Below are 57,671 nucleotides of genomic sequence, written 5' to 3' on the forward strand. Positions count from 1 at the left end.
AAGTCACATCAGATGATGTGCTTTTGATATTATATCACTTTTTACTAAGTGGCTCTTGTGATCCGTGAAGGTGGCTCTCAAGGCGCGGCAACGTGGCTCTGAGAGTCCGTGCAGATGGCTCTGAGGTGACGGCGTATACAAGTGCTGAACCTAATATTCTTGATACGTCCAAGCGCCAAACAGAAACGACGTGAAAAAGCATATATTTTCCGTAAATGTCATATTTTTCGGGAATGAATTTGGGATTAACAAGTCTGTAAGCGAGCAGATCGCCCTCATTCCATTCTGAATGAGTTACTTTGGGTCTGCGTATCTTTTTACTTTGAGGCTGAGCGGAATTGACTTTTTTCTTGAATTCCGCTATGGTTTCCGATGAATAGCAGCAGTCCTTATCCAGAGTTTCGGCATATTCGATTGCTTTGTTTACATTGTTTCTGATGTCCTCATTTAAAATACCGTGATCCCAGAGAATATCACCTATTACGAACCAAAGCACATATTTTTCATCTTCATTTATATCTTTATAAAATGACAGTATTTTTTCTGTTCCTTCTTCGGGTGTTATCATTGAAAAAACAGCTTGAACTTCGGGCTTTATATCCATAGCCAAATCATTTCCGTATATTTTTTTGTGTCCCAAATTCCCATAAAATCTCCTGTGTTTGATCTGAGGCGTTTATTTTCATATTAATAAAAGCTTTTTTTCTTTCGCAATAGCTTATCTGTATTTCCTTTCGGGATATTTTGCGTAATACTCTTCCTTATCCTTATACATAGCCTCATCGGCAATACGCATGGCGCTGCGGATATCGCTGCAGGAACTGTTATAGAAACTTCCCACCGAGAAGCACACATTATTCGGATCGCCTGCACGCATTTTCAGCTCGCTGACCTTTTTGCCGAATGCTTCTTCGCTGCAGTTTTCGGCAATGACCATATATTCGTCGCCGCCTGCACGGTAGATACTGTCACCTATAAAGACCTCCTGGAGAACGAGAGCAGCTTTTTTCAGGAGGAGATCGCCTGCTGCGTGACCGCCCTCGTCGTTTACACGTTTAAGGCCGTTGAGATCGGCAAATACGATACCGTATGGTTCCGACAGGACTTCCTCACCCGAGACTATATCGCTCACTCTGTTGTTCATGGCATTGCGGTTGTTTATACCTGTGAGCATATCAGTATAGCCTATATGCTCGAGTCGTTTCATCATATTATAGCCTGCGATTTCCGAGGAAAGGAAAAAAGTGGTGAACTCAAGAGTTTCCTTGATACGCTGAGTATTTTCAACGTTGAAGTTGGTCATCCAGATATAGCCGATCATCTCCCTGTTATGTCTGAGAGGGAATAGAACAACGCTGTCAACTCCCGCTTCTTTGAGAGTAAGATACCATATGTTGTTTGTTTCGCTGATAAAGTCCATATTACTGGGACTTTTTATGATGATGCAGTCTCTTTCGCCCAGAGTTTCCTTCCATGAAAGGGCGATATCGTAAAAGTTTGCGAACTGGGTCACGGTTTTCAGAGTGCTTTTTTCCATGACGCTTTTTGCGAGGATATTGCACTTGCCGTTTTCCTCGTCCATAAGCATGACAGTACATACCTCGGCGCCGCAGAGTTCGCGTATATCCTGTATTACCTCGTTTATCGTCTGTTTGAAGTCGTTTGTGCCGCGGAGCTTTATACAGGTCTTGAGCACGTCGTTTGCGGTAGTCATGGAGCTCGTTGAAGCGGAGTTTATATCGTCTACATCGCAGGGCTCTGTGGAATAAATACAGTAGCAGGTGTCGCCGTCCTCATAGTCTATGGGCATGAAGAACATATTGAACCACATATCGCATACATTCAGGTGGATGTACGTGTGGACGGACTTTTTCTGTATGGCTGTACGGAAACAGATATCCTCGAAATCCGGAGTTTTCGGGAGATACTTTTCGTACGGACTGTTGGGGATGAACTTATCGGGGTGAACAGTCGGGTCTGTGGCGAAAGGCGGGTGTTCAGCCATCTGGAGAAACATATTGTTGCCTGCGACAATGCGTATATCCTCATAACCGCCGTCGTTTTTTCTTTTTACGGAAACAACGCAGGCAGTAGGCAGTATACCGTCAATGAACTTCTGAAAATCCATGTTTTCACCTTCTTTTCGATCGGATTTTTCTGTCGGTATAGGAAATTGATGATGATAACCTATCAATTCTGTGGGATTATATTAATTTTACCACAAATAATTATGAAAGTCAATAAACAAATAGTTAAAAGCGATAAATGCGTATAGGAGCCATTTCTTGCTGATATCTGCAAAAGTAAAAATATTGTAAATAAGTATTGCAGATTGTTGCAATTATCTGTATAATATGCTACAATATAATAGACAAATACTATCTGGATATGACGCATTAAAAGTGTGGTGAAATATATGAGAGAAAAGTTTTCGGTCATATTTGTTGTGATGATAATTGCACTTGCTGTCTGCAGTTTTATAGCCTTCAGGTCGCGTAAGATAAATTCGATATCGGTAGCACTGCTTACCGGAGCATTCATTCCGCCCGTCATCGGAAACCTTATACTTGTCTGCTCGGGCGATAAGGCGCTTTCGCTGTTAGGCGAGTATATATACTTCATAGGTATGGATATCGTTATGTTCGCCCTGCTGAGATTTGCCATCGAATACTGCAATATCAGGCTGAAACGGCCGTGGCTGAAGAATGCTGTATATCTGCTGCTGATAGCGGACATAATGCAGTTCCTTGTGAACCCCGTCACAGGCCACGCCTTTGACAATGAAGCCATAGAAGTTGACGGATTCCCATATTACAGGCTCGTTCCCTATGTTGGACAGGCGATGCACAGAATACTCGATTACAGCATACTTGCGGCGGTAATAGTCATATTCCTAATCAAGGCTGTAAGGACCTCACGTTTCTACTCGGAACGCTATTATGCGATACTCATAACATTGATAATAGCGGCATTGTGGCAGACTATTTACATATTCTCAAGAACTCCCATCGACCGCTCTATGGTCGGCTTCGGAGTATTCGGAATGCTGGTGTTCTATTTTGCCCTGTACTATCGCCCGATGAAGCTTCTTGACTGTATGCTGGCAGGAATTGCCTCAGAAATGTCCGAATCGCTGTTCTTTTTTGATGCTAACGGCAGATGCATATGGGCAAACGAGGCAGGTGCGAAGCTTGCAGGTATAGAAGGGGAGGACTTTGAGGGCGTCCCGAAGCTCCTGAAGGACAGGTTCGGCGAGGAATACCAGTCTCAGGAGGAGTATATCTCCAATTTTGTATTGGGAACAGGTGACGATATAAAGTATTATCTGCTGGAAAAGCATTCGCTTCTGGACGAAAAGAAGCGTCTTGCAGGCTCTTTCATGAGTATCCGCGACAATACCGAGGACCAGCAGAAGCTCAAGCGCAAGATGTTCAACTCCACCCACGACAGTCTCACGGGACTTTACACAAGGGAGTATCTCTACGAGCGCATACATGAAGTTCTTACTGCGAGACAGAACACGGAATACTTCGTGATCTACATAGACGTGCGTAATTTCAAGATAATCAACGATATATTCAGCAATGAGTTCGGCGACAAAGCCCTGCAGGACATTGCGGAATGGATAAAGTCGTGGATGTCGGACGAATGTGTTTTCGGACGACTTGTTGGCGCTTCATTCGGCGTCTGCATACCTGTTGAGGAGTTCGAACCTGCGAGCATAGAGGAAAAGCTCTCGCCTTTTGTGGTGGACAACGGAACGCTTGGCTACCATATCCTCATACATCTCGGAGTTTACAAGGCGATCGAGCCCGATATGGAAGTTTCGCTTATGTTTGACAGGGCAAATCTTGCTCTTTCCACGATAAAGGACGAATATCAGACCCATATCGCCTATTATAACGACGAAATACGCAGTAAGGTGCTGTGGGACCAGCATATTTCCGCACAGCTGCACACAGCGATCGCCGAGAGACAGCTGAAACCATATTTACAGCCTATTGTTGACAGGAACGGCGCTATTGTCGGGGCAGAAGCCCTTGTCAGGTGGATACATCCCACAGACGGCTTCCTTTCGCCGGGAGCTTTCATACCCGTCTTTGAGAAGAACGGCATGATCGTCGAGGTGGACAAGTATATGTGGCGCTGTGCCTGCGAAATACTCGCCAGCTGGAAGGAAAAGCACGGTGATATTTTTATTTCCGTGAATATTTCCCCGAAGGACTTCTATTTCGTCAATGTTGTTGAGGAGATAAAGAAGCTTACTGCGGAATACGGCGTAAGTCCGTCGCAGCTCCGCATAGAGATAACCGAAACGGTAATGATGACCGAAGCGGAGATCCGCATGAAGACTCTCAACGAGTTCAGGAAAATGGGCTATATTGTGGAGATGGACGACTTCGGAAGCGGCTATTCTTCGCTGAATATGCTGAAAGATATGCCTGTTGACGTACTGAAGATAGACATGAAGTTCCTGAGCAAATCCAGGGACGACGGCAAGGCTCAGACCATACTTCAGAACATCATAAACCTCTCCGACGACCTCGGCATAGACTCGCTGACCGAGGGTGTTGAAACGGAAGCGCAGTTCAAAATGCTTAACGAAATGGGCTGCAAGCTGTTTCAGGGCTATTATTTTGCCAAGCCCATGCCGCTTGAGGAATTTGAGGATAAATGCCTCTGAAAAACGAATGACATTGAGTGCTCCCGGAAGCGTCCGGGAGCACTTTTTCTGTTAAAACAGAATTTATATTAACAAACTAATGGAAAAGAGTTTTTACGTAAATGGTTCAGACGGCAAACTAAAAGAGAAAATACATTTGTGAAATAGCATAATAATGACATTAAACTGACCACTTATTGCTACACACTGGTCGTTTTTTGCTGATTTTGAACATTTCTCTTTACAAGTTGGAATAATTGATGTATATTATACTTGCATATAAAATATACAGTTTATTCGTTGATGTGGACGCATTTTGCTCCAATTCAACCAATGCAGCGGCCATAAATGAATAAACTTATTTTGTATACTATTGAGAAAAAGATCAATATTATTATTTTTTTATGAGGAGTGATTAATTTGAAGACGAGAACTTTCAGGAAGATCGTTGGCGGCGCAGTTTCTGCAATGATGATAGCTTCAAGTCTCCCTGTTACCGCTATGGCAGCGGATCAGCAGACGAGAGGCAACATCGGCGGCTATGACTACGAGATGTGGAACCAGAACGGTCAGGGCAACGCTCAGATGAACCCGAGCGCAGGCTCATTCACATGTTCATGGAGCAACATCGAGAACTTCCTTGCTCGTATGGGTAAGAATTTCGATAGTCAGAAGAAGAACTACAAGGCCTTCGGTAATATAGTTCTGACATATGATGTTGAGTACACTCCAAGAGGAAACTCATATATGTGCGTTTACGGATGGACAAGGAATCCTCTTATGGAGTATTATATCGTTGAGGGCTGGGGCGACTGGCGTCCACCCGGAAACGACGGTGAGAGAAAGGGTAATATAACTCTCAACGGCAATACATACGAAATTGCCAAGACAATGCGTTATAACCAGCCTTCTCTCGACGGTACTGCTACATTCCCGCAGTACTGGAGCATCAGGACCACAAGCGGTTCACAGAATAACACAACAAACTACATGAAGGGCACTATCGACGTATCCAAGCACTTCGACGCATGGAGCCAGAAGGGCCTCGATATGTCAGGTACTCTCTATGAGGTATCACTTAACATTGAGGGCTACAGATCCAACGGACAGGCTAATGTTAAGAGCGTAACAGTTACCACTAATGCAGGCGATGACCAGATGGGTCAGGAGTCCCAGGGCGGCGGCAACGCTGGAGGCGGCAATGACGGCGGCGGAAACGCAGGCGGCGGCTTCGACTTCGGCGGCGGACAGCAGTGGGGCGGCGGCAATGGCGGCGGCTTCGACTTCGGCGGCGGACAGCAGTGGGGCGGCGGCAACGGCGGCGGCTTTGACTTCGGCGGCGGACAGCAGCAGGGCGGCAACGGCGGCGGAAACGCTGGCGGCGGTAATGCAGGCGGCGGAAGCACAGGCGGCGATACATTTGCAGGCGCAGGCAGCTCGTCAGGTGTAGCAGCTCACCAGAACCTCAACTATAAGTATGAAAAGGGCGGCAACGGCTTCAAGGATGTAATGGGCCCGTATTTCCGTCTCGGTACTTCTGTAAGCGGATACGAGATCGGTAACTCTCAGGCTCAGGAGTTCATCAAGAAGAACTACAACTCCATCACATGTGAAAACGAAATGAAGCCTGATTCGATCGTTAAGGGCGTTAATGGTGATGAAGTAACTATAAGCCTTCAGTCTGCAAGCAGCATACTCAAGTTTGCTGAGCAGAACGGAATCGGTGTTCGTGGTCATACCTTCGTATGGTACAGCCAGACTCCTAACTCACTGTTCCAGGATAACGGCGGTACTGTTTCAAAGGACAGAATGAACAAGCGTCTCGAGAGCATGATAAAGAATACATTCTCCGCTCTCAAGTCACAGTTCCCGAACCTCCAGGTTCACTCCTACGACGTATGTAACGAGCTCTTCGTTAACGACGGCGGCGGAATGAGACCTTCAAACAACTCCAACTGGTCAAGAGTATACAACGGCAGCTCTGAGTTCGTTGTAAACGCATTCAAGTATGCAAGACAGTATGCTCCTAAGGAGACAAAGCTTTATCTTAACGATTATAACGAGTACATGAGCGCTAAGACACAGGATCTCGTAAACATGGCTAAGACAGTCATGAAGGAGGGCGACTATATCGACGGTATCGGTATGCAGGCTCACCTTGATTCAAGATATCCTTCTGCAAGCGAGTTCGAGACAGCTGTAAAGGCTTTCGAGGGACTCGGACTTGACGTTCAGATCACAGAGCTCGATATCACAAACAGCACAGGTACTAACGGTCAGCTCTATCCTCAGATCTTTGAGGTAGCTATGAAGCACGCTAAGAACATCTCCTGCGTAACCCTCTGGGGTACAACAGACGCAAGAAGCTGGAGAGCAAACCAGAACGGCGGTTCACCGCTTCCGTTTGATAACTACCAGCCTAAGTCGTTCTACAATAACATCATAGCTCTTGCTGACAAGATAGATCCTCCTGTATATGAGGCTGCTACAACAACTACGACAACCACAACTACTACAACAACTACAACCACTACTACAACTACCACAACAACTACAACAACAGCCAAGCCTACAACAACAACTACAACTACTACAGAAAAGGCTAAGCCTTCAGTAACACTCTGGGGCGATGCTAACAACGACGGCGGACTTGACATGGGTGACGCAGTTCTCATCATGCAGGCACTTGCAAATCCTGACAAGTACGGCGTTGGCGGTACAGACGCACACGCTCTTACAGAGCAGGGTAAGATCAACGCAGACGTTAACGGTACTGAGGGTCTTACCACAAATGACGCACTTTGGATCCAGGAGAAGCTCCTCGGACTCAGAAAGTGATAAAAAAGTTGTTTATTTGGTCTTTATAATATAAAAAAGCCGACAAGGGAGAGTTATCTCTCCTTTGTCGGGATTTTTTTGCAAAAAAATCCCGACACCGAAGAACACTGAAACTTCGGCATCGGTTCAATGAGGATGATTTTCAAAAGCCTTCGCAGGCTTTAGCAGAAAGCTAAAGCTTTCGACTATTGAGGACTGGAACTTTATTACCAATCTCTGACAATATAATATCACTTCCGGGCACCTTTTAGCAACTCATTTTTTGCAGATTAAGTGGATAAAATGAGGGAGTTGTAACATTTACATGAAAAAGCATGGTGCGGAATGGGTAGTTATAAAGCAGTTTTGTCACTTCGTCTAAAAGGATAAACAATAAATAAAAAAGACAAATGAAGTGAAAATAGTACGTTATGCAGACATTTTTCCAATAAAATCGACACAGTTCGCCATGTTAATTGTTATTTCATATTTAAAAATCGGATACATTTAAGAACAGGCACATAAATGTGCCTGTTCTGGATTTATTTTTTATTATTTGTACGTTTCTTTGACGATATTTCATTTTCGAGGGCTTCCGCTCTGAGAAGAGCAGTGTCGATATGGTCGCAGAAGTTCTCCCTGCCGACCTCCTCGATGAAGCCGGCCTTGGTCATTACCTTCATAGGCTGCTCGTTAACGTGGGAGAAAACCACCTTGACGTTGTGGCGCTGACATCTTTTCACTATACGCATGAGAGCTTCAACGCCTGTAGCGTCCATAGCAGGAACATTTCTCATTCTTATGCAGAGCACGTCGATGTCCTTGTCGCTGAGAACGTATTTGTACTTATCGGTAGCCGCAAAGAACATAGGACCGTTTATCTCGAAAACACGGGTATTCTTCGGTATCTTCTTGAGGAGGATATTGTCGGGGTCGGTGTCCTCGTCGTCAACGTCGACCCATGCGTGAGCCTCCGTAACGTCAGCCATTCGCTTCATGAAGAGGAGAGCTGCCATTACCATTCCGACGCCGATAGCAACAACGAGGTCGAAGACAACGGTGAGTATGAGAGTAACGAAAAGTACGGCAATATCGCTCTTTGGAGCTGTTTTTACAGTATTTCTGATATTTCTCCAGCCGCACATATTATAAGCAACGATGAAGAGTATAGCCGCGATAGTCGGCATAGGAATGAGCGAAGCATAGGGCATGAGCACAACAAGAATGATAACAAGGACTACTGAGTGGACCATTCCTGCGACAGGTGTACGTCCGCCGTTCTTTACGTTTGCGGCAGTACGCGCTATAGCGCCTGTAGCGGGGATTCCGCCGAAGAAAGCGGAGCCGATATTTGCAGCGCCCTGTGCAACGAGCTCCATGTTTGAGCGGTGCTTTGAACCTACCATACCGTCAGCAACAACGCAGGAGAGGAGAGACTCAACAGCTGCGAGTACTGCGATAGTGAAAGCATTCGGGACAAGAGCTCTTACTCTGTCGAAAGTTACCTCGGGAACTGTCAGTTTCGGGAGGGAATTGGATATAGTATAGAGGTCGCCGATAGTATTGACCTTGATACCGCTGAGCTTCACGATAGCGGAACAGACTATGACAGCGATAAGGGAGGCTGGTATCTTCTCAAGCTTTTTCGGCCAGAGGATAAGTATTGCAAGGGAAATAACGCCGATAAGGAGCGCCTGCCAGTTGATGGTATCAATGCAGCTGAATATTTCCCTGACCTTGTCAACGGTCTCGATAGGCTTGTTTCTGAAGGTGAGACCCAGGAAATCCTTGACCTGTCCGAGGAGGATAGTCACGGCGATACCGAAGGTGAAGCCTGTAGTGATAGTACCTGGTATGTACTTGATAAGAGCTCCGAATCTGCAGAAGCCCATTATAATAAGTATGATACCTGCCATTATAGCGGAAATGGCAAGACCGTCCATGCCCTCCGAGGCGACGATAGCTGCGACAGTCGTGGCGAATGCCGCTGTAGGACCTGCTATCTGCACACGGCTTCCGCCTAAGAACGAAACGATAAAGCCTGCGATGATAGCTGTGTAAAGGCCCTGTTCAGGACCTACTCCCGAAGCAAGAGCAAGGGCGATAGACAGTGGCAGAGCTATGATAGCGACGATTATGCCCGAGATGATGTCCTTTACGAACTGTTCCTTCGTATAGGTCTTCATTACCGAGAAAAGCTTTGGTTTAAGCTTTTCTTCCGTTGGTTTCAATGCTTTTTCAGCCATATGACTAACCTCTTTCTCAATATTTTCACAAAAAAACACGCAACGCTACTATTATACTACTAATAATAGCGGTTTTCAAGAGATTTCAAACAGGGAGCAAAATTTTGTCGGATTATATATATTCCTGTAAGCTGTGGAGAAATCATACAGCATTTTCGCCCTTAGAAACTGCATGATACTTGCTCAGAATTATTGACAATCAGGCGGCATACATGATAAAATATTGATAAAGGGGGAGAGATAATGAAAAAAACAGATAAACCGACAGATATTATACCCGAAAGGATACACAAGCGGCTCCATATCATCTATTTTATACTGATCTGTGTAATTGCGGCGTCCATATTCCTTTTTTTCTGGAATACGCTGTGTTCTATATTTTTAGAAGTTCCCGAGTTTGAAACAGAGGAATCGCCTTTCCTTTTTCACCAGTACTGCGGCACATTCTTCGTGGAGTTCGACCGTGATAATTCCTTTGCTTCTGACGCGGATTATTCCGCATATTTAGAGCGGATAAACGCACCTGTAGTCCTCACAACTGCGCAGAAGGTAGTGAACTGTATCGGCTTTCTGCCCACAGTTGCTCTGATAGTTTCCATGATACTTGCTCTGCGCAGCGGCGACAAAAAGCGTATTTTCTGCGGCAGAGCGTGGCGTTACTTCCTTTTTGGCGGCGTTTTATACGCCCTTGGCAACCTTTATGTGTATATCGACACCAATTTCATCAGCGGCATAACCCGTTTTGACGGCATGATCGGTATTTTCACCGAGCGGCGGCAGTATTTTCAGCTATACGACATACTGGGACTGCCATTTGTTATGATATGCGGAGCATTTGTGCTCCTGATGTACGAAAAGCAGCTTCAGAACAAGGAAACCGCAAGGGTTTCGGCGGCTCTGAAAAGCCTTTCAGCCGTAATAATTGCAGGTACGGCAGGCTTTATCCTGTGGAGGCTTGGAGTCCGCACCTATGAGCTTATACGCGTTATGTCGGGAGATGAGTACAGCGTATGGCTGCCATTTACTATTATGGAGGATGCCGGGAGATATATGTGCAGACTGCCCTTTGAGGACGCAGTTTCGCCGCAGGCTTACCGAAATGTGGTGCTTTTCCGCTACCTGAGAGACCTTCCCGTGTTCGCAATTACAGGCGGAGCTGTGTGGAGCTTTGTTCGTGTGCTTCTCAATAATGCAAAGGGGGAGCTGAATACACTCCGCAACCGAAAGCTTATGAGAAATGCAATGCTTCTGCTCATAGTAGCTTCACTCATACTGAATATCTCGGGATTATTCGAGACAGGGCTTTTCGACAGGAGCTTTACAGGCATATTCGGGAATACCACCTATACTATGGCATTACGGGCCAAGACCGATCCTGCGCTTTTTGCGCTGATCCTGTGGTTCTTCGGAACATATTTGCAGGCTGTTCCCGAGAAAGAACAAAGAACTAAGAATTAAGAGCTAAGAATTAAGAACTAAGAAAGGGCGCACAGTGTGCGCCCTTTCGGTTTGCAGGAAAAGCTCTGCATATCCGCTCCAAGCGCCCTGCAAGTGTGGGCGTCTCCTTAATAATTATAGTTCTTGTACAGGTTTCAACATTCTGATTTGTGTATTGCTACGAAGTTCAGAATTATTTTTTCCTTATTAAACGGTTTTCCGTTTAATAAGCCCCTATTTCAGCCCCCTTATAGGAGGCGTTAAAAAAGGCTGACGTTTCCGCCAGCCTTTGAACTATATCATTTAATACTTACTTTTGTTCTTTTACTATAGCCTTGCTTCCCAGGAAGGTAAGCAGGAAGTATCCTCCGTATATCATTATGAGAACTCCTGCTGTAAAGAGTATCGGCTTTGTGTAGCCGCTTCCTACTATCATTGAGAGACCGACCTTTCCGAATCTCATGCCCACGTAGGAATGGAGGCAAGCGAGGAGCAGCGGCAGCAGGAAGAATATTCCCGACTGACGGAAGATAGACTTTGTTATCTCCTTTTCCTCAACGCCCAGCTTGCGGAGCATAGTATATCTCGGCAGGCTGTCCGCGCTTTCCGAGAGTTCCTTGAGCGCCAGTATAGCGCCGCAGGAAACGAGAAAGATAAATCCTATATATATACCGAGGAAGGTAACAATAGCGCCTATGCCCACAGCATCGTTTGCAGCCTCTATCCTTGTTTCTAAATGGCGCATATAGCCGTCGCCCTGATACAAGCGCATTGTATAGTCCCAGTTTTCTCTTGCAGTCTTTTCTGCGGCTTCCTTGCCTTTTTTGTCTGTAGCACTGTAGTTGCCGACGAAATAATCGATTCCGCGGTATTCCTCTGAAACTGCACTGTCGGGAACTATTATCGCACCTGTATTCGAGGGCTGCATATCGGGATAAAACGAGTTCCTGATACATTTTTTCGAGCTTGGCTTGAAGCTCTTTCCGAAAGAGGTTATCTCGGGGCTGTCCTCCAGGAATTTATCGTATATCTCGGGCATTCCCGAAGCATTTGCACATATTGCGTATTCGCCGTCGGCAAGCTCTATCTGCTTCATGCCGTAAAGCTTCATAAGTGCGTTGTAGTCGCTGAGCTTCAGGAATGAGATATCGAAATCCATCATAGCATATACGGAAACGGAATCGGCTGTCATTTCTTCTCTCCTGTCTCCAAGAAGATCGTCTAAAGTCAACCTGCCGTCAGCGTAGTCGTGGAAGTGACAGCACTCTCCGAAATCGTCATATATGCTCATATTCTGCTGTGCATAGACATCGTCGATATCGCCTGTTCCGTACCTGTCGAGATCATCGGAGTCATGAAGGTACAGAGCGAAGTAGCCGTAGAAATCAGCGGGGAAATTATCCTCAACGCCCTTATTGAGCGAATTTCTTATTGTAAATGCAGTCGAAAGAGTGCATATGGTCACGAAAAGCATGAGACAGATAACAGTCATTGAAGCAACGGTTGTATTTACCTTGCTGCTTATCTGACGGAATGTGAAGCTGTTGAGACCGCGGTGATATATGCCCTTTGCGGACATGATGACTCTCAGGAGCATTCCCGCAACGGACCAGAAGATAAAGAACGTAGATACTGCGCCAAGCGCAATGGCTAAGAGCATTTTTTTGCTGTTGAGATGAGCATAATCCCAGCCGACCATGTAATATGCCCAGCCGAGGACTGCTGCGGAGATAAGGAATACTATCACGCAGAGCCACGGGTTTTTCATGGTTATCTTTTCCGAGCGTCTGCCGGAGTTCATAAGTGTGATAAGTCTGCATTTGCTGATGACAACGCCGCTCCTGAGCATTACCACAACGTACATTATGCCGAAGTAGATTATAGTTTTTGTTATTGCTGAAGCAGAAACCGTGAATCTGTAGTCGTTCATGTCGGCTTCAAACATATTTGCGACTACGGCGCTCATTACCTGTGAAAGACCTGTTCCGATGAGGATTCCCACAACGAGCGAACCGATACCGATAATAACGGTCTCGCAGAGCAGGAGAGCGGATATCCTCCATTTGCTCATGCCCAGCATCATATACAGTGCGAACTCCTTGTTCCTGCGCTTCATAAGGAAACGGCTGGCATAAACTATGAGGAGTCCGAGGACTATCGCCACGAAAACGCTTACGCCCGATACAGCCTGTGTGAGTATATTTATTATCTCACGCTGTGTTTCGTTCATCTTAATGAAAGCCGTCTGCGTCTCGATAGCATTGAAAACGTAGAATATGGCAACGCCCAGTACGAGTGTGAAGAAGTATACCGCGTAGTCCTTTATGCTTTTGCGGATATTGCTGAGAGATATCTTAAAGAGCATCGCTCATGTCACCTCCCAGAAGAGTAACAACATTGATTATCTTGTCAAAGAATTCCTTGCGGCTGCTCTCTCCGCGGATGATCTCATTGAAGAGCTTTCCGTCCTTGATGAAGAGGACTCTTGAAGCATAGCTTGCAGTAAAGGAATCGTGAGTTACCATTATGATAGTGGCGTTCTGCTCTTTATTGAGGTAGTTGAAGCGTTCAAGCAGCATTTTTGATGACTTTGAGTCAAGAGCACCTGTAGGCTCGTCTGCGAGTACAAGCTTCGGTTCTGTAACTATAGCTCTTGCGGAAGCAACTCTCTGCTTCTGACCGCCCGACATCTGATATGGGTATTTGCTGAGAACATCGGTTATACCGAGCTGCTCTGCAACAGTCTTTACAGCCTTGTCTATCTCATTTGCAGGGCGCTTCTGAATGGAAAGCGCAAGAGCGATATTCTCGTAAGCTGTGAGGGTGTCCATAAGGTTGAAGTCCTGGAAGATAAAGCCCAGTTTTTCGCGGCGGAACTTGTTCAGCGCCTTGCCTTTGAGAGTTGTAATGTCCGTATCCTCGAGGAATATGTGACCTGCCGTAACGCGGTCGATAGTAGAGATACAGTTGAGGAGAGTGGTCTTGCCGCTTCCCGAAGCTCCCATTATAGCGGTGAACTCACCTTTTTCAACTGAGAAGGAGATATCGTCCACAGCCTTTGTGAGATTTGATCTGTTTCCGTAGTACTTTTCTATGTTATTCAATCTGAGTAATGACATATCTGTATCTCCTTAATCTATTGATGTGAGTTCTTTTGTCTTGTGCTTATCCATGCAATAATCAAGCACAACGATAGCAGATGATAAAATCGTTGTGAGCATAAATGGCGTGTTTATCATAGGGGTAAGCAGTGTCTTGTCACGGAATACCTCATAGAGCGTGAGTGCTGTAAGCGGTATTATGCAGATAGTGCTGGCAATAATAAATGTTCTGACTGCTGTCAAAGTAAGTTTTTTCATAAGATCATTTCCTTTCGGTTCTTTCTTTTCGGGAGCTGTTCTCCCTTTCCATGATCTTATTATACACCATGCAATACCTGCGGTCGTGTTTTTAACATTACGCAACATTACAGTTCTGTAATGTTGCTTTAGCCATTAGTAGGGGCGCACATTGTGCGCCCGGAATAACTGACCGAATGATTCTGAAAATTATCCGGTCATAAGATAATGGTCATTTTGGGCAAAGGAAATGGTCATTTCCGTGAAGCTTCCGCGCACGGAATCAGCGGAAATGCCGTGACCAAGCCTGTCGCAGAGGCTTTTTACTATGTAGAGCCCCATACCCGTAGACTTCGCATAGGTATGACCGTTCTCGCCTGTGAAGCTCTTGTCGAAGACCCGCGGGATATCGCTTTCGGGTATGCCTGCGCCGTTGTCGCGGAAGTGCAGGAGCACTTTGTCATCAAGCTCCTCAGCGTAAATACGTATGACGGGCTCACGGTTTTCGACTGTGTATTTCAGGCTGTTAGCCATGAACTGCCCCAGCATGAATTCCAGCCATTTACCGTCGGTCATGACCTTTGCGTCAAGTCCGTCGGTCTCTATGGAAGCTCCTGCAAGCTGCAGGGCTTCGCGGTTCTTGACCGCAACATTGGCAACTGTGCGCTTCAGGGAGGTCTCTTTTATAATGTAGTCCTTTTCTGCGTTTTCAGAACGCGCATAGTAGAGCACCTGATCGGTGTAGTCGTCTATCCTGCGGAGCTGTTCGATGTACTTCTCCCCGAACTCGTCTCTGTGATTGTGAGCCATGAGCTGCAAGCTCGCCAGCGGCAGTTTTACCTCGTGTACCCACATCTCGATAAAATCGCGGAAGTCTGCGGAGCTCCTCTTGTACTCCGAAACCTTTTCGCACATGGACTTATTAGCGTCGCAGAGGGCTTCGTATAGTATCTCCCCCTCTAAAAAGGACGGTTTGTTTATCATTTCATGGATAAGGAACTTCTGATCGAGTCCGTCCAGCTTTTCACGCATATCGTTGTAGAACCGCCTTTTCCGAAGAAAGCCCGTGAGCTCCTCGAAGACAATGAACATTAAAAGTATTGAGCTTATAAAGGCTATGAGCTGACCGCTGACCCTGTAAGCCGTCAGGAACAGCAGAACAAGTCCGAATGAAAGGGCGGCGATGATGTAAAACCAGAGCCTGTCCCTGATATAACCAAGCAGTTTCATTTAAGCACATACCCCTGTTTCTTGCGCGTTTCGATAGCATCCTCGCAGCCAAGCTCTGCAAGCTTTGAGCGCAGACGGCTGATATTTACGGTGAGGGCGTTGTCGTTTACGAACTCGTCGTTATCCCACAGGGCGGTCATAAGGTCGTCACGGGTGACGATAGAGCCCTGCCTGTCCAGCATAAGGCGGAAAATTATCATTTCGTTCTTGGTGAGTATAAGTTCGCGGCTGCCGTCGGTAAGGCTGCCCTTTGCGTCGTTGACATGCAGGCCGTTGTAGTTCTGCACTGAGGAGCTGCCTGCGGAGCGTTTCAGCACGGCAGATATACGCAGGAGCAGTATCGTCGGATTATAGGGCTTTGTTATGTAGTCGTCAGCGCCGTAGCTCATGGAAAGTACCTCGTCTGTCTCGGAGGTGCGGCTCGTTACCATTATAACAGGGATATCGCTTTCGCTGCGTATCTCTTTCAGGAGCTGCTCGCCGTTGAGATTTGGGATATTTATATCCATGAGGATAAGGTCAGGGCGGGCGGAAAGAATGTGCGCCTTTGAGTTTGAGAAATCGGTAAGGCAATCGGTCTCGTAGCCCGAATTGCGGAGGAGCTCCGCAAGCTCCATGCGAATAGACTTGTCGTCTTCAACTATATATATCTTGCTCATGATACACCTCGGGAAATAGTATTCAAGTGTTATTATACCATAATTTGGGGGAGAAGACAAGGGAGAGGCAGACGGAATAATTGACATCATTCCGCAGCTGTGCTATACTTATTCCGAAGGAGCTGCATAAAAATGACAAAAATTGACCTTATTACGGGCATTCTCGGCTCGGGAAAGACTACTTTCCTGCTTAAATACGCCCGTCACCTTATCGACAGCGGCGAGAATATCGCCATACTTGAAAACGACTTCGGCGCTGTAAACATAGATATGATGATACTTCAGGAGCTGAAAGGGGAGCACTGCCGCCTTGAAATGATCGCAGGAGGCTGTGACGCTGACTGTCACAGACGGCGCTTCAAAACCCAGCTCATATCCCTCGGTATGCAGCATTTTGACCGCGTTATCGTAGAACCCTCGGGTATCTTCGATATGGACGAGTTCTTTGACATACTACACGATCAGCCGCTTGACAACTGGTTCGGGACAGGAAGCGTCATCACTATAGCCGACGGAGAAATGGACGAAAGTCTTTCGCCTCAGATGGAGTATCTTCTCGGTTCGGAGGCAGCTTGCTGCGGAAAACTGGTGATAAGCAAGCTGCGCGGAGAAGTCGGCGGCAATACGGTCCAGAGTATACTCGATCATGTGAACAGGGCTCTTGAGGATATCCGCTGCGACCGCAGACTTACCTTACGCGACGTTTTTGCAAAGGACTGGGAACGCCTTGACGAGGAGGACTTCAAAATGCTCGGCGGAGCAGGATACCGCGGTTCGAGTTATGTAAAGAAGTACAGTCCCGAGGATATAGAGAGTTCTGTACACTATTTCATGCACATTGCCCTGCCGCAGGAGAGTATAGAGGGCGTTATCGCCGATATTATGAGCGATGAGAGCTGCGGCAGTATATTCCGCATAAAGGGAGCTCTTCCTGTCGGGGAGGGCTGGCTTAAAATAAATGCTACACGCGAAAAGACAGAGCTCTCAGTTGTGCCGGATGGGCAGCCTGTGCTGATAGTTATTGGCGACAACGTTTCTCGCGAGCGTATAGACGAGTATCTGAAGCCGCTGAATACCGATAAAGAATATGTCTCGATATGAAGCTTTGAGATTTTTCCTTTACAATCCTCGCCTAATGTGATATAATGTTTTTTGTTGTGTTGTAAATCATAATTTTGCGAAGCAAAAATATGAAGTTGAGAGTTGAAAGTTATGGTGTTGCCTGCGGCGACATTATTTAAATAATGTGAGCGAAGCGAACTCATTAACTCTCAACTCTAAACTAATCAAAATTCAGCATAGCTGAATTTTGATTTACGGAAGGAGAAAATATGATAACAGTAACTAATGTGAGCGTGCAGTTCGGCGGCTCTACACTTTTCAAAAATGTAAACCTTAAATTCACAAACGGAAACTGCTACGGCGTTATCGGCGCAAACGGCGCTGGAAAGTCCACATTCCTCCGCGTCCTCTGCGGCGAACTTGAACCTGCCTCGGGCGAGGTCGTAATGCCGAAAGAGGAGCGCCTCAGCGTTCTCAAACAGGATCACTTCGCATATGACGAGTATACGGTCCTCGATACGGTGATCATGGGAAACGCCCGCCTTTATGAGATAATGCAGGAAAAGGACGCTCTTTACGCTAAGGAGGACTTCTCAGAGGAGGACGGCGTCAAGGCTTCCGAGCTGGAGGGCGAGTTCGCTGAGCTAAACGGCTGGGAGGCAGAGTCAGACGCTTCAAAGCTCATACAGGGTCTCGGACTTTCCGAGGATATACTCTATTCGCAGATGTCCACCCTTTCCGGTAACGAAAAGGTCAAGGTCCTCCTTGCACAGGCGCTTTTCGGCAATCCCGACATCATTCTCCTCGACGAGCCTACCAATCACCTTGATATTGACGCGGTTCGCTGGCTTGAGGAGTTCCTTTCGGAGTACTTCGGTACGGTCATAGTTGTTTCTCATGACCGTCACTTCCTCAATAACGTCTGCACTCATATCGTCGATATCGACTACAACAAGATAAAGATGTACGTCGGAAACTACGAGTTCTGGTATGAGTCCAGCCAGCTCATTCAGCGCATGATAAAGCAGCAGAACAAGAAGAACGAGGAGAAAATAAAGGAACTCAAGGACTTCATCGCCCGTTTCTCTGCCAATAAGTCAAAGTCCAATCAGGCTACATCACGCCGTAAGCTCATTGAGAAGCTCACTGTCGAGGAGCTCCCTGCGTCAAGCAGAAGATACCCGTTTATCGGCTTCGATATGGACAGAGAGCTTGGCAAGGATATTCTCCAGGTGGAGGGGCTTACAAAGACAGTGGACGGTGTAAAGCTCCTCGATAATGTTAGCTTCACCCTCGGAAGAACAGACAAGGTAGCATTTGTGGGCGAGAGCGAACAGGCTATTACAATGCTGTTCAAGATACTCATGGAGGAGGAGCAGCCCGATTCGGGAAGCTTCAAATGGGGAGTTTCCGTTACTACATCTTATATGCCTGTTGATAACTCTGATTATTTCAACGGCTGTGAGCTTTCCATACTCGACTGGATACGTCAGTACTCTGTAAAGGACGAGACCGAGACCTATCTCCGAGGCTTCCTGGGACGTATGCTCTTCTCGGGAGACGACGTGTACAAGCCTGTAAACGTGCTCTCGGGAGGCGAAAAGGTGAGATGTATGTTCTCGAGAATGATGCTTTTCGGTTCAAACGTGCTTGTTCTCGACCGTCCTACCAACCACCTCGACCTTGAAAGTATTACTGCTGTAAACAACAGCCTTATCAACTTCAAGGGAGTAGTTCTTCTCGCTTCTCACGACCATGAGATAATGCAGACAACTGCAAACCGTATCATCGAGATACTTCCTCAGGGCTGCCTTGACAGGCAGGGAACATATGAGGAATTCATAGACTTCAAGAAGGAAAACGGTCTGATGTAAACAAAAAAGCCCTGAAGCGGTAATAAAACTGCTTTAGGGCTTTAATGATTTTATGAGTATTTTGGCTTCAAAGAAGTCACGGACTGCTTCTATGCCTTTAAATTCCATATATCTTGGGTAGCCGGGGGGATTTTCTGCCGAGTAGGTAAGATGATATATCCTGTAGATGCCGCCCCCGCCGTGCATATCGCCTATGAGGTAGAGGACTTCATCGTTGACCTCGTTGTTTGCTACGGCATAGACGTTGTTTTTGAAAAGTTCATTGCCGTAACCGAGTTCCTTTTTCAGCTCCCTTACGAAATATCCTGTCGCCTCGGAAAGAAGCAGAAGCCTCCATGTGAAGCGCGTTTCGTATTTCATCTTGAGGTAACTGAAAACTTCTTCTTCGGTCATTATTTTCACCTGCAATTCGCTGTTTATGTTTTTTGAGGGGCTTATGCCCGTATATTCTGCGCCGTTTATGGGAAAATCTCCTATATGCGCGAGAAAACTTCGCCTATCCTGTCACAGATGAGCAGATCGGCGTTCTTATCCATCTGAGTAGGCGACATATTGATGATAACGAGGTTGTTTCCTTTGAAATAGCGGATAAGTCCTGCCGCAGGATATACATTGAGAGATGTTCCGCCGATTATGAGAGTGTCCGCAGAAGCTATAGCGCGGACTGCGCCGTTTACCGTGGCGTCGTCGAGTGACTCCTCATAGAGCACAACATCGGGCTTTATTACGCCGCCGCATTCACATTTCGGGACTCCCTGCGAGTCGATTATGGCATGGACATCGTGGAACTTCCTGCATTTTGTGCAGTAGTTGCGGAGAACGCTGCCGTGGAGCTCATATACGGTCTTGCTGCCTGCCGCCTGATGAAGTCCGTCGATATTCTGAGTGACTACAGCGCTGAGCCTGCCCTCTTTTTCGAGCTCCGCAAGCTTTATGTGGGCTGTATTCGGCTTTGCGTCAAGGCAGAGCATTTTTGCCCTGTAGAAGCGGTAGAACTCCTCGGTCTTTTCCATGAAGAATGTGTGGCTGAGGATAGTCTCGGGAGGATAGTCCCACTGCTGACTGTAGAGGCCGTCAACGCTGCGGAAGTCGGGGATACCGCTCTCGGTGGAAACTCCTGCACCGCCGAAAAATACGATATTATGCGAGCTTTTTACGATTTCGGAGAGCTTTTCAGTATTTTCCATGATCAATCTCCCATTACCTTTACGTAGAATTTTCTCGTTCTCGGACCGTCAAACTCGCAGAAGTAGATGTCCTGCCATGTTCCGAGAAGGAGCTTGCCGCCTGTGATTATTATAGTTTCGCTTGCGCCTATTGCCGAGGACTTGATATGAGCGTCGGAGTTGCCCTCTGCGTGGCGGAAGGACTGGAGATCGGGGAAGAACTTGTCGAGCCCCTTGATAACGTCGGTCTGAACGTCGGGATCGGCATTTTCATTGATAGTTATTGCAGCTGTGGTGTGTGGACAGAAAACTATGCAGATACCCTCAAGGACGCCGCTTTCCTTTACGGCTTCTGTTACTTCCCGTGTGATATCCACAAGTCCCTCTGTGGGAGTGCTGAGTTTGAAGTTGAATAGCATGATGATCTCCTTTCGTAAACCAGAATTCAGCTTTGCTGAATTTTGATTAGTTTAGAGTTGAGAGTTAAGAGTTTAGAGTTATTTAAATAATGTCGCCGCAGGCGACACCATAACTTTCAATTCTCAACTCTCAACTTCATATTTTTGCTTCGCAAAATTAAGATTTGTCATTATAAAATCTGCAAAAATAACTTAACGGACATTCGCCGCATTTCGGCTTACGGGCATTGCATATATCACGTCCGAACTCTACCGTCCTGTGGCAGAAATCCGAGGATACTTCGGGCGGTATGAGCTTCACAAGGTCCTTTTCCACCTTTGCGGGCTCCTTGTTCTTTGTAAGTCCAAGCCTGCCTGTTATCCTGATACAGTGAGTATCGGTGACCATTGCGGGCTTGCCGAAAACGTCGCCAAGCATAAGGTTAGCGGTCTTTCTGCCTATGCCCGAAAGCTTCAGCAGGTCTTCCATATTGTCGGGGACTTCGCCGCCGAAGTCGTTTATGAGCTGTGAAGCCATTTCCTTGAGGCTCTTTGCCTTGTTATGGTAGAAGCCGCAGGGCTTTACGTCCTGTTCGAGCTCCGAGATATCGGCATTTGCAAAGGCTTCAAGAGTAGGATATTTCCTGAAAAGCGTTTCCGTTACGATATTTACTCTCGCATCGGTACACTGTGCCGCAAGACGGGCTGCAAACATCAGCTCGTAGGGCTTTGTATAATTAAGTGTGCAGGCGGCGTCGGGATAGAGCTTTTCGAGCTCCTTCACTGCAAGCGCTGCAATTTCTTTTTTTGTCATTCCGCGTTCACCCTGAGTTTTTTCTGCTTTTCGAGAATGCTGTCATAGACCTTGTACATCTTCTGCACCGTATTTTCGAGGAAATAGTAGTGCTTTATGTAGAAAATGAGGAGTACAAGTATTATCGTCACCAGCAGCAGCGTCGGCAGATTTGGTGTGAAAACAAGGACTGCGATGAATATGGCAAGTATCACGGAAAACAGCATGGTAACAAGAAAATGCACTATTCTTTCGTGCTGCATGAAGCCGATCTTTTTGAGGTGCTCGTCCATGATCTCGTCTATCTCGGAAGCGCTGCTGCACTTTTCCAGCCTGTCCTCAATGTATTTCATGTAATTTGTCAGATATTCAGTCATTTTCTTCACCTTCCCATGCACAAACTAAACGAAACTCCATTAAAATTATACACCTTTTTAGCCATAATGTCAACATTTTTTCATGCTGTTCCGTGACGGAAAAACAGAGATTTTTTAGCTTGATAATTTAAGTATGATTTAATATACAGTTGGGATAATTGCTTAGAAATACAGCTCCTGATTGTGCGTGTATACGAAAATAATTACAGATATGAAAACAATTCGTCCCTGTTATTGATTTTTACTGAAATTATTGTATAATTAAAGTAACATATGTTTTTAAACCGAGATATTCACTACTTTCAGGAGGGTATTAAAATATGGGAACATTATTGTTCAGAAAGGCAGGAGCTGCTGCAATGTCTGCGGCTATGCTGCTCAATTGTGCCGTGTACAGCACTTCGGCTGTAACGGCTGCAAACGAACCGCTCAAGTTCGAGTTCGAGGACGCTGAGATAACAGGTGACGTTACAGTGGAGAAGGACTCGAATGCAAGCGGCGGTTCTGCGCTGAAAATGACGGACAGCGGTACTATCACGCTGAATGTCACCGTTGAGGAGGGCGGCCCTTACAGACTGACCTTTTATGCTTTCGGTATCGGTACCGACAAGCAGCAGAACCTCAGCGTAAACGGCTCGTCCCAGGGCGCTATAGGAATACCTCAGGGCGACAAGTATCAGGCTGTGGAGCTTACAGCTATCCCGCTCAAGGCAGGAAAGAACTCCATAGTGATCGAGAAGTCATGGGGCTGGTCGCAGTTCGACTACCTCACGGCTGAGCCTATGTCCGACGCCAAGATCGAAGCAAAGCAGGTAACGCCCTGCGATCAGCTCGCTACTGTCGAGACTCAGAGCCTTATGTCTTACCTTGCCGAGAATTACGGCAATCATATAATCTCAGGTCAGCAGGAGATATACAGCGGCGGTCCTCACGGTCTCGAGACCGAATTCGAGTACCTCAGGGACACCACAGGTCACTATCCTGCTATCAGAGGCTTTGATTACGGTAATTTCTGCTGTCCTCTCTACGGCAGTGACGACGGTTCTACAGACCGTATCATCGACTGGGTAAAGAACAAGGGCGGTATCGCTACTGCTTCTTATCACATCAACGTGCCAAAGAACTTTTCAAGCTATGAGATAGGCACGAAGATGGACTGGTCGGCATCGACCTATACTGCAAAGGACACAGATTTTTCACCCTCAAAGGCTGCTACGGCAGGCACCAAGGAGAACGAGTACTACCTCTCGACTCTCAAAACTCTCGCAAAGGAGTTCAATAAGCTGGAGGCTGAAGGTATCCCCGTGATATGGAGACCTCTTCACGAAGCCGAGGGCGGCGGCGGCGAGGAAGGTTCATGGTTCTGGTGGGGCAGGGAAGGTTCGGCTGCTTACAAGAAGCTCTGGATCTATACCTACAATACCCTTACTAATGACCTCAACTGCCATAACCTCATATGGGAGTGGAACAGCTACAACTTCGCCACCTCAAAGGACTGGTACCCGGGCGACGCTTATGTTGATATCATAGGCTACGACAAGTACAGCTGCACGGACTGGTCAACGGGAAGCGCAAGATACTACCACAACGACAGCCCGTTCTCGTCTACATTCTACGGTATCATGGAAAAGTACGACAGTGCCAAGATGGTAGCCCTTGCAGAGAACGACAGCTTCTCAACATCTGACAAGATGCAGGAGGAAAAAGCAGGCTGGCTCTACTTCTGCACATGGTACGACGGCGGTTCGGACAATAACAACTTCCTCTCCAATCCTACATTCAATACCAAGGAAGACACTATCGCTATGTATCAGAGCGATTACTGTATAACCCTTGACGAGCTCCCTAAGGACCTCTACAAGAAGGACGGCGTCACTCCCCCCGACCCGTCAAGAACAACAACGGTAACAACGACAACTACAACTACTGATAAGAACACAACTACTACCACTACTGCATATAAATTCGCTATTCAGAAGAAGTCGGTGACTATCCCAGAATGGCCTAATCTTGCAGTGGCAAGGTCAATGATAATCGATATCACAGGTGCTCCCAACGCTTCCATAGGCGGTGCTATAGGCTACGGAACCACTGCCGACGACTGGAAGAACATCGAGTGGAAGGGCAATGCCGACAAGGACGGCAAGCTTACGGTAAATGTTGACCTTAAAGAGATGCCCGATACCTTCAGGACCTGCGAGGTACAGGTATGGTGGTCGAACGTGTGGAATGCAGCTACGGAAAAGGCTGTCGATCAGCCTTATACCATTGACAGTTGCGAGGTCAAATACTACATGGGCGGAGCTCTTGAGCCTCCTAAGTACGGAGACGCAAATCTTGACGATGTAATTGATATGAGCGACGCAGTCCTCATCATGCAGGCTCTTGCAAACCCGAACAAGTACGGCGTCAGAGGTACGGACAAGTATCATATCTCGGAGACAGGTGCAGCGCTCGCGGACGTTGACAAGACCAGCGAGGGCCTTACTTCCAACGACGCTCTCAGGATACAGGAGTATCTCCTTCATAAGATAACTACACTTGATCCCAATGCATAATAACAAAAGCCATAAAGGAGCAAATTGCTCCTTTATGGCTTTTTATATTGCAGGCGGCTTTCAGGGCATACAAAAAAGCGGCGCACACCACTGTGCACCGCTTCTCAGTTATTAGCTCTTAGTTCTAAGTTACTGGCCTTTAGTCCTCGCTTATCCTTGCTTTGACATACTGCTCGAGTATGTCTATAGTTCTGCCTATGCCGAGACGGGAACTGTTGATACTGAGGTCGTAGAGTCTTGAATCGCCCCAGTGTCCCTCACAGTGATAGTTGTGATAGCGTTTTCTCTTGCGGTCCTTTTTGTCGATAAGAGCCTTAGCCTTATCTTCGGTAAGCTCGTAAACGTCCATTACGCGCTTTATCTTTTCGCTCATGTCACCCAGTATGAACAGGGATATAAGACACTTGAAATCGCGGAGCTTTGTTTCCGAGCAGCGTCCGACAACTACAAAGGATTCGCCGCTTGCAGCCTTTTCTCTGAGGAAATTGAACTGCATTTCAGCTATATTGTCCTCTATGGAGTTGCTGAAGCCGTTTACTCTGCGCGAGAGGAGGTGGTTCTTTGGCTTTTCATTGTACTTTTCGATCTCTTCGGGAGTAAGTCCTGTTTTTGCGGCTATCTCCGTTATGAGGTGGCGGTCGTAAAGCGGTATATTGAAGCGCTTTGAGAGCTCCTCGGCGATATGGCGTCCGCCGCTTCCGAATTCACGACCTACTGAAATGATAAACTGTGACATGAGTATTCCTCCTTTGTGTAATTAATATCCTTCTTTATTGTTATCAGAGATACCTTACGAAAAGATATACTGTTGATATACCGAGAACTATCACGGTAGCAGGCGCGAGACGTCTGCAATACCTGCCCCAGCCTATGGGGTAGCCGTTTTTCTGTGCAACTGAGGTTCCCACAACGTTTGCGGAAGCTCCGATAGGAGTAGCGCTGCCGCCGATATCAGTACCCATAGCCAGCGCCCATGCAAGAGTTGAGATAGGAACTCCCGAGGTCTCTGCAAGGCTCTGTATGATAGGCACCATAGTTGCGGCAAATGGGATATTGTCCACGAAAGCGCTTGCAATAGCCGATACCCAGAGGATTATAGCTATCATGAGCATTACGTTTCCGTCGCTGATATCGCCGATGAAGTCTGCGATACGCTTGAGAATGCCTGTTTCTTCAAGTCCGCTGACAACTATGAAGAGTCCGACGAAGAACAGAAGTGTCTTGTAGTCGACTTTTCTGATAAGCTCCTTTGCGTGCTTGCCAAAGGCGATAAGTGTTATCACTGCTATGAAAAGTCCGATAGAAGCAACTGTAAGGTGAGTCGTTGCGTGAGTTATAAGGAGCAGGACAGCAAGTCCGAAGATTATGCTGCTTATAATAAAGTCCTTTTTATTTGTTATAGCCTCTGAGGGCTTCGGGAACTTGCTCATATCAACGGGCTCGTGCTTGCCGCCTGTGATCTCCTTGCGGAATGCGAAATAGAGGAATATCACGGAAACTACAAGGGAAATTGCGGCACAAAGTCCTGTATTTGTGAGAAAATCGAAGAAAGAGAAGCCCAGCGACGTACCGACGATGATATTCGGGGGGTCTCCGCACATAGTCGCCGAACCGCCTAAATTCGCGCAGAATATCTCGGAGAGTATCATAGGTACGGGATTGAATTTGAGAAGCGATGCAAGCTCGATAGTAACGGCTGCAAGGAACATGATAACGGTGATACTGTCGATGAACATCGAAAGAACAGCTGACATTACCATGAAAGTAATGAAAATAGGCACCGTTCTGCACTTTACAATATAAGCGATCTTCATGCAGAGCCATCGGAAAAAGCCTGCCTTGGCCATTCCTTCTACCATGACCATCATGCCTGCGATGAATAGTATGGTCGCCCAGTTTATGCCCTTGCTTTCACTTTCCGTGACCTGATACCAGAAGTCCTTGGTAAAAAAGCCTTTAAGGGCGAGAGTGTCTGATATTGCTTTACCGCTCCTCATACAGATTCCGAAAACCACAACAAGTGTGAGCAATCCGCTTCCGAGGGTAACGTAGTGCCGTTCTATCTTGTCGAGGACGATCATTACGAACATCCCGATGAAGATTATAACGGCGAAGATCTGTGCTGCTGACATATAAACCTCCATGACTGCGGTACCGTACCGCATTATTCGATTACCTATTAAATAGGTAAAAATATACCATTCCGAATTATAGCATAATTGAGGAGGTAATTCAAGGCAATTCTTGTTTTTTTTGGCAATATTCTCATTTTTAGTAAAAACAGCGTTCATTTGTATGATATAACGATTTTTTTTAGTAAGTCTGTCGATAGGTATTGCAATACGTAAAAATATGTGGTATAATAGTATAAGCAGTTGCGGAGCAAAAGAGCTTGTGATGAGTTCTTTTGAACTTTTTACGCAGCTGCTGTTAGGAGTCTTAAAATGCTGAAATATATCTTGCTGGTCGGCGGCTTTGTCTTGCTGATAAAGGGCGCTGACTTCTTTGTGGACGGAAGCTCGGCTGTGGCAAAACGGCTGAAGGTGCCGTCGCTCATCATCGGAATGACCATCGTCGCTATGGGGACAAGCCTCCCCGAGACCTCTGTAAGCGTGAGCGCCTCGGTGCTCGGGAAAAACGACCTCGCCATAAGCAATGCCGTGGGGTCGAATATCTTCAACCTCATGGTGGTCTGCGGAGTCTGCGCTGTGCTGTGCCCTATGGTCATCGGCAGGGATACCCTGAAAAAGGATCTGCCGTTCTCGGTCATAGTTGCGGGAGTTCTTCTCGCCCTTGGCGCAATAACGGGAACTGTTCAGCGCTGGGGTGGAATCATACTGCTTGCGCTGTTTGCGTTCTTCCTTTACATGATGATAAGCTCCGCAAAGAAAGCCCGTGAAGCCGGAAACGGTGCCGACGAGGAAGAGTATAAGATAATGCCCGTGTGGAAGTGCCTGCTTTGTATAATAGGAGGCGGCGCTGCTATCGCTGTGGGCGGAAAAATGGTAGTCGAGGGCGCTTCCGACATTGCCCGTTCATTCGGAATGTCCGACAATCTCATAGGTATGACTATCGTTGCTCTCGGAACGAGCCTGCCCGAGCTTGCGACTTCTATAGTTGCGGCGCGCAAGGGTGAGGTGGATATGGCTCTCGGAAACGTTGTGGGCTCGAATATATTCAATATACTGTTCGTACTTGGCATAGCGGCGACTATTTCGCCGATCGCATTTACTATGTTCAACACGATCGATACGGCAGTCCTCATTGCCATGAGCCTGCTGGTGCTTGTGCTCTGCGCTCCGAAAAAGAAGATGGTGCGCTGGCACGGAGCCTTGATGCTTGCGGTGTACGGAGGATACACAGCTTATTTGTTCGTAAGATAAAGGGGGATCATTATGTATTGTTCAAACTGCGGTTCAATGATGGATGAAAGGCAGCAGTTCTGCCCTTTCTGCAAAGCGCCCAACCCTGCCATGCAGCAGAGGCCACAGTTCCACGGACAGGTGCCGCCTCCGCCGTATTTCTATAATAATATGCCGCGGTACTATTTTGACCCTGCGGAACAGCCGCCAGAGACCGCCCTTGTGGTGCTTTCGGCGATAATTCCCATTGCGGGACTGATAATCGGCTGTATCTGCCTTGGCAATCACGAAAACAGAGCAGGAAAAGCGTATCTTCTGGCAGCAGGGATAAGCTTCGGAGTCGGCTTGCTTATATCGTTTATGTTTGCCTTTATGCCGTTATTGTTTTTATTCCACTGATATGGTGTATTTGAAAAAAGGAGGGATCATATGACTTGTCCGCATTGTGCAGCTTCTATATCCGAGACTGAGGAGAGATGTCCTTACTGCGATTCTTACATAGACCGAGGCAGACATCCGAGGGTGGAGCCTCCGCCGCCGCAGCAGAATCGTAATCTCGTAAGGTCACTGGGCGAGGATAAGGTCAATCCGCTTCTGGTGGCATTGTCGTTAATACCGATGTTAGGAATAATCCTCGGTGCTATATTTATGTCGGGCGGAAACCCGAAAAGCGGAAAGACATACCTGATAACAGGACTGGTGGCATTTGCCTGCCCTTTTATTTCCGTAATGGCAACTATGATCTTTTCGGCGATACACGCTTAAAAAATAAGCTCCCGCAATTTTTCTGCGGGAGCTTAGTCTGTAAAAACATATATTATTTAAGGAGACGCCCTCACTTGCAGGGCGTCTCCTCTTCAAAAACAGTCCGCCGGACTGTTTTTGAATTCACCTCTTGCGGAGCGCTTTGAGGGTATATGTGGGGCTTTGCCCCACTCCCCACCAGAGGCGCTGCCTCTGGACTCTGCCAAAGGGTTGTGAACCCTTTGGAATCCCTTTCGTGGGTAAAATAACTTTTTCGACAAACTGAGCTCCCGCAGAAAAACTGCGGGAGCTCTTTCATATATAACTAAAAACGGCGTTTACTGTATCACTGGTTAGCTCTGCCGAGGAAGGCTGCGCCGATGATACCTGCGTCGTTGCCAAGCTTTGCAATGACGATCTCGGTGTTCTTCTCGGAGTTGCGTGTGTATACTTCCTTTGCAACGAGCTCCTTCATGGGGAGGAGGAGCGGGTCGCCCTCGTTGCAGACGCCGCCGCCGATACAGAGTATATCAGGCTGGAAGATGTTGATAGTATTTGTGATTCCTGCTGCGAGGTATTTGATGTACTTGTCAACAACTGCCTTTGCGTATTTGTCGCCTGCTCTCATGCAGTCAAAAGAGGTACGTGCGGTGACTTTGCCCTTTTCCTTTTCAGACTGAGCCATAATGCAGTCGGGGTGCTCGGCGATAGCTTCCTTTGTCATGCGGATAAGTCCCGTAGCTGAGGAGTAAGCCTCGAAGCAGCCCTTTCTGCCGCATGAGCACTGTGCTCCGTCAACCTGTACTACTGTATGTCCAATCTCAGCGCCTGCAAAGTTGGAACCTGAGTATATCTTGCCGTCGATGATGATTCCGCCGCCTACGCCTGTTCCGAGAGTGATGCATACAGCATTTCTTGCTCCCTTTGCAGCGCCTGCAACGAATTCGCCGTATGCTGCTGCATTAGCGTCGTTCTCGATGAATACGGGCTTGTCGATAGTCTCCTGTATGTACTTCACCATTGGGGTATTCTTGAAGCCGAGGTTGTTTGAGTACTCGATGATACCCTTTTCACTGTTTGCGATACCGGGAGTACCAACGCCTATCCACTCGATCTGGTCCATTGTAAGGTTTGCGTTCTTTACAGCTTCAACAGCCATTTTTGCCATATCGTCCGCAATTGCCTTTTCCGGACGCGGACAGTTTGTCTTGGTGCTTGCTTTTGCGATGATGTTGTATTCCTCATCAACTACGCCTGCAACGATATTTGTACCGCCCAGGTCGATTCCTACATAGTATTTCATTTTATATCCTCCTAATTACGGAATTGTTGTGATTATCACGTCACAATTTCCTTTTATTGCAAATGCGCCTGTTCCTGCGGGAACAAAAACGCTTGTGCCCATTTTCAGTCCGAGCCTGTAGTTATCGGCGACAAGCTCTCCGCCGCTCCCGCCTATTACAAGGACATGAGCAAAGGAGCTGTTATCCGCTGCGAAGCTTGCTTCCTTGATTATCCTGTTGCGGTTCACTATAAAGTAATTGCAGTCTGCAAGGAGCTGAGTTACTGCTCCGTCAAGCTCCATGCCGTAGACAGGTCTGCGGTGGTCGGCAGGCTCGGTATTCGTGACCTCGAGAGCCTTTTCCACATGGAGCTGTCTCGGCTTGCCGTCAGCTCCCAGTCTGCCGTAGTCGTATACCCTGTATGTGACGTTGGAGCTCTGCTGTATCTCGGCTATGAGTATACCCTTGCCGATAGCATGGAGAGTTCCGGGTTCTATGAAGAAAACGTCGCCCTGCTTTACGGGAACGCGGTTCACCTTGTCCATGAGGGTGTTATCCTCGATGGCACGGCGGAAACCGTCCTTTGTTATCTTGTCCTTGAAGCCGTAGACAAGCTCTGCGCCGGGGTCTGCGGAGATGATATACCACATTTCGGTCTTTCCGTTGTCGTTTTCGTACTTGTGGGCGTACTCGTCATTGGGGTGTACCTGTACGGAGAGGTCGTTCTTTGCGTCGATGAGCTTTACAAGAACGGGAAAGCTGTCGCCGCTTCTGAAGCTGCTGCCAACAGCTTCGGGGTGAGCGTTAACGAATTCGCTGAGCTTCATGCCGTCAAACTCGCCGCCGTCGATGATACACTCCCCGTCGGGGTGACAGCTGAGCTCCCAGCTCTCAGCAAGGCGTTCGAGCTCACTTTCCTTTCCGAATATCTCACGGAGCTTGGTACCGCCCCAGATATAGTCTTTTATAGGTGCTTTCAGTAAAAATGGTCTCATTATTCTGCCTTTCCTTCGGAAATATCCTTATTTTCTGCCGATACTGCAAATTCCCTGTTGAAATCCTCGAGGGAGCCGTTGTATACGTTCAGGTCTATGTGCTCCTCCTCGCCGACATAGCCCGCGAGTTTGCCCTTGTCGCTGTACTGCCAGAACTTCCATTCAAGGATATCGGGCTCGCAGTTAACGCATCTTATCCACAGGGGATAATCTGAAAAGCTTCCTCTGATATACCTGTAATAAACAGGCATTGTCGTGTAGATAATGGGCTTTGTGCCGTAATACTCCCCGAGTCTGTCCAGGAGCGGTCGGAGTATACTCTCCGTCTCCTCGCGTGAGGGCTTGTTCCTGCGTTTGTCGGCATAGTACTCGATATCTATAACGGGCGGCATATCGATCTCGCTTTTGTCAACTGCCGCAATGAAGTTGTCTGCCTGAGTTTCTCCTGCGCTGTCAAAGCTGAAAAAGTGATATGCGGACACTTTTATCCCTGTGGAGGCAGCTCTTTCAAGATTGCGCCGGACGGATTCGTCCGTATGACCGCTGCCCTCGGTAGCCTTTATAAAGGCGAAGGAGACATTCTGAGATTCCAGCTGTTTCCAGTCGATATCGCCCTGATAGTTGGACACATCGACGCCGAAAACGGGATATTTAGCCGTGTTTACCCTTGCGGTCGAGAAAAACACAGCTGCTGCCGCAGCAACTGCTGTAAGAGCAGCTCCTGTGAGCGTGCAGAGTATAATGCGTTTGAACATATGCATATTTAGGAAACAACTCCCCGTTGACCGCTTCTGACCTGTGTCGGAGCGGTAATACTTGACTTTCACAGTTCGGAAAGTCATACAATAATATAATAAACTAAAATCCCGAAATAGTCAACAGTTTTTTTCGCGGCGGCGTAATTTCTTTCAGATGTGTATTTTGTCCGTCCGATGATAATATGCATTTGATATTGAAAAAAACTGCAATCTGTGATACAATTATAGTACATCAGACCGAAAGGAGACATTTTCAATGAAAAAGGCATTATCAATTATTTCAGCTGCTGCGGTACTGTTTTCGGCAGCTCCCACGTATGCGGCGGCAGATGTGACCATTACTCCCCAGCAGTTTGCAGCCTGTGATTTCAACAGCGACGGCTATGTTGACACTATCGACCTGCTTTTTATGGCTATAGTAAGTCTTCCTAATTTTGACACCATGCGCGATATGGCTGCTTCGAGAGTAGGTTTGACCGCTGAAATAGAGCAGAAGATACTCAAAAACGGCGATTTCAACGGCAACGGAGCTATCGACGAAGATGAAGGTACTGCTTTCCTTGACTATATGGTAAATAATACAGAATGTAAGATAGATGACCTATCACTTTCAGATATGACGGAAATGACAAAGCTCATGGACCCAAGCAAGAAACTTGGAGATATCGACGGCGATGATATCATAAACGCTGTGGACGCCAGCAATGTGCTGAAATACTACGCTATTACGAGCACTGGAGCTTCTTTTGACACTATAACCATGCTTGCTGCCCGTCACAAGGGTGACATGAACGGCAACAGGATAGTTGATTCCGTTGACGCTGCTCTTATATTAAAGAAGTATGCTGAAAATTCTGTAGCAAAATAATATACAAGTAGTAAAATGCAGGATGCTTTGTACAGTATGCTCAAAAAATTATCATTTCGTTCATAAAATATAGCAGAAAAAGTAACAGGGCTTGCGCTATTATAATAATAGAGAGGTTTTGGGATACTTTTTAAAGAGATGTATTTTGAGGAGGAATGATATATGAGAAAGGTCATATCTGCATTGTTAACGCTGGCATTAGCGCTTTGTGCTGTGCCTATGGCTGCTTTTGCAGCCGATGAAGCGCCTGTTTCCGAGGCGAAGTACGATAATCATGATTTCAATGAGGACGGCTACATCGACGCCCTTGATGTCGCTTTCCTTTGCAGGTATTATCTTATCAACAGCGCCGAGAAGGCTTCCGATGCCATGAATCTCGGTATTACTGATACGATAATGACAAGGATCGCCGAGTTCGGCGACTTCAACAAGGACGGAAGAGTTAATCTGACCGACGGTTCCCTGTTCCTGAAGTACGTAATAAGCTTTACAAACTGCAAGATAGAGAACTTTGAGCCGCAGTACTATTCCGCAATTGTCAGCGAAAGCGTTGAAAAGGGCGATATAAACGGCGATGGCTACGTCGACGCAATTGACGCAAGCAATATCCTCTCATATTATGCCGTTCAGAGTACAGGCTCGGATATCGTGACATCGGGACAGCTCGTATGCCGCTACAAGGGCGATATAAACGGCGACGGCATAGTTGATTCCGTTGACGCTTCAAAGGCTCTGAGAATATATGCTCAGAATTCCGCTAAATGATATGTATGTATATTTTGAAATTACTCTGTTCCTTACAGTAATAATTCCGTAGCAAAAAAAATCCACGCAGTTCTGCCATGGCTGCGTGGATTTTTTATATTATATTGAAAAGCTGTTTAGCGTCACGAGGGTCGAACCTTACCAGCCCCCTGCCGCTCTTTGTGAGGACAAGTCCGTCTGCATTCCCTACGGGGGACAGCGAAAACAAGCCGTTCCTTCTGTGAGCGGCTCTGAAAACGCTTCCGTATCGGGAGTTCACGGGTACTCCGTCAAGTGCGAAGCTGATACCGCGCTTTGTGACCTTTATCTCAAGGGCAGGCATATCCGCAAAGGGGCGGCAGGTCATGCAGTTTACGATGTAGTGTCCGCGCAGGGGAGAGACCTGTATATCGCGGTAAAAGCGGTAGAGCAGAGCTGCAACGGCAGCTTCGGTATCATAGAGACGGTGTTTTATCTCCTTTTCGGGAGCTGTGAATATCTGCGGTATCTCGCTGCATATCCGCTTTGCATTTCTGTTGAGAGCTGCGGAAAAACTGCTTCTTTCTGCGAAACGGCGGAGCTGTTCGTATTTTATATGCTGTTCGGGAACAAATTCGGGGTACATTGCACGGGCGAGCTCCTCATACTGTATGTGTATCTCGCGCTTGCTGGAAAAATAGGTCATTTTTGCAGCATGGGGCAGACAGCACATATCCGAGAGCATATGGACGGCACGGGCGAGAAAGACAGCTCCCTCAGCCTTGAAGCCGTTCTGATACATGGTTAGCGCCATAGTGTAGTCCTCTTCAAACATGGTTCGGGCGCTTTTTGCGAAGAGGTCCTTGCCGTTTTTCAGGTAGCCGCGGACAGGCTTCAATGGAGCGCCGTTTGTTGCACAGCCGCAGTAATAGTGACGGCCTGCGCCGTTTTCGCGGTCGCCCTTGTCGTCGGCACGGTAGGTGTATGGGAGCATTATCTTCAGATACGGGATCATCAGCGCTTCAGCTTCGGGAGAGTGCTCCCCGAGAAGCTTCAATGCACGGACAAGTATCTCATGATGTATGGGCGGAGGAGTAAAGGTCTTAGCCGCCTTATAGCCTTCTGCGAGCCGATGAAGCTCTCTTGCGGCATTGTTCCATTTATTCAGCATTGTAACGCTCCTTTCGTAAATCAAAATTTATATTTGCAGGGGCGGATATTATCCGCCCGAAATTACACGTGCACTTTGTAGGGGACGGCGTCCTCGACGTCCATTATAGGGACGCCCTCACTTGCAGGGCGTCCCTCTTCCGAAAACAATTCACCGGATTGTTTTCGGAATTCACCCTTGCTGAGCGCCTGTTGGATCCGGGGCGCTGCCCCGGGCCCCGCAAGGGCTGTCAGCCCTTGACCTGACCAAAGGGTTGTGAACCCTTTGGAATCCCTTCCTTTGGGGTTTGCGTAAATTATGATTTATCTAAATTATACCGCTCAATAATGGGATTGTCAATACATTTGGCATTTACCCAAAATAAAAAGGGCGTCCTCACGAACGCCCTTTAATATTGCATATATGTCAGCTATTAGCCGAGCTCTGCAAAGTACTTGATTGTTCTTACCATCTGTGATGTGTAAGAATTCTCGTTATCGTACCATGAAACAACCTGTACCTCGTAGAGATCGTCAGCGATCTTGCTAACCATTGTCTGTGTAGCGTCGAAGAGTGAACCGAATCTCATACCGATAACGTCAGAAGAAACGATCTGATCCTCGTTGTAGCCGAATGACTCGGAAGCAGCAGCCTTCATAGCAGCATTGATTCCGTCAACAGTTACGTTTGCACCCTTAACAACAGCTGTAAGGATTGTTGTAGAACCTGTAGGAACAGGAACTCTCTGTGCAGAACCGATGAGCTTGCCGTTGAGCTCAGGGATAACAAGGCCGATAGCCTTTGCAGCACCTGTGCTGTTAGGAACGATGTTAGCAGCGCCGGCTCTTGCTCTTCTGAAGTCGCCCTTTCTGTGAGGACCGTCAAGGATCATCTGATCGCCTGTGTAAGCATGGATTGTGCTCATGATACCGCTCTGGATAGGAGCATAGTCGTTGAGAGCCTTAGCCATAGGAGCGAGGCAGTTTGTTGTGCATGAAGCAGCTGAGATGATCTTGTCATCCTTTGTGAGAGTCTTCTCGTTAACGCTGTAAACGATTGTAGGAAGATCGTTGCCTGCAGGAGCAGAGATAACAACCTTCTTAGCGCCAGCGTCGATGTGAGCCTGAGACTTGTCCTTTGAGCAGTAGAAACCTGTGCACTCGAGAACAACGTCTACGCCGATCTCGCCCCAAGGGAGTTCTGCAGCGTTAGCCTTTGCATAGATTGTAAGTGTCTTGCCGTCAACTGTGATTGTGCCCTTCTCGTCGTCTGCTGTTACGGTGTGTTTGTTCTCACCGATCTTACCGCAGTAACCGCCCTGAGCTGTATCATACTTGAGAAGCTGTGCGAGCATTGAAGGCTTTGTAAGGTCGTTGATAGCAACTACCTCATAACCTGGAGCATCAAACATCTGTCTGAATGCAAGACGGCCGATACGACCGAAACCATTAATAGCAACTTTAACTGACATGGGATATACCTCCTAAAAATTTGTATGGTTTTATTATACCGCAAGTCGGAAAATTTTTCAAGAGGTTCGACAAAAAAATAACAGAAATTTCGTGAAAAGTGCATATTGTACAAACATATAATTGTTGGTACAAAAATTTTTGTTGCAGTTTCTTTAAGCTGAAAACAGCTTTTTTATTCCATTTCAGAAAAGTGTGTAGTATAATATGTATAAGAATGTTTTTGCAGATCTGGTCATTTTTTTGGAAAGGCGGCATTACTATGGACAAAACCAACGATTTTACAGCTTTTTTTGAGAACAGTTTCGCTAAGGACTTCATAAGCTGCAATGAGCATACGGTAAGGCGTGCGGTAACGGGTATATCAGCTTCCTGCGAGCTCCTGCGCGAAGCTGCCGAGAAGAGGGGCGACAAAAAGAGCCGCGAGCTCACAGACTGCATAATGAATATGTGCTGTGACCTCATGCGTAATGCAGAGCTTAGTATGGCGCTTTCCGCAGAAAAGCTCCCCGAGGAGGACATGGGTGCCGTAAGGGCGGATATATTTGTAAGGGACTTCGTTAAGGGCTGCCTTTCGGCTGCAAAGGGGCGCTGCACCATTGAGGCCGGGGAAGTTCCCGATGTTTATATAAGGACGGAAGCAGAACAGCTCAGGCTTCTCCTGCTTGGGTTTATAAGGAGGAATATCCTTAACGCAGGGGACGAAAAGACGGCGTTCAGGATAGAGTGTTCGGCAGAGTTGAAAACTTTAAACATTTCGGTCAGGTGTTTGAGGACATTTGTGGACGGAGATATGCTCGCAGACCCCGACGTTTTCTCGGGATACTACGGTGAGATCTGCCGCGGTCTCGCGGAGCGGACAGGTGCCTCCGCGGAGCTCTCCGCTGATACGCTATCAGTGGTAATACCGCAGACGAGCAGCAATGGTACTGCCATTATGGAAACTCCTCATGCGGAAAACGAAACAGGCTTTTTCGATACTTTCAGCCTTATGCTGAGAGATATCTGAGGGCGTATGTGATAAAACTGTGACAATTAAGAAAAACTAAGCATATTTGACAGAATCTTACGAAAATTTTGTTGACATTATTCAAAAAAGGTTGTATAATAAAAATGTTGAAAGACATCAACGTAAAATCATCGTTTTCGGAGTGTGATTATGGGAAAGAATTATGAGATCGAACGTAAATTTCTCGTTGAATTTCCTGATGTATCAGTGCTGGACGTGAAGCGCAGGATAGGTATCGTGCAGACCTACCTCAGAAGCGGAGAGAACGGACTCCAGCGAAGAGTAAGATCCGTGGATGAAAACGGAAGCGTGAAATATACCTATACGGAAAAGCTGTTCCTGAGCCCCGTGACCAGGGAGGAGAACGAGCGTGAGATTAGCAGCGAGGAGTACAAAGTGCTTCTCAGCGAGTTCAGAAAGGACTGCCCGCCTGTGGAAAAGGTGAGATACTGCTTTGATTATCACGGACAGCTCTTTGAGCTGGATACCTACCCGTTTTCCGATAAGCTCGCAATTATGGAACTGGAGCTCGCTTCGCCGGATCAGGAAATAGATTTCCCGGAAAATGTCAGGGTGCTGAGGGATGTTTCCTCGGACCACCGCTATTCCAATGCCGCTCTTGCACGTGCAGGAGCTTTTCCCGAACAGAAGATTGGAGAAAAAGATTAATGTCGGAAATATTCGTACCCGCTGACAGCCCCGAGCAGCTTTCCGCCCTCTTCGGACAGCTTGACGGGAATATCGGCAAACTTCAGAAGGATTTCAATGTCACCGTCGTAAGCAGAGACGGCGGCATAAAAATAATCGGTGACGGCGATACCGTCGGAGCCGAAAAGGCTCTCCGCGCCCTTATGAGCTATGCGAACAAGGGCAATGCCGTCAACGAACAGACGGTCCGCTATGTGACTTCCATGGTGGCAGACGGTATCGAGGAGGAGCTTCAGGAGCTCGGCGGCGACGGCATCTGCATGACTGCGTCGGGAAAGATACTCCGTCCGAGAACGGTCGGACAGAAAAGGTATACAGACGCTATCAGGAACAATACCATCGTGCTCGGCATAGGTCCTGCAGGTACAGGAAAGACCTACCTTGCCGTTGCGATGGCAGTAAAAGCGTTCCGCGAACATAAGATAAAGAAGATCATACTTACCCGTCCCGCCGTTGAAGCAGGCGAGAAGCTGGGCTTCCTCCCGGGAGACCTCCAGGACAAGGTGGATCCTTATCTTCGTCCGCTGTATGACGCTCTTTTTGATATGTTCGGAGCTGAGAGCTTTGCACGTTATATGGAAAAGGGGATAATCGAGGTGGCTCCTCTCGCTTATATGCGCGGACGTACCCTCGATGAAGCGTTCATTATCCTCGACGAAGCTCAGAACACTACTTCGGAGCAGATAAAAATGTTCCTCACACGACTCGGAAACGAAAGCAGAATGGTAATAACAGGCGATATCACCCAGATAGACCTCCCCGATACAAAGAGATCAGGGCTTGTGGAGGCTATCAAGGTCCTGAGGGGGATAGACGATATCGAAATACATCGCTTCACGGAGAAGGATGTAGTAAGACACAGACTTGTACAGGATATTATCAAGGCCTATGAAAAATACAACGAAGGGAGAAAAAATAATCATGGCTAAGTTAAAGGTATATGTCAAGAATAATCAGACAGAGGTGAAGGTCCCCGTAGGTATAAGGCTCCTTATCAGAAGATGCTGCCAGGCAGTTCTCACAACTGAGAATTTCGGCAAGGACGCAGAGGTAAGCGTTTCATTCGTAAGCAATAACGAGATAAAGAATCTTAACAAGATATACAGAAACAAGGACGCAGTTACAGACGTTCTCTCATTCCCGCTCACAAGCGAGGACGGCGCTGTTGAGGTAAATCCCGAGACAGGCGCAGTACAGCTGGGAGATGTTGTCATCTCACTGGAAACAGCTGTAAAGCAGGCGCAGAATTACGGACATTCACTGGAGAGAGAGGTTGGATTCCTCACAGTACATTCAATGCTCCACTTACTGGGCTACGACCACGAGACAAGTCAGCTCGACCAGCGTATCATGCGCGAAAAGGAAGAGTCAGTGCTTGAAAAGCTTGGTATCTCAAGAGATGTTACTTTTGTGGTAAACGGAGAAAACAGCTGATGCCGAGAACAGCTTTCGTTACCATTGCTGGACGGACAAATGCAGGTAAATCCTCGCTTCTCAATGCTATCGTCGGGGAGAAGATAGCCTCCGTCAGCAATAAGCCCCAGACTACACGCACCCGTATCACGGGTATACGCAATATCGACGACGTTCAGCTGGTATTCTTCGATACTCCCGGACTTCACAAGCCTGTGAACAAGCTCAGCGAGCATATGCTGAACACCGTTAAGGAGTCGGTAAGCGATATAGACGCAGTCGTTTTCGTAATGGACTGCACAAAAAAGATAAACCAGCAGGAGCTCGAGCTGCTCAGGTCCATGAACAGCTCGAAAATGCCTGTCATACTCGTTCTCAACAAGATAGACCTGCTGAAAAACAAGGACGAGCTGGCTCCCGTTATCGCGGAGCTGACCTCAAAGATAAAGTTTCAGGCAGTAGTGCCTGTAAGCGTTACCGAAAACAGCGGCGTGGATATAGTTATCGACGAGATAATCGCTCTCGCGGAGGAGTCGGTGCACTTCTTCCCCGAGGACATGATAACCGACCAGCCCGAAAAGGTGCTTGCGGCGGAAATGATACGCGAAAAGCTCCTTATGCTGCTCAGCGATGAAGTGCCTCACGGTATCGCCGTCGGCGTAGAGCAGATGAGCGAACGCGACGACAAGGATATCCTTGATATTTCCGCAGTCATCTACTGTGAGAAGGAGTCCCATAAGGGCATAATCATAGGAAAGGGCGGCGCAATGCTGAAAAAGGCTTCGACTGCCGCAAGAATAGAGCTTGAGGACTTCTTCCAGATAAAGGTGAACCTCAAGTGCTGGGTGAAGGTGAAGGAAGACTGGCGGAACAGGGAGAATATCATCCGCAGCTTCGGACTTTCCGAGAAATAATTACCGCAAATAATCACAGGCTTTCCGCAGATGATATTTTCAGAGCCATGGCTCGTATCTTATCTGCGGAGGCTTTTTATGAACGAAGATATACTATGGGATAAATTTGCCGTAAGCGGCAGGATAGAGGACTATCTGCGGTATTCGGCGTGCAGGGAAGATAAACATGACAACTGTTGAAGGCATCGTCCTTAAAGAACGTTCTGTGGGAGAACAGGACAAATTCATAGATATACTCACCAAGGAGAGCGGAGTTATCGAGGTTTCCGTAAAAGGCGCAAGGAAGATAAACGGAAAATCGGGGAGCTCCACACAACTGCTGGCATATTCACGGTTCTGCGTAGACAGGAGAGGGAACTACCTCTGTCTCAACAGCGCAGAGCCGATACATATTTTTTACGGACTTCGCGATTCGCTGTCAAAGATATCCCTTGCCAGCTATTTTGCGGAGGTGATGCGCTTCTGCATAAAGCCCGAGGCTCAGAACGGCGATATCATGCGGCTGCTGCTGAACTGCCTGCATTTCCTCGAAAACGGGGAGAGGGACGAGCGTATGCTCAAAGCTGTATTCGAGTTCCGCCTCATGTCGGAGATAGGCTATATGCCTGACGTTGTGGCTTGCCGCGGCTGCGGAGTCTATGAACCTGATGAGCTATTTTTCTGTATCGGCGACGGCGGATTTTACTGCGCCGACTGTTTTGAGAACGATGGCGGTGAGAACTATATGAAGATAAAGCTGCCCGTGCTGAGTGCTGTAAGGCATATAGTGCTCAGCGACTTTGACAGGCTTTTCAGCTTCCGTGTGTCGGAAACAACGCAGGAAAAGCTCTCGGCGCTGGCGGAGAGCTATATGCTCACACACCTGGAGCGCGGCTTTGGTACGCTGGATTTTTACAAGACTATAGTGTAAATCATAATTTATATTTGCAGGGGCGGATATTATCCGCCCGAAATTACACGTGCGCTTTGTAGGGGACGGCGTCCTCGACGTCCCATTATAGGGACGCCCTCACTTGCAGGGCGTCCCTCTTCCGAAAACAATTCACCGGATTGTTTTCGGAATTCACCCTTGCTGAGCGCCTGTCGGATCCGGGGCGCTGCCCCGGGCCCCGCAAGGGCTGTCAGCCCTTGACCTGACCAAAGGGTTGTGAACCCTTTGGAATCCCTTCCTTTGGGGTTTGCGTAAATTATGATTTACAACAGTAAAGGATAATTATGGATAAATATTTGAAAACACTTGAACTGGACAAAATACTTGAAATGCTCGCGGAGCTTACCTCCAATGAGGAAACGCGCCGTATGGCACTGGCGGTACGTCCCGATAACGACCTTGAAAGAGTGCGCTACGAATGTCTCAAGACCTCGCAGGCTCTGTCCCTTTCGGTGCAGTTCGGAACACCGCCTTTCAGCAATTTCAAGGACATAAGCACTGTTGCCGCAAGGGCAAAGTCGGGAGCTGTCATATCGCTCAGCGACCTCCTCGATATCGCGGCAATGCTCAAACAGATAAAGGCTCTCGCGGACTGGTACGCCCACTGCGAGAACATGGAAACAGAGCTCAGCTACCTGTTTTCACGGCTCCAGCCCAATGACTGGCTGCTGGAAAAGCTCGAACGCTCCATAATCTCGGAAAACGAGATATCAGATGCGGCGAGTCCCGAGCTTGCGGCTATACGCCGTAAGATAAACCGCGCAGGTATGCAGCTCCGCGAAACTCTCGACAAGATGATAAAGAACAAGACCACTCAGCAGTACCTGCAGGAGAGCAATGTCACCATACGTGACGGACGCTTCGTTCTCCCTGTAAAATCAGAGTACCGCGGACAGGTAAGCGGTCTTATTCACGACACATCTGCCACGGGTCAGACCATTTTCATCGAGCCTATGGCTATAGTTGAAGCCAATAACGATATCCGCCTCCTTGAAGCAAAGGAACAGGAGGAGATAGAGCGTATTATCCACCAGCTATGCCGTGACTGCGGCGACTATGCGGATATACTTGCGGAAAACTACAAGGTCTGCACGGAACTGAACCTCTATTTTGCAAAGTCCAATCTTGCTGCAAAGCTCCGCTGCTCGCTGCCGGAGATAACCGACGACGGAAAAATGCACCTGAAAAAAGCCCGTCATCCTCTTATTGACAGGAACAAGGCTGTTCCCGTGGAGATAAGTCTCGGCGAGGACTATCAGGCGCTCATCATAACAGGTCCGAATACGGGCGGTAAGACGGTAACGCTGAAAACTGCGGGACTTCTTGCGGCTATGACTATGTGCGGACTTCTTATCCCCGTTGCCGACGGCAGCAAAATATCGGTCTACGACCATATCCTCGCGGATATCGGCGACAGTCAGAGCATTGAGCAGAACCTCTCCACTTTCTCATCGCATACCAATAAGGTAATTGAGATACTTAAAACAGCCGACGAGCAGTCGCTCGTACTCCTTGACGAGCTTGGCTCGGGAACAGACCCCATAGAGGGCGCGGCTCTTGCTATATCCATTATCCGCCGCCTTATGGAGAGCGGCGCAAAGGTAATGGTGACTACCCATTATCAGGAGCTTAAAGTATTCGCTATCGACAGCGACGGCGTCGAGAATGCTTCATGTGAATTTGATATAGAAACTCTTCGTCCCACATATAAGCTTATCGTGGGTTCTCCCGGAAAGTCCAACGCTTTTGCGATTTCCGAGAGCCTCGGTATGCCGTCTGATATAATAGAGGACGCTAAAGCCCGCGTCAGCGAGGCGAATACGCGGCTTGAAGAGGTCATCGGAAAGCTCGAGGCTGCCCGTGTTGAGCTGGAAAAGCAGAGGGACGAGATGACCCGTCTGCGTATACAGACCGCAGAGCATGAGGAGTCTATCCGCAGGGAGCGCGAGGAGCTCGAAGCCGCTAAGGCTGAGGAGCTTGAAAAGGCAAGGCTCCGCGCTATGACAATTATCGAGCAGACAAAGGCGGAGTCCAACGAGCTTCTCGACGAGCTCGACAAGCTCCGCAAGGAAAAGGAGAAGAAGGATTTCAGCGCAAACGTATCGGGCATGAAGGCTAAGACCAAGCAGAGCTTCAACAAGATGTACGACACGGCAAATCCCGTGGAAAAGCGCGACCCCAACGAGGGCTACGTGCTGCCGAGAAAGCTCCGCAGGGGCGATACGGTCTACGTTGTTGACCTCCAGCGCAAGGGAATAATCTCGGGAGAGCCCGACGGAAGCGACTTCGTATACGTTCAGATGGGCGTAATGAAAACGAAGATGAACATATCAAGGCTCAGACTTGAAGAGCCTGAAAAGGTCACAGTGGGCAACAAGTCCATACGTCCGGGCAGAAAGATGAACAAGGTGGGCGTAAAGGCGGAGCGCAGGGGCAAAATGGAGCTCGATATACGCGGCTGCGCCTGTGACGACGGCGTTTATCAGCTTGACGCATTCATAGATCAGGCGGTAATGTCGAATATTTCCACAGTAACTATAATCCACGGCAAGGGTACGGGACTTCTCAGGCAGGCTGTTCATAAGCGTCTGAAGTCTCACCCGTCCGTAAAGACGTTCAGACTCGGTCTCTTCGGAGAGGGCGAGGACGGAGTTACGGTCGCTGAGCTGAAATAATATCATGAAAACAAGGGGGGAAGGTGTTGAACAGACTTATTGACAAGCTCGCCATACTTACTATCTGCATGATGAGCCTTTTCATGTCGGACAGCTTTTCTGAGCCTGTTATCGTCACGATCGTGACTATCGCTTTTTCCGCGGCAACACAGCTGCTCACAGGGCGGTTAGCCGCATATGTCCTGATAATGGGCTGTTCACTGCTCTGCGGAGCTTTTCCCCTCTTTTTCTGTGCCGTGCCGCTCATGCTGTATGACGCTCTCTGGGAGAAGAAATGGTGGCTGATCATGCCTGCGGTTACGGTGCTGTTAAAGTTCGACAGCCTGAAATTCGGGCAGATCATGATAACTGCCGCGGCTACTGCTGTCACTATAATAGTATACAACCGTATTTCAGGACTTGAAAAGACCGTCGAGAAGCTTACGCAGCTCCGCGACGAGGTGGCAGGAAAGAACCGTCAGCTCTCGGAGCAGAACATGAGACTTGCACAGGCGCAGGACAACGAGATACACCTTGCGACGCTGAAAGAGCGGAACCGTATTGCTCGCGAGATACACGACAATGTGGGACATATGCTCACCCGTTCGCTGTTGCAGTCGGGAGCCCTTATCGTCATCAACAAGGACGAGCAGCTCCGCGAACCGCTGGAGAGCCTGCGTTCCACGCTCGACAGCGCTATGACAAGCATACGCGAGAGCGTTCACGACCTTCACGACGACTCCATTGATCTAAGAAAGGTCATCGAGGACAGTATCAGCGCAGTTGACGGCAGGTTCACGGTAAACCTTGACTGCGACGTAAGCGGGAATATGGCAGGCAATGTGAAGCTGTGCATGATAGGCGTGGTCAAGGAAGGGCTTTCCAACGCAGTGAAGCATTCAAACGGTGACAGGATCATCATTGTTATCCGTGAGCACCCCGGGTTCTATCAGCTCATGCTGGAGGACAACGGAAACTGCTCGGAGATAAAGGAAGGCGGCATAGGTCTCAAGAATATGACCGACCGCGCAGCCGCTCTCGGCGGCAGGATAACCTTTACGCCGTCGCCCGAGGGCTTCAGGATATTCATGTCGGTGCCTAAATAAAGGAGTATATATGAACATTATAGTTATTGACGATGACAAGCTCGTAGCCTTGTCGCTGAAAACCATACTTGAAAGCACGGGCAGCGTGACAGTCGCTGCAATGGGCGAGAGCGGACAGCAGGCTATAGAGCTTTACAGCAGTATCCGCCCCGACGTTATCCTTATGGATATCCGCATGGACGACATGAGCGGCATAGAAGCAGGGGAAACTATCCTGAAAAATTTCCCCGACGCACGTATACTGTATCTGACCACATTTTCCGACGACGAGTATATAGTCAAGGCTCTGAATATGGGTGCAAAGGGTTACATACTAAAACAGGACTTCGACGGTATAGCGCCTGCCCTTGAAGCGGTAATGCGCGGTCAGAGCGTTTTCGGCGAGAAAATTATCACAAAGCTCCCCGAGCTCATGGTGCCGAAGGAGAAGTTCGACTTTGCCGCTCACGGCATAAGCTACAAGGAGCGTGAGGTTCTTGAACTGGTCGCAAAGGGGCTCAGCAACAAGGAGATAGCAGGACAGCTCTACCTCAGCGAGGGAACTGTCAGGAACTATATCAGCAGTCTGCTGGATAAGCTCGCCCTGCGCGACAGGACTCAGCTGGCTGTGTACTACTATACCGAAGTTAAAGGCAATCCATAATGCATTGATTTGAATTGTTTACTTGATAAAATGGATATTTATAAACTGTTTTATCTACTCAAATTTGTATTATCTGCTTGACATAACCGGCAAATTGTGGCATAATGAATGTGTATAGCTATGGTATACTCGTGAGGAAGCTCCGCGAAGACGGAGCAATAAAAAATGAGAGGAGAGTTTTACTATGCTTAAGAAACTGACAGGCGGTATCGTTTCCGCCATGCTGCTGGCTTCTTCAACTGTCTCGGCTCTGCCCGCAGGCGTGATGATGACAGCAAACGCTGCCGACGGCAAGTTCAACTACGTCGACGCACTTGACAAGTCGCTGTATTTCTATGAGGTACAGCAGGCAGGTCCGCTCCCTGACTGGAACAGAGTGGAGTGGAGAGCCGATTCTACCATGAGCGACCCTGTACTGGGCGGCTGGTACGACGCAGGCGACCACGTAAAGTTCAATCTTCCTATGGCTTATTCTGCTTCAATGCTTGCATGGGGACTTTATCAGTACCCCGACGGACTTACAAAGGCAGGCATAAAGGATACCTATGAGAACAACCTCATGTTCGCTCTCGACTATCTTGCAGAGTGCGACAAGGGCACTGAGGTAGTTTATCAGGTAGGTATCGGTAAGCACGACCATACCTGGTGGGGTCCTGTCGAGCTTCTGGAATACGGTATGGAGGATAACGGACATTCCGTTGAGGAGGCTCGTGCCATACTTAAATCCTCAAAGGGCTGTTCTGCTGTATTCGGCGAAATGGCAGCAGCTCTCGCAGCCGGTGCAGCTGCACTTGACGGCGATATCGACGCTTCCAAGAAGGCAAACTACTTGAAGCACGCCGAGAATATCTACAATATCGCAAAGACATCTCCAAGCGACGATGTTTACAATAAGAGCGACGCACAGGGCTTCTATCAGTCGAGCCACTTCTACGACGAGCTCTTCTATGCAGCTAACTGGCTGTATATCGCAACAGGCGACGACGCTTACCTTGCTGACGCAAAGGGCTATATCCCCAACCTCGGTAAAATGTTGGGCGAGGGCGATACTCTTGCTTACGGCTGGGCACACTGCTGGGACGACAACATGCAGGGCGCTATGCTTCTCTATGCTCTTAATACAGAGGATTCCAGCGCTATCGCTCATGTAAAGAAGCACTGTGACCGCTGGGTAAGCGGAACCGAGGCTAAGATAATCCCCGGCGGACTCCGCTGGCTGAGCAACTGGGGCTGCCTGAGATACGCAAATACAGCTGCTTTCATCGCAACTGTTGCAAGCGATACTATCCTCACATCCGAGGCTGCAAAGTATACTGAATTTGCCGAGACACAGGTGAACTACGCTCTCGGCGACAACCCCAACAAGCAGAGCTACGTTGTAGGCTTCGGCGACAAGTACCCTCAGAACCCACACCACCGTACATCACACGGTTCATGGAAGAATGACCTCAAGATCCCGGATAAGGCAAGACATATCCTTTACGGCGCTCTCGTAGGCGGTCCTAATGAGGACGGTTCCTACAACGACGACCGTCAGGACTTCATCAACAACGAGGTAGCTACAGACTATAACGCAGGCTTCACAGCTATGCTCTGCAAGATGATAGACAAGTACGGCGGCTCAAGAGACGCAAGCTTCCCGGAGAAGGAAGTTCACGATTCACCTGAGTTCTACGTTGAAGTCCTTTCAAAGGGCGGCGACGCAAGCGGTCAGACTATAAGCTTCAAGGTTACAAACCACTCCGCATGGCCTGCAAGAGTTCAGGACAATATCTCATTCAGATACTTCATGGACCTCAGCGAGGTCAAGGCAATGGGCAAGAACCCCGAGGATCTCGTTATCCGCTGCGACCGTGACCAGTCCGCTATGTATTCGGGACAGGGCTACAAGACAGCTGAGATCTCCAAGCCTATCCAGTACAGCGGCGATATCTACTACATCGAGGTAAATCTCCCTGACGGACGTGTTGTTCTTCCTATTTCAGAGGGACAGCAGCAGTGTGAGATACTCCTTGCTATCGTAATGCCTGACTACGGCAGCGGCTGGGATTCATCAAACGACTTCTCCGCACAGGGCGTAGGCAAGAGCGCTAATGCAGCAGACGGCACAGCAAAGGGCGTTATCACGCCTTATGTACCTGTTTACGTTGACGGCAAGCTTTACTACGGCGAAGAGCCCGACGGCACAAAGGCTGACGGTCTCGGCGGTACAGGCGGCGACAAGCCTAAGGTAACAACTACCACAACTAAGCCTAAGGTTGAGACAACAACTACAACTTCTAAGGAAACAACAACTACTTCAACAACAACAACTACTACTACATCTGCTGCTACGACAACTACAACAACTACTACCACAGAACCCAAAATAACAACTACCACTACAACACAGCCCAATGGCGGTCAGAACGGCGATCCAAAGGAAGATCCCAACAAGACTGTAAACTACGGCGATTCAAACTGCGACGGCAATATCGACATGGCAGACGCTGTTCTTATCATGCAGGCTCTGGCAAATCCGAACAAGTACGGCGTTACTGGTACAGACAGCAAGCACATCACAGAAGAAGGTGCTACAAACGCTGACGTTGATACTTCGAGCAAGGGACTTACATCAAATGACGCACTCCGCATTCAGATGTATCTGCTTCACAAGATAACAAGTCTCACTCCCGAAAACTGATAACGTAACAGAAAGCTCCCCGATATTTCGGGGAGCTGCTTTTATATATGCAAGTGAGAAAGTGCTTAACAAATAATTATCATCGTTTGCAAAAAGAAATTAAAGAACTAAGAGTTAAGAACTGTTCACTGAAAAAGCTCCGAAGCATGAAGCCTCGGAGCTTTTGTGTCATATTCAGATACCGCAATCTTCGTATTCTTTCCACTTTTCGTAGTAGATCTTATTGCTCCAGCTGCGGAAAAGGATGTATGCTGCGGATGCTATTACGAGGAAGATCGCGCCCAACAGCGGAAGCGACTCCCTGAACATTTTCTTTTCGGGACAGATATTCTTTTTCTTGCGGCTCATGTTGAAATTCCTTTGCTGTTATTACTTTGTGCTGTTAGCGCCGCCGTTCATCTCGGCAAGAAGTCTCTGGAGCTCTGCGTCTACCTTTGCCTCAGACTCAAGGTCTCTGAAGGTATTCTTCAGCTCGTCGCCTGTGCCGCCTGTGAGAGCGTCGCCTGCGATCTCTGTGAATGCAGCAGCTTCTGCTTCCTTGCGTACTACCTTTTCTTCCATTCTCTGGAACTTGTCAAAGGAAGAGTTTGGGTCGAAGCTTCCTGCAGCCTTTGCAAGGCTCTTCTGTGTGTCTGCCATCTGTGAACGTGCGATGAGCATTGCCTGACGGCTCTTTGCCTCTTCAAGCTTGGACTTGAGTACCTCTACCTGATCGCCGATAGCGTCTGTCTGTGCAGAGATAGAGTCGTACATTTCCTTATAATTTGCAAGATCTTCGTCAGCCTTGACCTTTCTTGCGAGAGCCTGCTTAGCGAGATCCTGGTCGCCCTTTGCGAGAGCAGCCTTTGCCTTTGACTCCCAGTCAGCCGAGACCTTCTGAGCGTCGAGGTACTTCTTTTCAGCGAGGCGCTCGCTTGCCTTTGCCTTGCCGTAATTCTGAGTAGCCTTAGCCAGCTCGGTCTGCATATCGATAATGATCTGCTTGACCATCTTCTCCGGATCTTCAGCTCTGTCGATAAGATCGTTTACGTTTGCCTTGAGAAGGTCTGATAATCTCTGAAATACACCCATTTTTATAATCCTCCTGTTTCATGTAAAAAAATGTTTCATAGGCACACCCCTTGTGCCACAAAAACATTATATGTCATTGTGCATTTTTTGTCAAGGATTAAGCTGCCGATTTCATCTGATTTTCATTTATCAGTGACGTTTATGAACACTTTATTACATAATTATTCCTCGTTTTTTACCGTTCCGTTAACAGATATGCAGCTGTGTTGAAAACTGTGTCCTCTCCGGAATGATATTGCCGAGCTGTTGTGGGAGACCCTGCGTTTTCCGCCGGAGCGGCTGGACTCCTATGTTTCTATTTTAACCTGAAACCTCTGATTTGTCAATATATTTTTGTGAAAAATAACATCAGAACTGCTGAGCTTATTGAAACAGGAGAAATTTTTACGTAATAGGCATTAATATAACGTGCAAGTATTGACAACAATAGCAAAATGTGATAAAATAATCTCATTGCAAAAGAAGCTTCGGTTTCAGAGCAAGACTATTGACCACTCCCAGTGGAGTTGAGGCCATACGGACAGCCGGGTCAAATGCCGAACGCCGATATTCCGGCTGGCAACTTCTGTTGCCTTATTGATTCGACTGTATGTCGATAAAGTTTTTATAAGTTCTCATCAGCTTGTGAAAGGTCAATAAGAGTAGTAAAAGGTAGTACTTGCTTATATAGACTCTGTACCGTCAATGAAGTTTCGCGTATTACACGTATATTTCATGCACACAATGGCTGATAAGGTCTTTTGTGTGCATTTTTGTTTATAAAGGTGTGTTTATTATGGAGAATAAGCTTAAACTCTATGGGTTCAATAATCTTACGAAGTCATTGAGCTTCAATATCTACGACGTCTGTTATGCCAAAACGGCGCGCTCTCAGCAGGAGTACATCGCCTATGTCGACGAACAGTACAACTCTGAGCGTATAACGGATATAATGACCCATGTAACGGAGATGATAGGAGCGCAGGTGCTCAGCGTTTCCCGTCAGGACTACGACCCTCAGGGCGCGTCGGCTACCTTCCTTATCGCTGACGATACGATGATACCCGCAGGAGGAAGCGAGACTGTTGCCCACCTCGACAAGAGCCATGTAACAGTCCACACCTACCCCGAGTTCCACCCCGATACAAGCATCGCCACATTCCGTGTGGATATAGATGTTGCAACCTGCGGCAAGATAACGCCGCTTACGGCTCTCGACTACCTTATCGGCAGCTTCGATTCGGATATCATCACAATGGACTACAGGGTAAGGGGCTTTACACGCAACCTTGACGGCGAAAAGCTCTTCATCGACCATGATATCACTTCCATACAGAACTATATAGATGAAAAGATACTGGATAAGTACGACGTTGTGGACATAAATGTGTATCAGGCGAATATGTTCCACACAAAAATGCTCATAAAGGAGCTTGACTTGCAGAATTACCTGTTCAATACAGATGTTAACGAGCTTCCGCCGAGGCGCAGACTTGAGATAACCAACGCCCTCCAGCGGGAGATGATAGAAATTTTCAGCGGAAGGAACGTGTTCGGAAATGGCTGAGCTTTCCCAGACAAATGCGCCTATTTACGAGGCACTGAGGAAATTCCGCCGCATGAGGATAGTGCCCTTTGATGTACCCGGCCACAAGCGCGGCAGAGGAAATATGGAGCTTACCGAGTTCCTCGGCGAGGACTGCATGAATGTTGACGTCAACTCAATGAAGCCACTCGACAACCTCTGTCACCCCGTATCCGTCATAAAGGACGCGGAGGCGCTGGCTGCCGAGGCTTTCGGAGCTGCAAACGCTTTCTTCATGGTGGGGGGAACTACCTCTGCGGTACAGAGTATGCTCATGTACGCCTGCAAGGAGGGCGACAAGATAATCATGCCGCGAAACGTCCACAGGAGCGCCATAAACGCTCTTATCCTCACGGGAGCTGTGCCTGTTTACGTCAATCCCGACGTGAATACCAGACTTGGTATCGCTCTGGGTATGTCGGTGGCACAGGTGGAACAGGCTATCAGGGAAAATCCCGACGCAAAGGCGATAATGGTCAATAATCCCACGTACTACGGCATATGCTCCGACCTGAAGAAGATAACGGAGCTTGCTCATGCTCACGGTATGCTGGTGCTTGTTGACGAGGCTCACGGTACGCACTTCTACTTCGGGGAGAATTTTCCCCTCACCGCTATGGCGGCAGGAGCAGACTGTGCTTCCGTAAGTATGCACAAGTCGGGAGGAAGTCTCACACAGAGCTCCTTCCTTCTTCTCGGAAAGAATGTCAACGCAGACTATATGCGTCAGGTGATAAATCTTACACAGACCACCAGCGCTTCGTATCTGCTGCTGTCAAGTCTCGATATATCAAGAAAAAGACTTGCTCTCGGCGGTAGGGAGATATTCGCGCAGACTGTGGAAATGGCTGAATATGCACGCTCGGAGATAAACGGGATAGGGGGCTACTACGCTTACTCCAAGGAGCTCATAAACGGCGACAGTATCTATGATTTTGATGTATCAAAGCTGAGTATCTATACTCTGCCTATAGGTCTCGCAGGAATAGAGGTCTACGACCTTCTCCGTGACGAGTATGATATACAGATAGAGTTCGGCGATATCGGAAACGTCCTCGCATACATCTCGGTAGGCGACAGGAAACGCGATATCGAGCGCCTTATAAGCGCTCTTGCCGAGATAAAGCGCCGCTTCGGCAAGGACGGAGCGGATATGCTCACTCAGGAATATATAAGCCCTGTGGTGTCGGAAACTCCGAGAAAGGCATTCTACGCGGCAAAGCGTTCTCTGCCCCTCGATGAAGCCGCAGGCGAGATATGCAGCGAATTCGTCATGTGCTATCCGCCGGGTATACCGATACTTGCTCCGGGCGAACTGATTACTCACGAGATAATCGAGTATATCAAGTACGCCAAGGAAAAGGGCTGCCAGATGACGGGTACTGAGGATATAAATATCGAGAGACTCAACGTCCTCGATCTGTGATGTGCTGTAAAACGCTGGGGGGCGTTTTGCAATGCGTTTTTTATGGAGGGAACCTGGATATGAGAAAAGTTGGAATGATAATGACTCTCCTTATGGGAGCAACTCTCAGTTTTTGTTTGTCACTGATAGGAAATCTTACATCGGAGGAAGGCTTTAAACTGATACCCTTCCTTATAAGCTTTGCGGCAAGTTTTGCCATCAGCTTACTCATAGGCTTTATCGTTCCTATGAGTAAGCTCGAGAGCGGAGCTGTAAAGGCTGTGAAGCTCAGGGAACAGAGCCTACCTGCAAATATGGTCTCGGCACTTGTCTCTGATCTTATATACACGCCGGTCATAACGCTTGCCATGATAGCTCTTGCGCGGAAAATGGCTTTGAAGATGAGCCACGGACACGCTCATCTGCCGCCGTTTGGCACGATGTATGTAAAATCGCTTATTATCAGCTTTATCGCTGCGTTTTTCATTATTTTTATCGTAATGCCCATATATCTGAAGCTTGCAATGAAGCTTGCAGGGGTAAATGCGTCAGCGGACAGGTCATGATTCTGCGAAACAGAATTATGATTTGTGAACGGAGGTATAGTATGGAATTATGGTTCACGGAGAGACATACTCCGAACGTTAAATTTTCAATAAAGGTGGATCATCAGCTCTACAGCGGAAACAGCGAGTTCCAGCGCATAGACATCTTCGACTCAAAGGAGTTCGGGCGCTTCCTTACGCTGGACGGCTACATGATGCTGACGGAAAAGGACGAGTTCATATATCACGAGATGATAACCCACGTACCTATGGCAGTCCACCCCAACCCGAAGAATATACTGGTCATCGGTGCAGGCGACGGCGGCGTTGTCCGCGAGCTAACGCGCTATGCTTCCGTTGAGAGCATCGACCTTGTTGAGATAGACGAGCTGGTAGTGGAGGTCTGCAAGAAGTACCTGCCTACTACTGCCTGCCGCTTCGATGACCCGAGAGTCCATGTATACTATGAGGACGGCGTGAAGTTCATTCGCCGCTGTACCGACCAGTACGACGTTATCATCGTCGATTCCACAGACCCGTTCGGTCCGGGAGAGGGACTTTTCACCAAGGAGTTCTACGGCAGCTGCTTCAAGGCGCTCCGTGACGACGGTATCATGGTAAATCAGCATGAGAGCCCGTTCTACGACGAGGACGCGGCGGCTATGCAGCGCTCCCATAAGCGTATAGTGGAGAGCTTCCCCATAAGCAAGGTCTATCAGGCGCATATCCCAACGTATCCCTCGGGACACTGGCTTTTCGGCTTTGCTTCAAAGAAGTATCACCCAACCAATGACTATAACGGTACGAAATGGAGTATGCTCGGCATAAAGACGAGGTACTACAACCCAAGACTTCATACGGGAGCTTTCGCGCTCCCATGCTATGTAGAGGAGCTTCTCAGAGATGTTGAATAAGAATATACAGACATTTATAGCCTGTGACAGCGAATACGGGGACGCCGGGATAGTCCTTTTCGGCGCAGGCTTCGACGGTACTACCAGCTTTCGCCCCGGAACGAGGTTCGCTCCCTCTGCGATACGCAATGAGAGCTTCGGTATAGAGACCTACAGTCCCTATCAGAATAAGGATATGACGGACTACAGCTATTTTGACAGCGGAGACATAGAGCTCCCCTTCGGCAGCACCGACCGCGCAGTAGCGGATATCGCTGCACGTGCGGATATGATACTTGCGGATGATAAGCTGCCCTTTATGATTGGTGGCGAGCACCTTGTAACTCTCGGTTCTGTCATGGCTGTGAACAAAAAGTACAACGACCTTTATATCGTACACTTTGACGCTCACGCTGACCTCCGCGACGACTATCTCGGACAGAAGATGTCCCATGCCTGTGTGCTGAGGCGCTGCCATGAGCTTGTGGGAGACGGTCATATCTTCCAGTTCGGTATCAGGAGCGGCGACCGCGAGGAGTTTTTATTTGCTGACGGGCATACGGAAATGTATAAGTTCAGCTTCGACGGACTTGAAGAGGTCGTTGAGAAGCTCAAAGGGAAAAAGGTGTACTTCACCCTCGACCTCGATGTGCTTGACCCGTCTGTATTCCCCGGTACAGGAACTCCTGAGGCGGGAGGAGTCACATTCGACGAGCTGAGAAAGGCTGTGACTCTTGTGTGCAGCAAGCTGGATATAGTGGGCTGCGACGTGAACGAGCTCAGTCCCGTTTACGATCAGAGCGGAGTTTCCACGGCTGTTGCCTGCAAGATAATCAGGGAAATGCTGCTGGCGATGTCGTGAGGCATTTGAAAAACGTCATAAAGAAGGTCGAATATGAAAATTTTCAGAGCTGAAAATACAGCAGGACTTACCGATATACGCATGGAGTACCTGCGCGAGGACTTCCCCGGAATGCCTGATGAACAGGCTGAACGCATAAAGGAGAGACTGCCGGAGTATTATGATAAGCATTTGAACCGCGACTTCTATGCATATACTGCCGAGGACAACGGAACCGTCATCGGTTCGGCTTTTCTTGTACTGCAAGAGATGCCGCCGAATTCCAACTTTCCGCATGGCAGGACGGGAACTGTGCTCAACGTGTATGTCAGGCCGGAGTACAGGCGGCAGGGGATAGCAAAAGCTCTTATGGAGCTGCTTATTGCCGACGCAAAGGCTCTGGAGCTTGACTATATAGAACTGAAAGCTTCCGCGGAGGGGTATCCGCTGTATAAGAAGCTGGGCTTTAAGGACAGCGTTTCAGCGTTCAGACCGATGAAGCTTGTTTTTGAATAAAGGTGAGCATATGGAATCTATACTCGAAAAAGGACTTGTTGTTTTTCTTGTGCTGGCAGGCGTTGTGTTCGTGTTCAGTATATTATATATAGTGATAAAGGGCACAATGGAAGAAAAGAGAAGAAGGGCAAGGTGTACCGAAAGAGTTGTTGCGGAAGTAATTCATTTTACCGATGTTTCTTTTTATGAAAGAGATGAAGACAGGACATATTACAAAACTGCGCCTGTATATGAGTACAGCTATAAAGGCGAATTATGCAGATGTACAGGAAGTACCAGCAGCTCGTGGAGAAAAAAGAAGCCTGATGGAGCTCATGTTGATCTTTGGGTAGACCCTGATAACCCCAGATCATATATCTGCCCCGAGGAAGAAAGAAATAATATCTTGCAGGCGATAAAATGGATATGTATATTTGTCGGAGCAGTATTGCTGTTTATACTGGGAATATACCTGACAGCAGCATATATTAACGGCTTGTCTGAATTTTAGGAAATGCAGATTTTATCCATACTATAACATAAATATTATTTAAGATACGGAGGAATTAAAAATGGGAAAATGTATGATCATCGGCTGCGGCGGCGTTGCGTCCGTGGCAATTCACAAGTGCTGTCAGAACAGCGAGGTATTTGAGGGCATTATGATAGCAAGCCGCACAAAGTCAAAGTGCGACGCGCTGAAAGAGAAGCTCCAGCCTACAACAAAGACTGTCATCGAGACAGCACAGGTAAACGCTGACAACGTTGACGAGCTCGTTGCTCTCATCAACAGCTACAAGCCCGACGTAGTGCTCAATCTTGCGCTGCCATATCAGGACCTTACCATTATGGACGCTTGCCTCGCTACAAAGACACACTACGTTGATACTGCAAACTATGAGCCCCTGGATACTGCAAAGTTCGAGTACAAGTGGCAGTGGGCTTACCGCGAGAGATTTGAGAAGGCAGGTATAACCGCACTCCTCGGAAGCGGCTTCGACCCCGGCGTAACAGGCGTATTCTCGGCTTACGCAATGAAGCACCAGTTTGACGAGATAAACTATATCGACATTCTCGACTGCAACGGCGGCGATCACGGCTATCCGTTTGCTACAAACTTCAACCCCGAGATCAATATCCGCGAGGTATCAGCTAAGGGCAGCTACATCGAGGACGGCAAGTGGGTTGAGACAGAGCCTATGGAGATAAAGCGCGTTTACAACTTCAAGGGCGTAGGCGAGAAGGATATGTACCTCCTCCACCACGAAGAGCTTGAGTCCCTTGCTCTCAACATCAAGGGCATAAAGCGCATACGCTTCTTCATGACATTCGGTCAGAGCTACCTCACACACCTCAAGTGTCTCGAAAACGTCGGTATGACATCTATCGAGCCTATCATGTACGAGGGCAGGGAGATAGTTCCGCTCCAGTTCCTCAAGGCTGTACTTCCCGACCCTGCGTCACTGGGTCCGAGAACAGTGGGCAAGACCAACATCGGCTGTATCTTCCGCGGAAAGAAGGACGGCAAGGACAAGAACTACTACCTTTACAACATCTGCGATCATCAGGAGTGCTACAAGGAAGTTGGCTCGCAGGCTATTTCATATACCACAGGCGTTCCTGCTATGATAGGCGCTATGATGATTATGACAGGCACATGGAAGAAGGCTGGCGTTTACAATATCGAGGAATTCGACCCCGATCCGTTTATGGAGGCTCTCAACAAGTGGGGACTTCCCTGGGAGGAGGACTTCAACCCTGTTCTTGTTGACTGATATGAATGTCAAAAAGCTTATAATATGCTCGCTGTTTGTATTATATGTATTTCTTGCGCTGAATCTTCTTTTTTTCATAAGAGCAAGTATGCTGCGTTTTTACACATACGGCGAGTATTTCCGTGAGAATACCAACTTTTTGCCGTTTCGGACGGTTATTGAGTTTATTGGTTATATACGGGAAAGGAATATGTATTATCTTGAGCTCTCCAGGGATAATCTTGTGGGGAATCTGCTTATATTCATGCCTTTTGGAGTGTTTCTCCCTGCTTTATGGAAAAAGCAGCGCCGCTTCGTGAGCTTTCTGCTTACGGCTTCGGCAGTTATAACAGGCGTGGAGATAATACAGTTCATAACCATGTGCGGAGCCTGCGATATTGACGACTTTATTCTCAACATCGCAGGAGCTGTCACAGGATTTGCATTTACAAGGATAAATATGATAAAAAGGCTGATGTTTACCGACGTCAGCCTTAAAAAAGGAGAATAGAAATGAAAAGCTTCGGAAATTTTAAGAAAATAATGGCTGTGGCAGCTGCGGTTTCTATGCTCATGCTCACAGGCTGCGGCAAGGAGCTCGACCTCCCCGACCAGAAGGGAAATGATGTTCAGTCGGGAAATACCATAGTCCTCACACTGCACCCCGATCAGGCGCCGATAACCTGTGAGAACTTTGAGTATCTGGTAAATCAGGGCTTCTACAACGGCCTTACATTCCACCGTGTAGTTGACGGCTTCATGGCACAGGGCGGAGACCCGAAGGGCGACGGAACAGGCGGCAGCGGCGAGTCTATCAAGGGCGAGTTCAAGGCTAACGGCGTGAACAACGAGCTCTCACATCAGCGCGGAGTGGTTTCCATGGCGCGCAGAGGCGACTCCTACGACAGCGGGACGAGCCAGTTCTTCATCTGCTACAACGGCCAGTATGCAGGCACTCTTGATGGTAATTACGCTGCATTCGCAAACGTTACGGAGGGTATGGAGGTCGTTGACGACTTCACAAAGGTTGACCGAGACATGAACAGCAGCGGCGAGATCGCTGTTCCGAAAA

The 57,671-nt window shown here is 48.0% G+C and carries 53 protein-coding genes (1 of these 53 running past the window's edge); 31 read left to right on the forward strand and 22 right to left on the reverse strand.

Annotated elements, in window-relative coordinates; all coding sequences use genetic code 11:
* Positions 1-34: 34 nt before the first annotated feature.
* Both IKW96_RS00730 and IKW96_RS00735 read right to left on the reverse strand, forming a co-directional pair.
* A complete protein-coding gene (locus IKW96_RS00730; RefSeq protein ID WP_296569087.1) occupies positions 35-640 on the reverse strand; it encodes a hypothetical protein in 606 nt (201 codons plus the stop codon).
* Positions 641-718: 78 nt separating this feature from the next.
* Complete coding sequence (locus IKW96_RS00735; protein ID WP_296569090.1) at positions 719-2,128, reverse strand: sensor domain-containing diguanylate cyclase; 1,410 nt, start codon at positions 2,126-2,128, stop codon at positions 719-721.
* A 288-nt stretch (positions 2,129-2,416) separates the two neighbouring features.
* On the opposite strand from IKW96_RS00735, the gene IKW96_RS00740 reads away from it, so the two are divergent.
* A complete protein-coding gene (locus IKW96_RS00740; protein WP_296569093.1) occupies positions 2,417-4,684 on the forward strand; it encodes an EAL domain-containing protein in 2,268 nt (755 codons plus the stop codon).
* A 399-nt stretch (positions 4,685-5,083) separates the two neighbouring features.
* Positions 5,084-7,501, forward strand: a complete 2,418-nt coding sequence (locus IKW96_RS00745) for an endo-1,4-beta-xylanase (protein ID WP_296569098.1) — start codon at positions 5,084-5,086, stop codon at positions 7,499-7,501.
* A 521-nt stretch (positions 7,502-8,022) separates the two neighbouring features.
* Here the strand turns inward: IKW96_RS00745 and IKW96_RS00750 are convergent.
* Positions 8,023-9,726 (reverse strand): SulP family inorganic anion transporter, encoded by a 1,704-nt coding sequence (locus IKW96_RS00750; protein ID WP_296569101.1) that lies wholly within the window; start codon positions 9,724-9,726, stop codon positions 8,023-8,025.
* A gap of 243 nt (positions 9,727-9,969) precedes the next feature.
* Here IKW96_RS00750 and IKW96_RS00755 point away from each other — a divergent pair, with 243 nt between their 5' ends.
* The gene (locus IKW96_RS00755; protein ID WP_296569105.1) at positions 9,970-11,184 is read left to right on the forward strand and encodes a hypothetical protein; all 1,215 of its coding nucleotides are present in this window, start codon (positions 9,970-9,972) and stop codon (positions 11,182-11,184) included.
* Between the two features lie 289 nt (positions 11,185-11,473).
* Here IKW96_RS00755 and IKW96_RS00760 read toward each other — a convergent pair whose 3' ends face one another.
* From IKW96_RS00760 to IKW96_RS00780, 5 genes are all read right to left on the reverse strand, one after another.
* Positions 11,474-13,528: an ABC transporter permease gene (locus tag IKW96_RS00760; protein WP_296569107.1), complete on the reverse strand. Its 2,055-nt coding sequence runs from the start codon at positions 13,526-13,528 to the stop codon at positions 11,474-11,476.
* A complete protein-coding gene (locus tag IKW96_RS00765; protein WP_296569112.1) occupies positions 13,518-14,282 on the reverse strand; it encodes an ABC transporter ATP-binding protein in 765 nt (254 codons plus the stop codon). The genes IKW96_RS00760 and IKW96_RS00765 overlap by 11 nt, the downstream gene beginning before the upstream one ends.
* 12 nt (positions 14,283-14,294) lie before the next feature.
* Entirely contained in the window at positions 14,295-14,522 is a 228-nt protein-coding gene (locus tag IKW96_RS00770) for a hypothetical protein (RefSeq protein ID WP_296569117.1), read from the reverse strand.
* 189 nt (positions 14,523-14,711) lie between these two features.
* Complete coding sequence (locus tag IKW96_RS00775) at positions 14,712-15,731, reverse strand: sensor histidine kinase (protein ID WP_296569121.1); 1,020 nt, start codon at positions 15,729-15,731, stop codon at positions 14,712-14,714.
* Positions 15,728-16,390 carry a response regulator transcription factor gene (locus IKW96_RS00780; protein WP_296569126.1) on the reverse strand — a complete coding sequence of 221 codons (663 nt, stop codon included), beginning with the start codon at positions 16,388-16,390 and terminating at the stop codon, positions 15,728-15,730. The genes IKW96_RS00775 and IKW96_RS00780 overlap by 4 nt, the downstream gene beginning before the upstream one ends.
* A 132-nt stretch (positions 16,391-16,522) precedes the next feature.
* Here IKW96_RS00780 and IKW96_RS00785 point away from each other — a divergent pair, with 132 nt between their 5' ends.
* Positions 16,523-17,491, forward strand: a complete 969-nt coding sequence (locus tag IKW96_RS00785; RefSeq protein WP_296569129.1) for a GTP-binding protein — start codon at positions 16,523-16,525, stop codon at positions 17,489-17,491.
* A gap of 230 nt (positions 17,492-17,721) precedes the next feature.
* Positions 17,722-19,326 (forward strand): ABC-F family ATP-binding cassette domain-containing protein, encoded by a 1,605-nt coding sequence (locus IKW96_RS00790; RefSeq protein WP_296569132.1) that lies wholly within the window; start codon positions 17,722-17,724, stop codon positions 19,324-19,326.
* Between the two features lie 33 nt (positions 19,327-19,359).
* Here the strand turns inward: IKW96_RS00790 and IKW96_RS00795 are convergent, their stop codons facing one another.
* The 5 genes from IKW96_RS00795 to IKW96_RS00815 all read right to left on the reverse strand — a co-directional run bounded on the left by IKW96_RS00795 (position 19,360) and on the right by IKW96_RS00815 (position 22,060).
* Complete coding sequence (locus IKW96_RS00795; protein ID WP_296569135.1) at positions 19,360-19,719, reverse strand: hypothetical protein; 360 nt, start codon at positions 19,717-19,719, stop codon at positions 19,360-19,362.
* A gap of 80 nt (positions 19,720-19,799) precedes the next feature.
* On the reverse strand, positions 19,800-20,513 hold the full coding sequence (locus IKW96_RS00800; protein ID WP_296569140.1) for an NAD-dependent protein deacylase: 714 nt from the start codon (positions 20,511-20,513) through the stop codon (positions 19,800-19,802).
* Positions 20,514-20,515: 2 nt separating this feature from the next.
* Positions 20,516-20,911, reverse strand: coding sequence for a secondary thiamine-phosphate synthase enzyme YjbQ (locus tag IKW96_RS00805; RefSeq protein WP_296569145.1), 396 nt, complete (start codon positions 20,909-20,911; stop codon positions 20,516-20,518).
* Positions 20,912-21,068: 157 nt separating this feature from the next.
* Complete coding sequence (nth, locus tag IKW96_RS00810) at positions 21,069-21,704, reverse strand: endonuclease III (RefSeq protein ID WP_296569149.1); 636 nt, start codon at positions 21,702-21,704, stop codon at positions 21,069-21,071.
* Positions 21,701-22,060: a hypothetical protein gene (locus tag IKW96_RS00815; RefSeq protein ID WP_296569152.1), complete on the reverse strand. Its 360-nt coding sequence runs from the start codon at positions 22,058-22,060 to the stop codon at positions 21,701-21,703. Before IKW96_RS00815 ends, nth begins: the two co-directional genes overlap by 4 nt.
* A 320-nt stretch (positions 22,061-22,380) precedes the next feature.
* On the opposite strand from IKW96_RS00815, the gene IKW96_RS00820 reads away from it, so the two are divergent.
* The gene (locus tag IKW96_RS00820) at positions 22,381-24,618 is read left to right on the forward strand and encodes a glycosyl hydrolase (protein WP_296569157.1); all 2,238 of its coding nucleotides are present in this window, start codon (positions 22,381-22,383) and stop codon (positions 24,616-24,618) included.
* Between the two features lie 139 nt (positions 24,619-24,757).
* Here the strand turns inward: IKW96_RS00820 and IKW96_RS00825 are convergent, their stop codons facing one another.
* Together IKW96_RS00825 and IKW96_RS00830 are read right to left on the reverse strand one after the other, a co-directional pair.
* A complete protein-coding gene (locus IKW96_RS00825; protein WP_296569161.1) occupies positions 24,758-25,354 on the reverse strand; it encodes an AAA family ATPase in 597 nt (198 codons plus the stop codon).
* A 43-nt stretch (positions 25,355-25,397) separates the two neighbouring features.
* Positions 25,398-26,750, reverse strand: coding sequence for an SLC13 family permease (locus tag IKW96_RS00830; RefSeq protein ID WP_296569165.1), 1,353 nt, complete (start codon positions 26,748-26,750; stop codon positions 25,398-25,400).
* A gap of 312 nt (positions 26,751-27,062) precedes the next feature.
* Between IKW96_RS00830 and IKW96_RS00835 the strand changes: the two genes are divergently transcribed.
* The 3 genes from IKW96_RS00835 to IKW96_RS00845 are packed head-to-tail and all read left to right on the forward strand — an operon-like array spanning position 27,063 to position 28,745.
* A complete protein-coding gene (locus IKW96_RS00835; protein WP_296569168.1) occupies positions 27,063-28,001 on the forward strand; it encodes a calcium/sodium antiporter in 939 nt (312 codons plus the stop codon).
* 12 nt (positions 28,002-28,013) lie between these two features.
* Positions 28,014-28,379, forward strand: coding sequence for a hypothetical protein (locus IKW96_RS00840; protein WP_296569170.1), 366 nt, complete (start codon positions 28,014-28,016; stop codon positions 28,377-28,379).
* 30 nt (positions 28,380-28,409) lie between these two features.
* Positions 28,410-28,745, forward strand: coding sequence for a hypothetical protein (locus IKW96_RS00845; protein ID WP_296569175.1), 336 nt, complete (start codon positions 28,410-28,412; stop codon positions 28,743-28,745).
* 325 nt (positions 28,746-29,070) lie between these two features.
* On the opposite strand, the gene IKW96_RS00850 is transcribed toward IKW96_RS00845, so the two are convergent.
* From IKW96_RS00850 to IKW96_RS00860, 3 genes are read right to left on the reverse strand one after another with little or no spacing between them, the layout of a single operon-like run.
* Positions 29,071-30,027: an ROK family glucokinase gene (locus IKW96_RS00850; RefSeq protein ID WP_296569180.1), complete on the reverse strand. Its 957-nt coding sequence runs from the start codon at positions 30,025-30,027 to the stop codon at positions 29,071-29,073.
* A 15-nt stretch (positions 30,028-30,042) separates the two neighbouring features.
* Positions 30,043-31,002, reverse strand: a complete 960-nt coding sequence (locus IKW96_RS00855) for a type I phosphomannose isomerase catalytic subunit (protein WP_296569185.1) — start codon at positions 31,000-31,002, stop codon at positions 30,043-30,045.
* A complete protein-coding gene (locus IKW96_RS00860) occupies positions 31,002-31,763 on the reverse strand; it encodes a GH25 family lysozyme (RefSeq protein ID WP_296569236.1) in 762 nt (253 codons plus the stop codon). Before IKW96_RS00860 ends, IKW96_RS00855 begins: the two co-directional genes overlap by 1 nt.
* Before the next feature lie 253 nt (positions 31,764-32,016).
* On the opposite strand from IKW96_RS00860, the gene IKW96_RS00865 reads away from it, so the two are divergent.
* On the forward strand, positions 32,017-32,628 hold the full coding sequence (locus IKW96_RS00865) for a hypothetical protein (RefSeq protein ID WP_296569239.1): 612 nt from the start codon (positions 32,017-32,019) through the stop codon (positions 32,626-32,628).
* A gap of 162 nt (positions 32,629-32,790) precedes the next feature.
* Positions 32,791-33,393 (forward strand): dockerin type I domain-containing protein, encoded by a 603-nt coding sequence (locus IKW96_RS00870; RefSeq protein ID WP_296569244.1) that lies wholly within the window; start codon positions 32,791-32,793, stop codon positions 33,391-33,393.
* A gap of 94 nt (positions 33,394-33,487) precedes the next feature.
* Here the strand turns inward: IKW96_RS00870 and IKW96_RS00875 are convergent, their stop codons facing one another.
* The gene (locus tag IKW96_RS00875; RefSeq protein WP_296569247.1) at positions 33,488-34,522 is read right to left on the reverse strand and encodes a hypothetical protein; all 1,035 of its coding nucleotides are present in this window, start codon (positions 34,520-34,522) and stop codon (positions 33,488-33,490) included.
* Positions 34,523-34,934: 412 nt separating this feature from the next.
* Entirely contained in the window at positions 34,935-35,972 is a 1,038-nt protein-coding gene (gene gap, locus IKW96_RS00880) for a type I glyceraldehyde-3-phosphate dehydrogenase (protein WP_296569251.1), read from the reverse strand.
* 260 nt (positions 35,973-36,232) lie between these two features.
* Here gap and IKW96_RS00885 point away from each other — a divergent pair, with 260 nt between their 5' ends.
* The 10 genes from IKW96_RS00885 to IKW96_RS00930 all read left to right on the forward strand — a co-directional run bounded on the left by IKW96_RS00885 (position 36,233) and on the right by IKW96_RS00930 (position 48,031).
* A complete protein-coding gene (locus IKW96_RS00885) occupies positions 36,233-36,979 on the forward strand; it encodes a hypothetical protein (RefSeq protein WP_296569254.1) in 747 nt (248 codons plus the stop codon).
* A 150-nt stretch (positions 36,980-37,129) separates the two neighbouring features.
* A complete protein-coding gene (locus tag IKW96_RS00890) occupies positions 37,130-37,648 on the forward strand; it encodes a CYTH domain-containing protein (RefSeq protein ID WP_296569257.1) in 519 nt (172 codons plus the stop codon).
* On the forward strand, positions 37,648-38,616 hold the full coding sequence (locus IKW96_RS00895; RefSeq protein WP_296569259.1) for a PhoH family protein: 969 nt from the start codon (positions 37,648-37,650) through the stop codon (positions 38,614-38,616). The genes IKW96_RS00890 and IKW96_RS00895 overlap by 1 nt, the downstream gene beginning before the upstream one ends.
* Positions 38,609-39,121, forward strand: a complete 513-nt coding sequence (ybeY, locus tag IKW96_RS00900; RefSeq protein ID WP_295080484.1) for an rRNA maturation RNase YbeY — start codon at positions 38,609-38,611, stop codon at positions 39,119-39,121. Before IKW96_RS00895 ends, ybeY begins: the two co-directional genes overlap by 8 nt.
* Positions 39,121-40,014: a GTPase Era gene (era, locus tag IKW96_RS00905; RefSeq protein WP_296569261.1), complete on the forward strand. Its 894-nt coding sequence runs from the start codon at positions 39,121-39,123 to the stop codon at positions 40,012-40,014. Before ybeY ends, era begins: the two co-directional genes overlap by 1 nt.
* 166 nt (positions 40,015-40,180) lie before the next feature.
* Complete coding sequence (gene recO, locus IKW96_RS00910) at positions 40,181-40,924, forward strand: DNA repair protein RecO (protein WP_296569263.1); 744 nt, start codon at positions 40,181-40,183, stop codon at positions 40,922-40,924.
* 305 nt (positions 40,925-41,229) lie between these two features.
* Complete coding sequence (locus IKW96_RS00915; RefSeq protein ID WP_296569265.1) at positions 41,230-43,620, forward strand: endonuclease MutS2; 2,391 nt, start codon at positions 41,230-41,232, stop codon at positions 43,618-43,620.
* Between the two features lie 26 nt (positions 43,621-43,646).
* Positions 43,647-44,705 carry a histidine kinase gene (locus IKW96_RS00920; RefSeq protein WP_296569268.1) on the forward strand — a complete coding sequence of 353 codons (1,059 nt, stop codon included), beginning with the start codon at positions 43,647-43,649 and terminating at the stop codon, positions 44,703-44,705.
* Between the two features lie 10 nt (positions 44,706-44,715).
* Positions 44,716-45,348 (forward strand): response regulator transcription factor, encoded by a 633-nt coding sequence (locus IKW96_RS00925; protein WP_296569273.1) that lies wholly within the window; start codon positions 44,716-44,718, stop codon positions 45,346-45,348.
* A gap of 184 nt (positions 45,349-45,532) precedes the next feature.
* Entirely contained in the window at positions 45,533-48,031 is a 2,499-nt protein-coding gene (locus IKW96_RS00930; protein WP_296569275.1) for a glycoside hydrolase family 9 protein, read from the forward strand.
* 174 nt (positions 48,032-48,205) lie between these two features.
* Here the strand turns inward: IKW96_RS00930 and IKW96_RS00935 are convergent, their stop codons facing one another.
* Together IKW96_RS00935 and IKW96_RS00940 are read right to left on the reverse strand one after the other, a co-directional pair.
* A complete protein-coding gene (locus tag IKW96_RS00935; protein ID WP_296569280.1) occupies positions 48,206-48,379 on the reverse strand; it encodes a hypothetical protein in 174 nt (57 codons plus the stop codon).
* Positions 48,380-48,400: 21 nt separating this feature from the next.
* Positions 48,401-49,102 carry a PspA/IM30 family protein gene (locus IKW96_RS00940; RefSeq protein WP_296569282.1) on the reverse strand — a complete coding sequence of 234 codons (702 nt, stop codon included), beginning with the start codon at positions 49,100-49,102 and terminating at the stop codon, positions 48,401-48,403.
* A 775-nt stretch (positions 49,103-49,877) separates the two neighbouring features.
* Between IKW96_RS00940 and speD the strand changes: the two genes are divergently transcribed.
* The 10 genes from speD to IKW96_RS00990 form a co-directional block, all read left to right on the forward strand.
* A complete protein-coding gene (gene speD, locus IKW96_RS00945) occupies positions 49,878-50,648 on the forward strand; it encodes an adenosylmethionine decarboxylase (protein ID WP_294754286.1) in 771 nt (256 codons plus the stop codon).
* On the forward strand, positions 50,641-52,092 hold the full coding sequence (locus tag IKW96_RS00950) for an aminotransferase class I/II-fold pyridoxal phosphate-dependent enzyme (RefSeq protein ID WP_296569284.1): 1,452 nt from the start codon (positions 50,641-50,643) through the stop codon (positions 52,090-52,092). Before speD ends, IKW96_RS00950 begins: the two co-directional genes overlap by 8 nt.
* A 59-nt stretch (positions 52,093-52,151) precedes the next feature.
* Positions 52,152-52,637, forward strand: coding sequence for a hypothetical protein (locus IKW96_RS00955; RefSeq protein ID WP_296569287.1), 486 nt, complete (start codon positions 52,152-52,154; stop codon positions 52,635-52,637).
* Positions 52,638-52,678: 41 nt separating this feature from the next.
* On the forward strand, positions 52,679-53,530 hold the full coding sequence (speE, locus tag IKW96_RS00960; RefSeq protein WP_296569288.1) for a polyamine aminopropyltransferase: 852 nt from the start codon (positions 52,679-52,681) through the stop codon (positions 53,528-53,530).
* On the forward strand, positions 53,520-54,371 hold the full coding sequence (gene speB / locus IKW96_RS00965; protein ID WP_296569291.1) for an agmatinase: 852 nt from the start codon (positions 53,520-53,522) through the stop codon (positions 54,369-54,371). The genes speE and speB overlap by 11 nt, the downstream gene beginning before the upstream one ends.
* A gap of 33 nt (positions 54,372-54,404) precedes the next feature.
* Complete coding sequence (locus IKW96_RS00970) at positions 54,405-54,866, forward strand: GNAT family N-acetyltransferase (protein WP_296569294.1); 462 nt, start codon at positions 54,405-54,407, stop codon at positions 54,864-54,866.
* 10 nt (positions 54,867-54,876) lie between these two features.
* Positions 54,877-55,356 carry a DUF3592 domain-containing protein gene (locus IKW96_RS00975; RefSeq protein ID WP_296569297.1) on the forward strand — a complete coding sequence of 160 codons (480 nt, stop codon included), beginning with the start codon at positions 54,877-54,879 and terminating at the stop codon, positions 55,354-55,356.
* Between the two features lie 61 nt (positions 55,357-55,417).
* The gene (locus tag IKW96_RS00980) at positions 55,418-56,620 is read left to right on the forward strand and encodes a saccharopine dehydrogenase family protein (RefSeq protein ID WP_296569300.1); all 1,203 of its coding nucleotides are present in this window, start codon (positions 55,418-55,420) and stop codon (positions 56,618-56,620) included.
* A 1-nt stretch (position 56,621) separates the two neighbouring features.
* Positions 56,622-57,110: a VanZ family protein gene (locus tag IKW96_RS00985; RefSeq protein ID WP_296569303.1), complete on the forward strand. Its 489-nt coding sequence runs from the start codon at positions 56,622-56,624 to the stop codon at positions 57,108-57,110.
* Positions 57,111-57,112: 2 nt separating this feature from the next.
* Positions 57,113-57,671: the 5' portion of a peptidylprolyl isomerase gene (locus IKW96_RS00990; protein ID WP_367112938.1), read on the forward strand. It continues 101 nt past the right edge of the window; 559 of the gene's 660 nt are visible here — the first part of the coding sequence; the start codon lies at positions 57,113-57,115; its stop codon lies beyond the right edge, outside the window.

It is taken from the genome of Ruminococcus sp., from assembly GCF_017549005.1.
In the GTDB taxonomy this organism is placed as follows: domain Bacteria; phylum Bacillota; class Clostridia; order Oscillospirales; family Ruminococcaceae; genus Ruminococcus.

What these genes read in the sequence shown, in the direction of transcription:
- IKW96_RS00735 (WP_296569090.1), bottom strand. Translation starts at nt 2,128, where the DNA reads ATGGATTTTCAGAAGTTCATTGACGGTATACTGCCTACTGCCTGCGTT.
- IKW96_RS00740 (WP_296569093.1), top strand. Translation starts at nt 2,417, where the DNA reads ATGAGAGAAAAGTTTTCGGTCATATTTGTTGTGATGATAATTGCACTT.
- IKW96_RS00750 (WP_296569101.1), bottom strand. Translation starts at nt 9,726, where the DNA reads ATGGCTGAAAAAGCATTGAAACCAACGGAAGAAAAGCTTAAACCAAAG.
- IKW96_RS00755 (WP_296569105.1), top strand. Translation starts at nt 9,970, where the DNA reads ATGAAAAAAACAGATAAACCGACAGATATTATACCCGAAAGGATACAC.
- IKW96_RS00760 (WP_296569107.1), bottom strand. Translation starts at nt 13,528, where the DNA reads ATGCTCTTTAAGATATCTCTCAGCAATATCCGCAAAAGCATAAAGGAC.
- IKW96_RS00765 (WP_296569112.1), bottom strand. Translation starts at nt 14,282, where the DNA reads ATGTCATTACTCAGATTGAATAACATAGAAAAGTACTACGGAAACAGA.
- IKW96_RS00770 (WP_296569117.1), bottom strand. Translation starts at nt 14,522, where the DNA reads ATGAAAAAACTTACTTTGACAGCAGTCAGAACATTTATTATTGCCAGC.
- IKW96_RS00775 (WP_296569121.1), bottom strand. Translation starts at nt 15,731, where the DNA reads ATGAAACTGCTTGGTTATATCAGGGACAGGCTCTGGTTTTACATCATC.
- IKW96_RS00780 (WP_296569126.1), bottom strand. Translation starts at nt 16,390, where the DNA reads ATGAGCAAGATATATATAGTTGAAGACGACAAGTCTATTCGCATGGAG.
- IKW96_RS00785 (WP_296569129.1), top strand. Translation starts at nt 16,523, where the DNA reads ATGACAAAAATTGACCTTATTACGGGCATTCTCGGCTCGGGAAAGACT.
- IKW96_RS00790 (WP_296569132.1), top strand. Translation starts at nt 17,722, where the DNA reads ATGATAACAGTAACTAATGTGAGCGTGCAGTTCGGCGGCTCTACACTT.
- IKW96_RS00795 (WP_296569135.1), bottom strand. Translation starts at nt 19,719, where the DNA reads ATGACCGAAGAAGAAGTTTTCAGTTACCTCAAGATGAAATACGAAACG.
- IKW96_RS00800 (WP_296569140.1), bottom strand. Translation starts at nt 20,513, where the DNA reads ATGGAAAATACTGAAAAGCTCTCCGAAATCGTAAAAAGCTCGCATAAT.
- IKW96_RS00805 (WP_296569145.1), bottom strand. Translation starts at nt 20,911, where the DNA reads ATGCTATTCAACTTCAAACTCAGCACTCCCACAGAGGGACTTGTGGAT.
- nth (WP_296569149.1), bottom strand. Translation starts at nt 21,704, where the DNA reads ATGACAAAAAAAGAAATTGCAGCGCTTGCAGTGAAGGAGCTCGAAAAG.
- IKW96_RS00815 (WP_296569152.1), bottom strand. Translation starts at nt 22,060, where the DNA reads ATGACTGAATATCTGACAAATTACATGAAATACATTGAGGACAGGCTG.
- IKW96_RS00820 (WP_296569157.1), top strand. Translation starts at nt 22,381, where the DNA reads ATGGGAACATTATTGTTCAGAAAGGCAGGAGCTGCTGCAATGTCTGCG.
- IKW96_RS00825 (WP_296569161.1), bottom strand. Translation starts at nt 25,354, where the DNA reads ATGTCACAGTTTATCATTTCAGTAGGTCGTGAATTCGGAAGCGGCGGA.
- IKW96_RS00830 (WP_296569165.1), bottom strand. Translation starts at nt 26,750, where the DNA reads ATGTCAGCAGCACAGATCTTCGCCGTTATAATCTTCATCGGGATGTTC.
- IKW96_RS00835 (WP_296569168.1), top strand. Translation starts at nt 27,063, where the DNA reads ATGCTGAAATATATCTTGCTGGTCGGCGGCTTTGTCTTGCTGATAAAG.
- IKW96_RS00840 (WP_296569170.1), top strand. Translation starts at nt 28,014, where the DNA reads ATGTATTGTTCAAACTGCGGTTCAATGATGGATGAAAGGCAGCAGTTC.
- IKW96_RS00845 (WP_296569175.1), top strand. Translation starts at nt 28,410, where the DNA reads ATGACTTGTCCGCATTGTGCAGCTTCTATATCCGAGACTGAGGAGAGA.
- IKW96_RS00850 (WP_296569180.1), bottom strand. Translation starts at nt 30,027, where the DNA reads ATGAAATACTATGTAGGAATCGACCTGGGCGGTACAAATATCGTTGCA.
- IKW96_RS00855 (WP_296569185.1), bottom strand. Translation starts at nt 31,002, where the DNA reads ATGAGACCATTTTTACTGAAAGCACCTATAAAAGACTATATCTGGGGC.
- IKW96_RS00860 (WP_296569236.1), bottom strand. Translation starts at nt 31,763, where the DNA reads ATGCATATGTTCAAACGCATTATACTCTGCACGCTCACAGGAGCTGCT.
- IKW96_RS00865 (WP_296569239.1), top strand. Translation starts at nt 32,017, where the DNA reads ATGAAAAAGGCATTATCAATTATTTCAGCTGCTGCGGTACTGTTTTCG.
- IKW96_RS00870 (WP_296569244.1), top strand. Translation starts at nt 32,791, where the DNA reads ATGAGAAAGGTCATATCTGCATTGTTAACGCTGGCATTAGCGCTTTGT.
- IKW96_RS00875 (WP_296569247.1), bottom strand. Translation starts at nt 34,522, where the DNA reads ATGCTGAATAAATGGAACAATGCCGCAAGAGAGCTTCATCGGCTCGCA.
- gap (WP_296569251.1), bottom strand. Translation starts at nt 35,972, where the DNA reads ATGTCAGTTAAAGTTGCTATTAATGGTTTCGGTCGTATCGGCCGTCTT.
- IKW96_RS00885 (WP_296569254.1), top strand. Translation starts at nt 36,233, where the DNA reads ATGGACAAAACCAACGATTTTACAGCTTTTTTTGAGAACAGTTTCGCT.
- IKW96_RS00890 (WP_296569257.1), top strand. Translation starts at nt 37,130, where the DNA reads ATGGGAAAGAATTATGAGATCGAACGTAAATTTCTCGTTGAATTTCCT.
- IKW96_RS00895 (WP_296569259.1), top strand. Translation starts at nt 37,648, where the DNA reads ATGTCGGAAATATTCGTACCCGCTGACAGCCCCGAGCAGCTTTCCGCC.
- ybeY (WP_295080484.1), top strand. Translation starts at nt 38,609, where the DNA reads ATGGCTAAGTTAAAGGTATATGTCAAGAATAATCAGACAGAGGTGAAG.
- era (WP_296569261.1), top strand. Translation starts at nt 39,121, where the DNA reads ATGCCGAGAACAGCTTTCGTTACCATTGCTGGACGGACAAATGCAGGT.
- recO (WP_296569263.1), top strand. Translation starts at nt 40,181, where the DNA reads ATGACAACTGTTGAAGGCATCGTCCTTAAAGAACGTTCTGTGGGAGAA.
- IKW96_RS00915 (WP_296569265.1), top strand. Translation starts at nt 41,230, where the DNA reads ATGGATAAATATTTGAAAACACTTGAACTGGACAAAATACTTGAAATG.
- IKW96_RS00925 (WP_296569273.1), top strand. Translation starts at nt 44,716, where the DNA reads ATGAACATTATAGTTATTGACGATGACAAGCTCGTAGCCTTGTCGCTG.
- IKW96_RS00930 (WP_296569275.1), top strand. Translation starts at nt 45,533, where the DNA reads ATGCTTAAGAAACTGACAGGCGGTATCGTTTCCGCCATGCTGCTGGCT.
- IKW96_RS00935 (WP_296569280.1), bottom strand. Translation starts at nt 48,379, where the DNA reads ATGAGCCGCAAGAAAAAGAATATCTGTCCCGAAAAGAAAATGTTCAGG.
- IKW96_RS00940 (WP_296569282.1), bottom strand. Translation starts at nt 49,102, where the DNA reads ATGGGTGTATTTCAGAGATTATCAGACCTTCTCAAGGCAAACGTAAAC.
- speD (WP_294754286.1), top strand. Translation starts at nt 49,878, where the DNA reads ATGGAGAATAAGCTTAAACTCTATGGGTTCAATAATCTTACGAAGTCA.
- IKW96_RS00950 (WP_296569284.1), top strand. Translation starts at nt 50,641, where the DNA reads ATGGCTGAGCTTTCCCAGACAAATGCGCCTATTTACGAGGCACTGAGG.
- IKW96_RS00955 (WP_296569287.1), top strand. Translation starts at nt 52,152, where the DNA reads ATGAGAAAAGTTGGAATGATAATGACTCTCCTTATGGGAGCAACTCTC.
- speE (WP_296569288.1), top strand. Translation starts at nt 52,679, where the DNA reads ATGGAATTATGGTTCACGGAGAGACATACTCCGAACGTTAAATTTTCA.
- speB (WP_296569291.1), top strand. Translation starts at nt 53,520, where the DNA reads ATGTTGAATAAGAATATACAGACATTTATAGCCTGTGACAGCGAATAC.
- IKW96_RS00970 (WP_296569294.1), top strand. Translation starts at nt 54,405, where the DNA reads ATGAAAATTTTCAGAGCTGAAAATACAGCAGGACTTACCGATATACGC.
- IKW96_RS00975 (WP_296569297.1), top strand. Translation starts at nt 54,877, where the DNA reads ATGGAATCTATACTCGAAAAAGGACTTGTTGTTTTTCTTGTGCTGGCA.
- IKW96_RS00980 (WP_296569300.1), top strand. Translation starts at nt 55,418, where the DNA reads ATGGGAAAATGTATGATCATCGGCTGCGGCGGCGTTGCGTCCGTGGCA.
- IKW96_RS00985 (WP_296569303.1), top strand. Translation starts at nt 56,622, where the DNA reads ATGAATGTCAAAAAGCTTATAATATGCTCGCTGTTTGTATTATATGTA.